Below are 57,671 nucleotides of genomic sequence, written 5' to 3' on the forward strand. Positions count from 1 at the left end.
TGGGAAAACCGTGAAAGAAGCGGAGCAAAATGCAAAAATTGCTCAAAGTTTTGCAAAGAACAATCCAATAGATCGTTGTTTTTATATACTAACAAGTGATAAAGATTTGTTTGGTCCGTTCCCGAAAGAACAGAGAGTACAAAGTTTGAAAAATGATAATCCGGAACTAATGAAAATAGCGAAGGAAACAAAGCTTAGTCCGGCCAACTTGTCAAAAATCATTCAATTTAGTCAATCGCACCCGTCATTGAAGTTTACAGCAGCTGATCTTTCTGAGTACTTACAAGTGACTCGAAGATCGACAGAAAGGTTGTTAAAGAAATTAGTTGATTACGGGTATGCTCATATTTGCGGCGAGGAAATGCCCTATCAACAAGGGCGACCTCGCGCACTATATGAACTGAATTTACCGCTATTTTTAAGCTTCTAGTTGAGCTTTTTGTTTCTTTAGTAGTTCTGCTTTTTCAATGTCTGATAGTTTTACAATTGTGAAGCCTGTTATACCATAAATGATTGAGATAATAGGTACGATGAAATTCAAAATAGCATAAGGGGCATATTCAAATGCACCTACGCCAAGTGTAGCGAGAATAAATACACCGCACGTATTCCAAGGAACGAAGACAGAAGTTAATGTTCCGCCATCTTCTAATGCTCTGGATAAGTTTTTTGAATGTAGTCCTTTTTCTGTGTATGCATTTGCGTACATTCTTGAAGGGACAACAATTGAAATATATTGTTCAGAGCAAGTAAGGTTTGTTGCAAAACAAGATGCGATAGTAGAAGCGATAAGCCCTTTTGCTGATTTCGCTAACTTTAAAATTTGATTTACAATTGAGCGAAGAATACCTGTATGTTCTAATACTCCTCCGAAAGTCATAGCGACAATTGTCATCGAGACTGTATTCATCATCGAATCTAAGCCACCGCGGTTAAATAGTTCGTCTACTAGCTTGTTTCCAGTGTCTATAACAAATCCAGCTTGGAGTGCACCGACAGATGCTGAGACAGAACCACCTTGAATAAAGACTTGTGATAAAAATCCTAAAATAATACCGACGAGAATCGCTGGTATAGCAGGGACCTTTTTAGCGACCAATACCATAACGACTACGGGTATAATGAGTAGGAAAGGTGAGATAACAAAGTTTTGTTGCAATACTTGTAACGTTTGATCGATGCTCTTCGCATCAATATTGTTAGCGCCGAAGCTTCTTCCTAAGACCGCGTAGACGATAAGAGTAATAATTAAACCTGGAACTGTAGTAAATAACATATGACGAATGTGTGCGAATAAATCTGTATTTGTTAATCCTGCGGCTAAGTTAGTTGTGTCTGAAAGCGGTGACATTTTATCGCCAAAATAAGAGCCTGAAATAATGGCACCAGCAACCATTGGAGCTGGAATTCCCATACTTAGGCCAATTCCCATTCCAGCAACACCAATTGTGCCCATTGTAGACCAAGAGCTACCAATTGCTAATGCAACGATAGAACAAATGACGGTAATGGAAACTAAAAATAGTGATGGAGTTAAAAGTTTTAAACCGTAATAAATCATCGTTGCGACGATTCCACCGCCAATCCAAGCACCAATTGTTAAGCCAACAAGAATAATAATGACGATAGCGGGTAATGCAAGACGAATCCCTTTATACATTGCTTCTTCAAGATCATTCCATTTGTAACCGTAACGCCAAGCGACAATAGAAGCAACGGTTGTACCAATAATAAGTGGAACGTGAGGGGTTTGTTTTAATATAACAATTGTAACCATCATAACTGCAACGGTAATGATAATAGGGATAATCGCTATTCCAAAAGGTATTTCTTTTTTCATAAAGTTCCTCCTTGTTACGTATGTTTGTTTGTATTTTTAGAATTGTCGTAAAATAGACGTTTATTAGGTTATGATAACTAAAAGTTTATGTAAGCGTCAACATAAAAAACAGAAAATAAGGAATATTCTAGTTGTTTGTTTGGTTTGTAATATAAGTGCAGAGTAAGCTTTTTAAGTATTTAAAAATAAACAATTGACTTTTTTCTTAAAATTCAATATGTTCATAAAAACATCTGTTTTTCATAAGTATAATTAACCCGAATCGTTTGTAATGTGGGAAGGAGACTGGAACGTTGAAAACATTAGAACTACAAGAGCGCTTAACGGAGATTTTTCAGCATTTACACGAAAACCCTGAAGTAAGTTGGAAAGAATATGAAACGACAGCGTATATTACTGACTTTTTAAAAGAAGAAGGAATTTCATATAGAACATTTGATGATTGTCCAGGTGTAATTGCTGAGATTGGAGGCGGGAATCCAGTTATTGCGATTCGTGCTGATATGGATGCACTTTGGCAAGAAGTAAATGGAGAATTTAAAGCGAACCATTCATGTGGCCATGATGCTCATATGACCATTGTAATGGGACTTATTTTACAATTGAAAAATATGAGATGGAAAAGTGGTACGGTTAGATTTATTTTTCAGCCAGCAGAAGAGAAGGGTAATGGTGCTTTGAAGATGGTGGAGAAAGGTGCTGTAGATGATGCTGATTTCTTATTTGGCGTCCATCTAAGACCAATTGAAGAACTATCTTTGAAACAAGCAGCCCCATCTATTCGTCATGGAGCAGCAGGATTTTTAGAGGGTATGATTCATGGGGAGGATGCACACGGGGCAAGACCACATCAAGGTGTGAATGCAATTGATGTCATTTCCATGATTAATATCGGTTTGAAAAATATCTGGCTGCCACCGCAAAGTTCTTATTCAGTAAAAATGACGAGATGCCAAGCTGGTGGTGATAATTTAAATATTATTCCGGGAAATGGTCATTTCAGTTTAGATGTAAGAGCAGAGAGTAATATACTATTAGAAGAATTAAAGAAAAAGATTGAGCATGTAATAGAATCAGCTGCATCGATGGGATCAAAAACTTCATACGAATGGATGGATCTTGCACCAGGAGCAGAGGTTTCCGAAGAAGCAGAGCGCTTTATGCGTAAAGGTATTCTCGAAGTGTATGGGGAAGAGAGATGCACAGGGCCTCTCTATACGACAGGAAGCGATGATTTCCATTACTATACAGTGAAAAGACCACATTTAAAAGCTGTCATGCTTGGACTAGGAGCAGACCTACAACCTGGATTACACCATCCGTATATGAGGTTTGATCATAGTTGTATTATGGATGGGGTAGAAATATTGAAACAAACTGTATTGAAAGTGTTAGAAGACAGGGGCTAGAGAGCTCCTGTTTTTTTGTCGTGAATTGTCGGCAAATCGATATATTTGAAAAATCGTTGATATATTTTGAGTTATGATAGATATATTGAGAAAATCGTTGATATATTTGAAGTTATGATAGATATATTGAGAAAATCGTTAATATAATTTCACGTACCTATTAATTTGATGAAAAATGAGCCTCCAGTACATGGTGTATAATAATAAGTACCATTTTTTAATAGGAGAAAACGAATGAACGAACAATATTACGATGCAGTTTTACATATAAAAACAGTCGGTGAGCAAAAAGGGTTTAACAAGTCTATGCATTATCATCGCTATGAACCGACACCGTATAGCGGGTTAGATGAGTTATTGAATCAATATGAAATACGAAGTAGCGACCGAATTGTAGACTTTGGGTGCGGAAAAGGGCGATTAAACTTTTATATGCATCATAAATGTGGTGCTTCAGCAGTTGGAATTGAAATGAATGAAGAGTTTTATAAAGAAGCGATGGATAATCGAGATCGTTATGCACGAAAGGCACGAAACAGTAAGGGGAAAATTCAATTCCAATGTTGTTTAGCGCAGGAATATGAGATTGATCCACATGATAATAGGTTTTATTTCTTTAATCCATTTTCTGTACAAGTGTTTATGAATGTAGTAAATAACATTTTGCTTTCAGTAGAAGAAACGGGGAGAGAAGTGGATATTATTTTATATTATCCTTCTGAGGACTATATTTTCTTCTTAGAAAATCAGACTGCGTTTGAGCTGAAGAAAGAAGTTAGATTGCCAGGTGCTTATGAGAAGAATGGGAATGAGAGGTTTTTAGTGTATAGATTGGAGTGTTAATGTATGGGTGCTTGGGGAGTAGCACTATTATCAGACGATATTGCTGAAGATATTAAGTTACTGTATAAGGATTTGTTAGCAAATGAATATTCAAATGAGGACGCAAGTAGGATTGTAATTGAGGAATACAAGAATGAATTAGATGATGAAGAGACTATTGTTTTTTGGTTGGTATTTTCTTCCATACAATGGAAGTTAGGGAGACTTCAAGAGAATGTTAAGCAGGAGGCATTGCAAATAATAGAAAGTGGTGCAGATTTAGCCCGTTGGGAAGAAGAACCTAAATTACAGAAGAAACGTGAAGTAGTTTTAAATAAACTAAGAGAGCAGTTACATTCTCGGCAGCCAGAAGCTAAAAAAGTGCCGAAAAGATTTATAGCTAATACTTCTTTAAAAGCAGGTGATGCTGTTAGTTATGAATTAGTATCAGGGAGTTGTATTATTCTTAAAGTCATTGAGATTATTGAGGAATGGCACGGAGATAGGTATCCTCTATTTGAAATATGTGATTGGGAAGGCAAAGAAGTTCCTTCAAAGGAACAAATTAACCAATTTGGTTTAAAGAAAAGGATTTATGAAGATGGAAAGCAAGAAATGATGAAACTTGCTATTTATCCTTCAGGAAAAAGAGATAATCCAACTAAGAGAATGCAAATAGTAGCAGAAAATGTAAAAGTAGTATTGAATGTAGGTACACCTTATACAGTAATGAGTTGGAAGGAACTTGATAACTATTTACATGAAATATAATAAAAAAGACGCGCTACCAATAGGTAGCGCGTCTTTTTTATTAGTTACGGATTAAGTAATCAAATGCACCTAAAGCTGCGTTTGCACCTGAACCCATAGAGATGATGATTTGTTTGTACGGATTATTTGTACAGTCACCTGCAGCAAACACTCCTGGTACGTTTGTAGCACCGTGCTTGTCTGTTACGATTTCACCGCGAACGCGTTCAACTGTTTCGCCTAACCAGTCTGTGTTTGGCACAAGACCGATTTGTACGAATACACCTTGTAATTCAACGTGATGAACTTCTTCAGTTTCACGATCGATGTAAGAAATACCGTTTACTTTATCAGTACCAGTGATTTCTTTCGTTTGAACGTTTTTCAGAACAGTTACGTTTGGTAAGCTGTTAAGACGCTCTTGTAATACAGCATCAGCTTTTAATTCTGGCATGAATTCAAGAACAGTTACGTGCTTAACGATACCTGCTAAGTCGATAGCTGCTTCAATACCAGAGTTACCTCCACCGATAACTGCTACGTCTTTTCCAGTGAATAATGGACCGTCACAGTGTGGGCAATATGCTACACCTTTATTTTTGAACTCAGCTTCACCTGGTACGCCAACATTACGCCAGCGAGCACCTGTAGAAACGATTACGCTCTTACTTTTCAGAATAGCGCCGTTTTCAAGTTCCACTTCAATAAGTTCTTTTTTCTCTAAACGTTTCGCACGTTGTAGATTCATTACATCGATGTCGTATTCTTTTACGTGTTCTTCAAGGCTTGCTACTAGCTTAGGACCTTCAGTCTTTTTTACGCTGATGAAGTTCTCAATGCCCATAGTATCCATTACTTGACCACCGAAGCGCTCAGCAACGATACCAGTGCGGATGCCTTTACGTGCTGCGTAAATTGCTGCACTTGCACCAGCAGGGCCACCACCAACAACAAGAACATCGTATGGATCTTTATCAGAAAGCTCTGATGCATCTGGACCGTTACCCATTTTAGCTAAAATTTCTTCAAGTGTCATACGACCGCTTCCGAAAGATTCGCCGTTTAGGTAAACAGTTGGTACTGCCATGATGTCTTTGCTTTCTACTTCCTCTTTGAATGCAGCGCCATCAATCATAGTATGTGTAATACCAGGGTTAAGAACGCTCATTACGTTAAGAGCTTGTACAACATCAGGACAGTTATGACAACTTAGGCTGATATAAGATTCAAAATGATATTCGCCTTGAATGTTTTTAATTTGATCGATTAATTTTTGTTCAACTTTTGGAGCGCGTCCACTTACTTGTAGTAAAGCTAACACTAATGATGTAAATTCGTGTCCTAATGGAATACCAGCGAATACGACACCAGTGTCTTCACCAGGGCGGTTTACGCTAAAGCTTGGTGTTCTCTCTAATTCAACTTTTTCTACTGTAATCTTAGATGACATAGTAGCTAATTCGTCTATTAGAGCTAACATATCTTTAGATACGTTATCGTCTCCTGCGCTTACCTTAAGTAAAATATCGTTCTCCATTAATTGAAGGTATTGGGATAGTTGTGTTTTTATATCTGCATCTAGTATCATTTTGATCGAACTCCTTAGATTTTGCCTACAAGGTCAAGGCTTGGTTTAAGTGTTGCAGAACCCTCTTGCCATTTAGCTGGGCAAACTTCACCTGGGTTGTTACGTACGTATTGAGCAGCTTTAATTTTGTTAACAAGAATGCTTGCGTCACGGCCGATACCGTCAGCATTGATTTCCATAGATTGGATAACGCCGTCTGGATCGATGATGAATGTACCACGAGCAGCAAGACCTTCTTCTTCCATTAAAACGTTGAAGTTTGTAGTGATTGTGCGAGTTGGGTCACCAATCATGATGTACTCGATTTTGCCGATAGTTTCTGAGCTATCATGCCATGCTTTGTGAGTGAAGTGAGTGTCTGTAGATACAGAGTATACTTCAACGCCTAAGTCTTTTAGAGTTGCGTATTGGTTTTGTAAGTCTTCAAGTTCAGTTGGGCAAACGAATGTGAAGTCAGCTGGGTAGAAACAAACTACACTCCATTTTCCTTTTAAACTTTCGTCAGTAACTTGGATAAATTCTCCATTATGGTAAGCATTAGCTTTAAACGGTTTTACTTCTGTGCCGATTAATAACATATTAAAATTCCTCCTAAATGTTGGTTTTGAGCATCAAAAAATAGTGTGCTCATAAAATATATTTTTTAATTAACTATAATAATTCTAATTCGATATTAATTATCATATGGAAGTGGTTATTTTGTCAAGAGAATAAACCAACTTTATACCGATTTAATTAATATTTATTCTCAATTAAGGCTAACAGAGAATGGAAAGGTAACTTTAAGTTTATAAATTTTCAATGATTGTTTGAAAGAGTAGTGTGTATGTTAGAGATATGGTGTAAGTGTAAATTCTTAGGAAGGAAATATTTCTTAGAAGTTATGTATTTGAAAAGGAACTGCTTATTTCTATTTTACAAAGAATTGTGCGATAAATAAAATAAAATGAATCGAAATCTTTTTGAACAATTTTTGTCATCTCGAATATATAATTAGGAAGTATATTACGATGATAGTTAGAAATATTGACTCAAAGTGCTAACGAGATATAATAAAACCTAGATATACCTTTCAAAAAGAAGAATACATATTTATAGGATGAAAAAATTCAACCTATTATTTTTTATAGCTTTTAGAAAACGCTTACAATTGGTGTGGAGGGGAAACCATGTCTAAGTTCACAAAGTATTTTTTAATGGAAGCTAAAGATGTGATTGCATATGTGAAAGAGAAATTATCTAAGTTTGAACATGCAAAGGGGCTAAAGTGTAAAGAAATAGGTGATGGCAATTTAAATTATGTGTTCCGCGTTTGGGATGAAAAAGAGAACATGTCTGTCATCGTAAAGCAAGCTGGGGATACAGCTCGCATTTCAGATGAGTTTAAGTTGTCGACGAATCGTATTCGCATAGAATCAGATGTTTTGCAGTTAGAGGATGAGTTAGCACCTGGACTTGTTCCTAAGGTGTATTTATTTGATAGTGTGATGAACTGTTGCGTAATGGAAGATTTATCGAATCACACAATATTACGTACAGCACTTATAAATCATCAAATATTTCCGCGGCTTGCTGACGACTTAACTACTTTTATGGTAAATACACTTTTATTAACATCGGATGTTGTAATGAATCATAAAGAGAAGAAGGAACTTGTGAAGAATTATATAAATCCTGAATTATGTGAGATTACAGAGGACCTCGTATATTCAGAACCATTTACAAATCATAATAAGCGTAATGAGTTATTTCCTTTAAATGAGGGATGGATTAGGGAGCATATTTATAGTGATAAAGAGCTTCGTATGGAAGTAGCGAAACGTAAATTTTCTTTTATGACGAATGCACAGGCGCTTATTCATGGTGATTTACATACTGGTTCTGTTTTTGTAAGAGATGATTCTACAAAGGTTATTGATCCTGAGTTTGCTTTTTATGGACCTATGGGATATGACGTCGGGAATGTAATGGCGAATTTAATGTTTGCTTGGGTGAATGCAGATGCAACGATGCTACCTGGAGCTGAGAAAGATACGTATATGGATTGGTTACAAACTACGATGGTAGAGGTAATTGATTTATTTAAGAAGAAGTTTTTAGATGCTTGGGATATTCATGTGACCGAGATTATGGCGAAGGAAGAAGGCTTTAACGAAGCCTATTTACAATCTGTATTAGAGGATACAGCTGCAGTGACAGGTCTTGAATTAATCCGCCGTATTGTTGGATTAGCGAAAGTAAAAGATATTACTTGTATTGAGAATGAGGAAGCACGTGCTAGAGCGGAGCGAATTTGTCTTAAAGTAGCGAAGAGTTTTATTTTACGAGCGAATCAATATAGAACGGGTACAAGTTTTGTAGAAACGTTAAAAGAACAGTCAATGCACTACGCGGAGTAAGGGGAGAATATGATGGAAGAGCAATTAATACCAATTCAGTGGAAAGATGATGCCTTAGTTTTGTTAGATCAAACGTTATTACCGAATGAAATTGTTTATGAATCTTTTAAAACAGCTGAAAGTGTGTGGGATGCCATTCAAGTAATGAAAGTACGAGGTGCACCAGCGATTGGTGTTTCAGCAGCTTATGGAGTGTATTTAGGGATAAAGGAATTTGCTGAAGGTACGGAAGAAGGATTTATGGATGAAGTAAGAAAGGTATGTACATACTTGGCGACATCAAGACCGACTGCCGTAAATTTATTTTGGGCACTTGAAAGAATGGAAAGTGTAGCGACAGATAATATTCATTTATCAATCTCACAGCTGAAAAATAGATTACTAGAAGAGGCAAAAGAGATTCATAGAGAAGATGAAGAAATTAACCGTCAAATTGGAGAACATGCATTAACATTATTCCATGATGGAATGGGAGTATTAACACATTGTAATGCTGGTGCGTTAGCGACGACTAAGTATGGTACTGCGACGGCTCCAATGTACTTAGCGAAAGAAAAAGGATGGGACTTAAAAATCTTTTCGGATGAAACACGTCCAAGATTACAAGGGTCAACGTTAACGGCATTAGAACTACAGCGAGCGGGAATTGATGTTACTGTCATTACGGATAATATGGCGGCTATGGTCATGTCACAAGGGAAGATTGACGCTGTAATTGTTGGATGCGACCGTGTGGCAGCGAACGGTGATATAGCAAATAAAATTGGAACATTAGGCGTATCTATTTTAGCGAAATACTACAACATTCCGTTTTATGTAGCGGCACCAACGCCGACAATTGATTTAAAGACATCGACAGGAAAAGAAATTCCGATTGAAGAAAGAGATGCTTCTGAAGTGATTAATCGTTTCGGACAATATTCAGCTCCGACAGAAAGTAAAGTATATAATCCGGCATTTGATGTTACTCCACATGAAAATGTAACAGCGATTATTACAGAAAAAGGGATTGTAAAGGCACCGTTTACGGAGAATTTAAAAAAGTTATTTCAATAAGTAGATAAATGTAAAAGTCAGTCATCATAAGCTTCATACTTAGGGGGATGTATATGTTATTACAAAAAGAAAGAGAAGAAATTGTAGCGTATGGAAAGAAAATGATTTCTAGTGGTTTAACAAAGGGAACGGGCGGTAATATTAGTATCTTTAATCGTGAACAAGGTCTTGTTGCGATTAGCCCAAGTGGTTTAGAGTATTATGAAACAAAGCCTGAAGATGTAGTTATATTAAACCTAGATGGTGAAGTAGTAGAAGGAGAGAGAAAACCATCAAGTGAATTAGATATGCACCTTATTTACTATAGGAAGCGTGAAGATATAAATGCGCTTGTGCATACACATTCTCCTTACGCGAAGACGATTGCGTCATTAGGATGGGAGCTTCCGGCTGTGTCATATTTAATTGCTTTTGCAGGCCCGAATGTCCGCTGTGCGCCGTATGAAACATTTGGTACGAAGCAATTAGCGGATGCTGCTTTTGAAGGCATGATTGATCGCCGAGCTGTGCTACTTGCAAATCACGGTTTAATTGCTGGTGCAAATAATATAAAAATGGCGTTTACTGTTGCAGAAGAGATTGAGTTTTGTGCTCAAATTTATTATCAAACGAAAAGCATTGGGGAACCAAAGCTATTGCCAGAAGATGAGATGGAGAATTTGGCGAAGAAGTTTGAAGGGTATGGGCAGCAGTAGAATGAAACAAAGACACCCTCAAGAAAAGATCTTGAGGGTGTCTTTTACGCTTTTTTAAGCAACAAATACATAAAGTAAGGAGCCCCAATTAAAGCAACGACAATACCTGCTGGAATGCCATTAGGATCAACGATATTTCGTCCGATTGTATCTGCTAATAATAATAGCCATCCGCCGATTAAAAGGGCGATAGGCATGAAAATTTGATGTCTTGGACCTACTAAAGATTTCGCAATATGAGGAGCCATTAATCCGATAAAGCTAATTCCTCCTGTTACGGAAACAGCTGCAGCTGCAAGTGCAACGGCTGCAACTAATAAGTACCTGCGTTCTTTTTCAATTTCAATTCCAACGCCAATTGCGACTGGTTCGTTTAATGCTAAAATGTTTAATCGATTTGCTTTATAGAAAATAAACGGAATGAATACGATTAACCATGGGAGCATTGCTAAAACGAAGATCCAGTCATCTCCCCAAATATTTCCGGCAATCCATTTTGAAATAAAGTCTACTTTCATACGATCCGCGGATGAAATAAGGACAATCATCGTTCCAGATAGTGCAAATGCAAAACCGATACCGGTTAATGTTAATCGGATTGGTTGAAGTCCAGTTGATTTACTATATGAAAATACGTAAATTAGAACAGCTGTCAGAAATGCTCCGATAAATCCAACTACAGGTAGTAAGTAAAGAAATGAACCTACATCTATTGGAAAGTATAAAAAGAAAATAGCAACAGCAACACCGGCCCCAGAGTTAATACCAAGAATACCAGGTTCAGCTAAATCATTTCGGGTAATTCCTTGCAGAATAGCCCCTGATAAAGCGAGAGCCATACCAGCTAATAATGTAATGACAATTCTAGGTAGTCTTAAAGAGTATAAAACAAACTCCTCTTTAAAAGTCCCTTGCCCCATTAATGTTGGGAGTAGTCGATCATAAGATAAAGACGCTGAACCAAGTCCCATTCCAACTACAATGGTTGTGATGATTACTATAAGTAAAGCGAGTATAATGAGACGCTGTTTTCTTAAAATAGATTGCATCATGAGAATGTTTTTCCTCCTTTACGTACAATGAATAGGAAGAATGGTAACCCTACAATCGCAACAATTGCCGCAACTGGTGTTTCGTATGGAGCGTTAATAGTACGTCCGATTGTATCTGCAAGTAGCATAAAGGAAGCTCCAGCAATTGCTGACATCGGTATAACAAATCGGTAATCTGGACCGACAATTGGGCGTACCATGTGAGGTACCATTAAGCCGATAAATGCCATATTTCCAACAAGCGCTACAGATGCACCTGCAAGTAAGATAATAATGATAAATAAAATAGTTTTAATAACAATAATTTTTTGACCTAGTCCAATAGCCACTTCCTCACTGAAACTAAGAACTGTCAATTTTTTTGCTAGTAAGATAGCGATAAAGATACTAATTGAAATGACTGGAATAATAATTTTTAATTGGCTCCAAGTTGTTCCAATTACGCCCCCAGCAGTCCAAAGTGATACATCTTGTGAAATTTTAAAGTAAATGCCGATTCCTTCTGAAATTGCGAGTAGAAATGCTGAAACTGCAGCGCCTGCTAATACAATTCGAAGAGGAGAAAGGCCGCCTTTTTTCACCATACCAATTCCAAATACCATAATTGCGCCAATTGCCGCACCGATAAAGCAAGCTAATGTTAAGTAAAGATAGCTGATGGAAGGGTTGAAAGCAAGTGTCAGTGCAAGCGCAGCATTTGCTCCACCAGATAGCCCTAATAATCCAGGATCCGCAAGTGGATTTCGTGTTAATCCTTGCATAATTGCCCCAGAAACGGCTAATCCAGCTCCTACAAAAATAGCAGCAACTTCACGTGGTAAACGTATTTCTCGAATAATAGATATTTTGTCTCCTTTAGCGGAGGAAGTGAGTGCTAACCATACATCTTTTATCGAAGTATCTGCAGCACCTAATACCATTGCAACCATAAAAATAAGAAAGAATGCAATTAAGCTTAAAATTAGTTTGTATGTAAAAGCTATAGAACGTGGATTGTCATGATCTTTTGTCATTCGTTTCACATCTTTTCTGTTCATAGAATAAAGGAAGAGGAATTCTTAAATTAAGAATTCCTCATGTTTGTATTATTTACCAAGAAAGCTCTTCTTGAAGAAGTCTAGTTGGAAATCTAATGTAAGTGGATCATTGAAATAGAATTCCATCATGTTTGCTTCATATACGCGATTATTTTTTACTGCTGGGATGTTTTTATATGATTCTGTCTCTTGGAATGAGTTATCAGTATCTTTGTTTTTACTTACGATTAAGTAATCACCAGCAAATTCAGGTAATACCTCAGTAGATAATGCGTAATAACCTTCTTTTAATGCTTTTTCTTTTACTTTTTCAGGCATTTTTAATTTCATTTCTTGGTACAGAATTTCTGTTCCGCGGCCCCAGTTCTCGCCGTATACATAAAGCTGTTTGTTGAAGTTTTCTACAACAGAAACTGTTGCATCTTCACCGATTTTTGCTTTAATTTCTTTACCAGCTTCTTGTGCACGTTTCTTGAAGTCATCAACCCAAGTTTTTGCTTCTTTTTCTTTGTTTAATAACTTACCAATTTCTAAATGCTGTGTTAAGTAATCAACTTTTCCATAAGTGTATGTTACAGTAGGCGCGATTTTCTTTAACTTATCGACATTTTTAACATTTGATAAACCAATGATTAAATCTGGATTTAGTTCAGCGATTTTTTCAACATTTTCATCTGATACTTCAGCAACATCTTTAAGTTTGCTATCAAAACGTGGGTTTTGTTTAGACCATGAATCTACCCCAACAAGATTTACACCTAATGACATTACGTTACCAGCGAATGATGATAATACAACAACGCGTTTTGGATTTGCAGGAACTTCTACTTTTTTACCATCTTCAGATTGGTATGTAATTGTTTCTGATTTGCTACCTTTTGCATCGTTCTTTTTGTCTGTAGAGCTATTGCTACAAGCGCTCATAACAAGAACGAAAAGGACTGTTAGTGAAATAAATAACTTTTTCATCGTCTTTCTCCTTTAACATAGATGATATGTGTATACAATAATTTGTTTAACTGTAATCTTTTTGAAATAGTAGTGGTAATGCAAAATAATTTATTAAAAATCTTGAATATGAGATTTTATAATATAGTAATAACCATATTAATGAAAGAAGATGTAATCTCAAATTTGCTAATTATTAACAAAATGATAATGATTATCACTATTGATTCTTTAAATAATATAATTTTATATAGGTGTATTGTCAATAGTAATTTTGATTGTAAATTTTGCGGAAACAGGTTATATTTTATTGAGAATGATAATCAATGATTAATAGCTGAGGAGTGAGCACGAATGAATCGAGAAGAATTGTTTGATGTAACCGTGATAGGCGGAGGACCTGCAGGGCTTTATTCAGCTTTTTATAGTGGACTCAGAGAAATGAAAACAAAAATAATAGAATTTCAACCACATTTAGGTGGAAAAATACATGTGTATCCGGAAAAAATGATTTGGGATGTAGGAGGACTATTGCCAGTTACAGGTGATAAGTTAATTGAACAACTTGTACAGCAAGGGTTAACATTTAAGCCGGAAGTTGTATTAGATACAAAAGTAGAATCGATTATTCGTAATCAAGATGGTACTTTTACATTAAAAACAAGTACTGGCGAAGAACACTTTTCAAAAACAGTTATCGTCGCAACAGGAAGTGGTATATTGAAACCGCAAAAGTTATCTATTGAAGGTGCTGAGCGATTTGAAGTATCGAATTTAAATTATACAGTTAAATCTTTAAAGCGTTTCAAAGGTAAAACAGTTATTATTTCCGGTGGAGGCAATTCTGCTGTTGATTGGGCAAATGAATTGGAACCAATTGCGAAAAAAGTGTATGTAACCTATAGAAAAGAAGAATTATCTGGTCATGAAGCACAAGTAAAACAACTTATGAACAGCTCAGCGGAGTGTTTCTTTAATACATCGATTACAAAATTAATTGCTGGTGATAATCATGAAGCGATCGAATATGTAGAATTAACAAATCATGAAACAGGTGAGGTTTCTCACTTACCTATTGATGAAGTTATTATTAATCATGGATATGAACGCGACATTACATTATTAGAAAATAGTGAGTTAGACGTTGCAATTATAGATAATTATTATATTGCAGGTAATGCAAATAGTGAGTCTTCAGTAGATGGATTATATGCTGCTGGAGATATTTTAAAGCACGAAGGGAAACTACACTTAATTGCAGGTGCATTCCAAGATGCTGGAAATGCTGTGAATAAAGCAAAGCAATTTATCCAACCAGATGCAAGTGAGTACGGAATGGTTTCTTCTCATAATGAAGTATTTAAGAAGAGAAATCGCGAACTGATTAAGCAGATGATAAAATAATAAGGAACAAGTATACCCCCACATACTTCTCTATTCAAATGGATGAGAGATGTACGTGGGGGTTTTCCTGTTTACTATATTTTCAATCATTATAATGACACCGGTTTCATCAGTTCATATGATATGAACATTTTATTGGTAAAGCATCCTAGAAAACAATTTAGATATGTTTTGCTTACGCAGAACATGGCTAAATTACGCTGTCCCTTTAGCGCGTTCATTAGGAAATGGCATATTTAGTATAGAAGCAATATACTGTTTTCCGTGTTTTCGAGCCAATGATTCTAATATTTGACGGACGCGTTTTGTAAGATGGCCTTGTTTTTTGATGGCTTCACAATATGCGTCATAGAAAGCATATTTAGCCCAAAGGAAATCATCTTGTTGGAATAAGAAATGATTTTTGTACCATTCACCAATTGTATGATAACAATTGTTTTCATGTATTGCTGTGCTTTGAGAAAGAAAACGATCAGATAAAGATACATTCAAATGAGAAATTGTGTTTTCTGTTTCAACTTGTAGTGTTTTTTCTAACATTGTAATGATGTGACGAGTAGCCATATGTTAACTCTCCTTTGTGTAAATGGGTAATACCATTCTATATTTAAAAAATTCTTACTATATAATACTATACAATATATGGAATGCATCTACCTGCTTTTTGAACTGCATTTACAAAATCTTTTTTATTTGTTTACAAAAATAAAGTAAAGTAAGATACAGTATAGATGAAAAAATAATAAAGGAATGAACGCATTGTATATAACAGTAGAAGAGACTGCGGAGTATTTGAATTTACCAAAATCGTATATTGAAGAGTTAATTCAGCAAAAGAAAATTCGTGCGCTATTCGATGGAGAGCAATATTTAGTAAATAAAGAACAATTTAATACACATTTAGAACAAATGGAGAAATATAAGCAATTAGTGGAAGAAATATTGAACGAACCAATTCCAGAAGATATGGATGTTAAAGACGAAGATTAAACTATGGAAAATCCCTTATGAAGATATGCAGAAATGTATATTCATAAGGGATTTTTTGTTTGAAGATATCAAAAACATAAGGAGTTCTTAGCCTTTCTTCAAATTTTGATAGGTAGTAGTCTACCATGTTAAAAGCATATTTTTTTCTAGCTAGGACAAACATAGAGAACGTAACCTGTACAGATACATATACTATCAGTGCAAAAGCTTATAAATTAATGGAAGGGGTTTTCTCGTGAGTTTATTTCATTGTGATTTTCTGAAAGACTTAATTGGATCTTTTGTGAGAGTAAACAGGGGTGGTCCAGAATCTCAAAAAGGGACAATAGTCGCTGTATGTTCGGATTACTTTGTATTAAAGAATGAAAAAGGAGAGCTCTATTACTATCAGATTCGTCATCTGAAAAGTATTACAAAAAATGTGAAAGATTGTAAATCAGATGATTGCAGATGGTTGGAATGTGAATGTGAAGATGACTTTGAAAAGTTACTTCAAAGCTTCAAATATTGCTGGGTGAAAATTAATCGTGGTGGCCCAGAGAAAGTTGAAGGTATTTTACAAGATGTTTCTTGTGAATTTGTGACACTAATTGTAAAAGAAGAAGTTATATTAGTTGCAGTATCTCATATTAAGAGTGTAACAGTACCTTGTAGAGAGAGCGAAGAAAGCGAAAGTGAAAGCGAAAGTGAAAGTAATGATTCAGGTCGAGCTCGCGCACAAAGACAGTCAAGAAGAGGAAGATAATAAGAAAGGAGGATACAAATTTGGAAAGTATATTATGCTGTGAACAAATTAAAGGCTTAGTCGGTGAGACTGTAAAAGTAAATCTTCGTGGACCAGAGAGTCGAGTGGGGGTACTTGTATCGTTAGGAAGAGATTACCTTACATTACAACTTCCTCTTGGTGAATTAGTATATTACCAATTGAAACATGTGAAGAGTCTAGTTAAGAAAGTGAAAGAAAGTAAATGTGGCGATGGCTATGTTTCATGTTTCTGCTCTGATGATGATACTTTCGTCGATGTATTACGTGACTTGAAGTATAAGTGGGTAAAGATTAACCGTGGCGGCCCAGAGTGTGTAGAAGGCCTATTAAGTGAAGTGCATGAAGAATGTATTACGCTAGTAAACGGTGATGAAGTTATTTATATCATTAATTATCATATTAAGAGTGTGAGTCAAGTAGTGAAATGTAAAAAGAATGAAGATGAATAATGTTTAATAAATAAGAGGGGCATTATGAGGGAAAGAGAAGAACAATTTCTTATTTCGATAGTATGAAAAGGAATTACTTACTATTAAGACAGAACATTGCCCTGATTATTTTTTTGAAACGGAAGATAGGAAAGCTGAAATTCATAGGAAGGAGGATATAGATGAATGAGTTAAACAAAAGTATTGGGGAAAATATATATGTTAAATTAATCGGTGAAAAAAGGTTTAAAGGTATATTAATAGACGTAGGAAATGACATTATTGTTCTTTACAATGGACAAGACTATGTATATATATCTTTATATCATGTACAATACTATAAATTTTTAAGACCACATGACGAAGACATACTAAAACCAGATGTTGATTCTGTAATTAAGAGGGAATCCCCTTCAATTTCTTTGAGAAAAGTATTAAGTACTTCTAAAGGGATTTTTACAGAAGTTTATGTAGCAGGAAATGCTCCAATACATGGTTATGTTACAAGTGTGATGAACGACTATATTGTTTTTTATAGTCCGGTTTATAAAACGGTATATATATCTTTAAAGCATTTAAAATGGTTAATTCCGTATAAAGAAAACCAAGTACCGTATGCCCTCAATAAAAATGAACTCCCCGTAAATCCGTTAAATATTACATTAGCTAGAACATTTGAAGAACAGCTTATTAAAATGACTGGGAAAATTATGGTGTTTGATTTAGGTGAGGAGTCCAATAAAATTGGAAAAATGGCGAAAATTGATGAAGGTCATATTGAAATATCAAAAGCACGTGATGCAAAAATGTATGTGAATATTCAACATGTAAAATCCGTCCATTGTCCGTAGATTAGTTGGAAGGGCTGACTTTTTCTTTTATATGCAGAAGAAAAGGTCGAGCCTATTTGTTTTAGTTTAATTTGAAGATGAGGGGAAAAATGAATTGAATATAAACATAGTATAGTGTGATTTTTTAAAAGGTAACTTTACACTAACTTATAAAAATTGTGTACGAGCTATCTTTTTATGTATTCAATTTATTTTTTGAGGAGGAGCTGCTCAACTAATTTATTAAAGGGGTTTTGTTTGTGGAGCAGTTTCCGAATTCGTTATCAATTACATTGCTTGGTAGTGCTGGTGGAGCAGCAAAAGCAGTTTTAGCAATTTTAAATCAAGCGATAGCAAATGAAAAAGATCCAATTTATGAAGTATTAAAGAATGCCAAATTTCATTTGGTGGATATAAAACAAAAAGATAGGACTTATTATGATGAGTTGTTTTCGAATTTGAAAAGTCAATTATATTTATATGAAATAAACCTTCAAAATGTAGTGGAATTTAAACAACATTTAAAAGAAAAAAGAACGAGTGTTGTGATTGATGTTTCAGGGGCAGATACAATTAGAGTATTAAGCTGCTGTAATGAACTAGGAATTTGTTATATTAACTCAGCCTTGGAAAATGAGGCAGTAGATCAGGACGATAGCTTAATCGGCTTTCAGCTTACGGAAAGATATACAAGGTTTGAGAAGGAGAAAGAGAAATTTACAAATACAAAAGCGATTATAGGTTCAGGTATGAATCCAGGTGTTGTTCAATGGATGGTTGTTGAGCTTATGAAGGAACGACCAAATGAAAGGCCAAGAGCATGTTATATTGTAGAACATGACACATCGTTTTTGAATGATACAGCACTTATAAAGCCACATACACTTTATGCTTCATGGGCAGTAGAGCGATTTTTAGATGAAGCAATCTGGAGTTATCCGATGTATATGAGTCATCATCGTCCTCTTTACTTTTATGAAGATGTATATGCTTCAGAGTATAAAGTGAAGTTAGGAGAAAAAGAATTCTATGGTTGTTTAATGCCACATGAGGAAGTATTAATTTTAGGGAAAAACTTTAATATGGAAGTTGGTTTTCTTTACCGAATTAATGAGTATACAACAAATATAATTAGACAGAACTTAGATCAAGTAGAAGATTTATGGAACTGGAATCGTAAAGTGTTTAATCCAGCGGAAGAAGAGGTTGCTGGAGAGGACTTGGTCGGTGTGTTACTCGTTTATGAAAATAGTGAGACATATATGTATAATGTGATGAATAGTAGCCAAGTTTTTCGTAAATATAAAACGAATGCAACGTATTTTCAAGTAGGGTGCGGGATTTATGCGGGCTTGTCCAGTTTACTTTTAGATCAATTTGAACAAGGTGCTTATTACGTTGAGGAGTTGTTATTAAATACAGAAAGTAAGTACGGTGAGTATTTAAATTTATATATGAAGGATTTTGTAATAGGGCATAATAATTTTACGGATGGATTGTTACATGACAGGGTAAGATGGATGTAAGTTGTTACCAAAAGGAAGGGGAGATCTCCTTCCTTTCATTATTATAAGGTTAAATATTGCCCTGAAAGCAATTTCATACTTATACTTTAAGGAGATAACAATGAAAGTTTTTTGTATCGATCAAGGGGAGTTTTTATATGAATAAATACAAGAGCTTGATTTATGAAGAAAGAAGAGCCTTAAAGGTATTTATATTATTATTTTATATTATATTCTTTTTATATGACGCTATATATTATTTTGTATATCCTGCTATGAATATTAGTGGAACAGCGGTAGGTTGGCCAGAAGGTAGTCTTGGGATAGGTGTGCCTATATTTGTAATAGCATTATTTCCTATTTCTATATATCTTCAAAAAAGAGGGTATGTATATTCTGTAAAATATTTATTTTTATTTGGGTACATGTTTATCAATCTTGTGAATAATTTAATGATTTATTTGCGAACGGATAGACCTTTTGAACATGGTAGTATGGTAGAAATGTTATTAATTTTATTTGCCCCAGTTTTCGTGAATAGAAAATACTTTTATTTAGTGTCCTTTAGTGTAATTGGAAAGTACGTATTTTTCACATTGCTATTACAAGATTTAAAAGTGGTAATTCCACTTGTTTTATGTATATTCTATTTCATTATTTCACATTCTTTATTAAAACGATTTCAATCTTATGTAAGAACAGTGGTTGAAATGATGAACAATATGAAAGAGACGGAAAATTTAGCTGTGATTGGGACTATGTCTACAACAATTGCCCATGAAATTCGAAATCCGCTAACAGCGTTAAAAGGGTTTACGCAAATGCAAAAAGAAAGAAATCCAACTGATACGATGAGCTACGACATTATGCTACAAGAAATTGAAAGGGTTAATGGATTTGTTAGTGAATTGATGTTGTTAGGAAAACCAAAGCCAACAAATTATGAAAGGTGTAATATACGAGATATCCTTCTATATGTTGTGCATCTAATGGAAAGTTATGCAACGCAATATAGAGTTAAATGTCATATACAAGTAGATGGGAATTTACCGGCTATAAACGGTGATGATAAGCAATTAAAACAAGTGTTATTAAATATCATTAAAAATGGAATAGAATCAATGCCAGAGGGCGGAGAAATTCATATCCGTGCATATCAAAAAACGCAAGGACATTTGTGTATTTCTGTTGAAGACCAAGGATTTGGTATAGAGAATGATAAATTAGAAAAAATCGGCAAGGCGTTTTACACAACAAAGGAGACTGGTACAGGACTTGGGTTAATGATTACATATAAAATTATTAAGGAACATCAAGGGAGTATCACGATCCAAAGTAGTCTAGGAGTAGGAACGAAAGTAGAAATTTTTCTGCCGACCGTTTAATGTATTGGGAGAAAAGATTTTTCAGAAAAGTGTTCTTGTTGTGTAAATATAAACATTTTATAAAATGTTTCAAGAAGGGTTTTTTTTATAAAATACTTCGTTTATAATGGAGGAAAATATCGACATGAGATTGATTGCTCATGTAGCGGTTCAGTGGTGTTATGAAAAGATAAGAAGGGGTGCACACGCATCCTTTTTTCTATGCAGATATTATGAAAGAGGTGGTATGATGGAATTAACATTAAATTCGACTGTATGTTTACACACGATTCAATTTCGAAAAGAGCAAAAGAATTATATTGTAAAAGATACAATTACAGGAGAAAAATATGAAATGCCGCCACTTTGGATTGATGCATTGGCAATGATGCGTGACGGTTTTTTATTGGGGGAAATTGAGGAGAAATTAAAAGAAGAGTATCCATCCGAAGAAGTGAATATGTTAGCATTCACGAGGCAACTGTTAGAACTAGAACTTGTTGAAATGGTAGATGGAGAAGAGATAGCTTGCACAAAGAAGAAAGAGATAGATTGTTTAGCTTGGGTGCGTCCCCGTGTGGAACAATTCTTTCTTAATTTAAATAGAAAATATAGAAGCAAAGACCAATAGTGGCCTTTGCTTTTTTTTAATTCCGCTATTTGCCGGGCAGTAAGACCCCCACTTCAAAATTCAGCGGAAGCAAAGAAGTTAGGTATGGGATGAACAAAACCTCCACTGATCAAAGGTTCACTTTATAGGTTGTGTTTAAAATATAACAGCAAATGCTCTTGCGAAAGCACCGTCACTATTTTTAATTTTTAAAGGTGCTGCTGAGAAAAAGAAACGTTTTGCTTCGATAGCATCTAGATTTGTTAAGTTTTCAATTAAGTAAATATTATTCCCTAGTAATATGTGATGAATCGGTGATGTTTCTGTTGTGACTTCATCAGGAGAAATGAAATCTAAACCGATAGATTTTACTTTTAATCGCACTAGTTCTTTAGCTAATTCTTCAGAAAGATAAAATGCTTCCTTCTCATAAGCCTCTGTATTCCATTTGGTGGATAGATTAGAATGAAAAATAACAATATCACCTTCTTTTATGTCAGTATTATGCAATACTGCCTTAGGTAATTTTCGCTCTTGAATATGTGTTACATCTATAAGAACAGCTTCACCTACAAATTGATCCAGCGGTAATTGATCGATGGTCGTTGCGCCTGAAATAAAATGCGCAGGAGCATCACAATGCGTGCCAACATGAACGACAGAATGAAAATCTGTAACTTGATAGCCTGATTCTTCAACACTTGTAACAGCTTCTAGTTGTATTTTAGGTGTTCCAGGAAATTGAGACATATTATTTTCAAATGTTTGCGATAGATCAATTACTTTCATTTTACATACCTCCAATATATGTTTTTCAAATAATAAAAAGCTCATCCTTCAGTATCAAGAAAGATGAGCTTTACATGCTAGTTGAGTTTTATCTTCCAAAATGCAATGCATTTTGCAGGAATTAGCACCTATTCAGTTTGTATAAACTGAGGTTGCTGGGCTTCAAAGGGCCGGTCCCTCTGCCTCTCTTGATAAAGAAGTATTCAGTTTTTAAAATCGGAATTTTCTGATAGTTAAATTGTAATTCATTTCCTTTTTTCGTGCAATACAAAATAGGTATTCACCCAAATAAAGCTGCTCGCATATTGTAGCTTATGTAAATAGAATGCTGCGAAGGAGTGAGTGCAGTGACAGGAAATGTATTAAATTATTATGCTGGTGGTAATACAGCTAGGGGATTTCACAATTTATACGAAGAGAATTTAAAAGGATTAGACAGATTATTTATCTTAAAGGGTGGCCCAGGAACGGGAAAATCTTCTTTAATAAAGGCAATAGGTCGTGAATGGATTGAAAAAGGATATGATATTGAATTTTTACATTGTTCTTCTGATAATAAATCGGTTGATGGTGTAATTATCCCAAAATTAAAAGTAGGAATTGTTGATGGGACATCGCCGCATGTTATTGAGCCAAAAATGCCAGGAGTTGTTGAAGAGTATATAAATTTAGGAATTGCTTGGGACTCAGATAAACTAAGAAAGCAGAAGTTAGAAATTGAAAGATTTGTTTCAGAAGCAAGCAAAGCTTTTCAGTCTGCTTACGCACGTTTTAAAGAGGCATTGGTTATACATGATGAGTGGGAGAAGATATATATTGATAATATAGATTTTAATAAAGCAAATGAACTAACCAATCAGCTAATCCAGAAATTATTTGCAGATAAAAGCGGGAGACAATCGCTTGTAAAACATCGTTTTTTAGGAGCTGCTACACCGAAAGGAGCAGTTGATTTTGTTCCTAATTTAACAGAAGGGTTACCACATCGTTATTTTATAAAAGGGCGCCCAGGCTCTGGAAAATCAACGATGCTCAAAAAGTTAGCTAAGGCAGCTGAAGAAAAAGGATTTGAAGTTGAAGTATATCATTGCGGATTTGACCCGCATAGTCTTGATATGGTTATCGTAAGAGAATTAGGCTTTGCAATTTTTGATAGCACCGCACCACATGAATATTTTCCAAGTCGCGAGGGTGATGAAATTATTGATATGTATGCCCTTATTGTTACGCCAGGGACGGATGAGAAATATGCGAAGGAAATTCGTGATGTTTCCATTCAATATAAAGCAAAAATGAATGAGGCGATGTCTTTCTTAGCGAAAGCAAAATCGGTTCGTGATAAATTAGAACGAATTTATATTGCTGCTATGGACTTTTCAATAGTAGATGCATATAAAGAGGAGATTCAAAAAGAGTTTGAACGAATTGCTACTACTGTAATCGAAAAGCAACAATAGACGTTTCATTAGGCTGTCAGTAATTTCTGACAGTTTTTTTGGTATGTAGTAAAATTAGTATTGTATTTGTCGAATTTCCAAGGAAATAATCAAAAAATGGAGGTGTTATGCAATGAGAGAGAAAATCGAGTCGGAGTTAGAAAGAATTGAAAAAGAGAATGATGTGAAAATTTTATTTGCGGTAGAATCAGGGAGTCGTGCTTGGGGTTTTCCATCGAAAGATAGCGATTATGATGTTAGGTTTGTTTATATACATCCGGTAGAATGGTATTTATCAATTCATGACAAACGAGATGTAATTGAATATCCAATTAGTGATGATTTAGATATAAGTGGTTGGGATATTAAAAAGTCTTTGCAACTATTCGCGAAGTCGAATCCTGCTTTACTTGAGTGGATTCGATCACCAATTTTTTATTCGAAAAACTCTAATTTTCCAGAACTACTTCAACAGATGAGTGAGAAGAATTTTAATCCAAAAGCAACGATATATCATTATTTACATATGGCGTCGAAAAATTATCGTGAATTTTTGCAAGGTGAGAATGTAAAGCTGAAAAAGTACTTTTATGTATTACGTCCCATTTTAGCTTGTAAGTGGCTAGAAGAGAAAACGACTTTACCTCCTGTAGAATTTGACCGATTGATTACAGAATTATCATTAGAACGTAGCGTATTAGATGAAATTGAAAAGTTGTTAATAAAGAAAAAAGCAGGTACTGAATTAGATGTTGGATTGAAAATTAAGGTGCTAAATCAATTTTTAGAAGAACAAATTCATTACTATCAGCAATATGTAAAAGGAATTGAAAAGGGATCAGGAATCGATATTGAGAGTTTAAATACATTGTTTCGAGATATGTTGTTTGAAGCATATGAAAAAGAGCACAAGTAAGTTTGTGCCCTTTTTATTTTGTAGGAATGAAGAAAACAGATATAGCTGCGATAAGACCTGCAAAGGAGAATAAGTAAAAATTCCATGCTAAGTCATATTGCATTGTCATAATAATACCGACGAGAATTGGGCCAGCAATTGCACCAACTCGGCCAAGCCCCAGTCCCCAGCCTAAGGAGGTAGCTCGGATATGTGATGGGAAGTATTGTGTTACATATGCATTTAATATTTGAGTAATACCGACTGATCCAATACCAGCAAGGCCAATTAAAAGATAAATGATTGTAACAGATGGTTTGATTGTTAATAGTCCGATACATATGGCTGCCATAAGATAAGAGATGCTAATAATAATTTTTGCTCCTATACGATCAGCAATTGCTCCAGCGAATAATGCGCCGATAGCTGCGGTAATATTTAGCATAAGTAGAAATGACAGACTAGACCCAAGAGGATATCCTGCCTGGCGCATCATCTGTGGTAACCAAGTGTTTAAACCATATATTAAAAACATTCCCATTATATAAGTGATCCAAAAAAGTAGCGTTGCTTTTATGTATTCTTTTGAGAATAAAGTAAAAAATCCATTTTTCTTTCGTATAGTAGATGGGTCTTGATGAGTTTTATCTTTTACATGAAATTCAATTTGAAAACGATTAAGAATTTGGTTCACTTCTTCTTGGCGATTACGTGATAATAAAAATTGAATGGACTCGGGTAAATAGCGAATAATGAAAGGAATGAGGAGTAGTGGAATCATTCCGATACCAAACATAATTCTCCATCCGAAATCTTCTAACATAAGCATGGACAAAATAGCACCTAACACGATACCTAAAGGATAGCCAGTAAACATAAGAGCATAAATAAAAGATTGCCTTTTTTTTGGTGAATATTCAACAGTAAGTGCTGAAGCTGTTGGGATAACACCGCCTAATCCGATTCCTCCTATAAATCGAGATAATCCAAATAACTCAGGAGAAGGAGCGATAGCCGCTAAACCCATTGTGATAGAAAAAAGTGCTAAACAGCATATAAGCGTCCATTTACGCCCAATTAGATCTGTAATCGTTCCAACTAGAATAGCCCCAATAAACATCCCAAATAAAGCATAGCTTGCAATTGTACCAGCATGCGCTGGTGATAGCGCCCAGCTTTTGTCTTCTAGGAGCTTTGGTAGAACGGCACCGTAAATACCTAAATCATATCCATCAGCTAAAATGGCTAGCCAACAAATAAAAACAACAAGTTTTGTAATAGAGCTTGGAAAGATAGTTTCTGTAGATTCTAGATGAGGTGGAGCTGAAGGTTGCATAATATTCACCCCTTTTAATTTGTAGATGAATATATTATTTTATTTAATGTTAATATTTTCCTCCTTGTGTCGAATTTTATCTGAAAAGGGTTTATAACAAATAAAGAAGTTCAACAGTAATTTTGTTGAACTTCTTTATTTGTTTACTCATTATCAACTCGTTTTAACGGTTGATCTGCTGGGCCTTCAAGAACGTCTCCCTCAATTGAAAAACGAGAACCATGGCAAGGGCAATCCCAAGTACAATCACCATTATTCCATTCAACTTCACAGCCGAGATGTGTACAAGTTGTATCGACGATATGTAATTTTCCTTCTTTGTCCTTATAAGCACCTGCTCGTTTACCGTTAACATGTACGACAGATCCTTCACCAACTTCGAGATCTTCTGGCTTACGTAATGCGGTTTCAATCTTTCCTGCAATTAAATGTTTCGCAACATCAATGTTTTGGGAGAGGAACGTTTTTATATCTGGATTTGCATGGAAGCGTGATGGTGCATACAGTTCTTTATAGGGACTGTGAACTTTTAGGATGGAGTCCTTCAGTAGGTGAGCGGCAGCAGTTCCAGTTGTCATTCCCCATTTGCGATATCCAGTTGCAACAAATATATTTGGATTTCTTTCGTTAATATGTCCGATATAAGGAAGCTTATCTAGAGTAATTAAATCTTGTGCTGACCATCTATAAGGAACTTCATCTATTCCAAAAGTGGCTTCAGCAAAAGAATAGAGTGCTTCATAATGAAGCATTGTATTTATTCCCTGACCTGTTTTATGACTCTCTCCGCCAATCAAAATTAATTTTTCTCCATTGTTTGTTATATAGCGTAAGGAGCGCTTTGGATCATCAATACTTAAATACATGCCACCTGGATACTCCGTTTTTGCTTTTATTGCAAGAGCGTAGGAGCGTTCTGCGTACATTCGCGTAAAGAAAAAGCTATTCGCATCATAAAAAGGAAAATGTGAACAAGAGACGACATATTCACAAGTGATATGATGGCCCTCTTTTGTAATTATTTGTGGATAATCGCCCTTTTCCACATCCATAGCTGTTGTTTGTTCATAGACCTTTCCGCCCATCTCCACAAACTTTTCTAAAAGTGTTTTTAAATAAAGAAGGGGATGGAAGTGTGCTTGATTTTTCATTACAAGCGCAGATTGTACTGGAATAGGAATCGATAGAGATTGAACATAGTCACAAGGTATATTTAATTTTTGATAAGCTTCATATTCTTTCGATAAATTTCTTAATCCGTTATCAGTAGTTGTATATAAATATGAATCTTCATTTGAGAAATTACAGTCGATTTTATATGTTTGAACAGTTTTATTTATGAATTGTAGAGCCTTATTATTTGATTCATAGTAAAGCCGGGCCTTTTCTACACCGAAATGATTTATTAATTCATCATAAATAAGATCATGTTGTGCTGTTACTTTCGCTGTTGTATGCCCAGTCGTTCCGTTTAAAATACGGCCGGAATCAATTAAAACAACATCGACGCCTTCTTTTGCAAGTAAATAGGCAGTAGTAATACCTGTAATACCAGCACCGATAATAGCAACTTTCGTCTTTATATTTTCGGATAAACGAGGGAAAGTAGGAAACTGAGTAGATTCAATCCAATAAGATAGCGGCAGTTGTGGAAATGTATCACTTGTCATTGCGGAAACCTCCTGATTTTAGAACAATTTTCCTTTTAATATTTCCATATTATATGAAATTCATGTGTGTTGTTTTAGAAGTAGTCTATTTTTATTAAAAGAGGTTATAAATTATTTTAATATAATTAATTAGGTGGGGCATTATGAAGTAGTAGGATTTATATAAAACTAAATTCAAGTGATTCAGTTTTGTTGATTACATAGGGAGTTATTGAATGAGATAGAGTCTATGGCGTTTAAGAAAATGTCTATATATATTGGGTAAATCCTTATGGAATCTATACATTTTCTTTAGTGAAATAAAGTATGATTATAAAAATATAACCACCTTTTATTACTAGGTCATAAAAGGTGTTGACAATATAGAAATTCTATTGTTATGATTCATCATGTGGAAAGGTTGATAGAGAGTAAAAAGAGAAATGTTTTTCATTGATAATAAAAGCGAAAAATAAGTGACGATAGAGTGAGTATATTTTCCTTATAATAGATGCTTTTTGGATCACCTAGTAAAATCAATCTGGAAGCAAGAATTAATATATGTAAGTTGCGCAAGGCGCGGCATAAGAAAGGAGCAAAAGGATGAAGGAGCTTCATACGTTTGGGTGGTATGCAGCACGTGTATCACCACATTTGCCGAAAAAAGCATTTAAACCAGTGCCTACTCGTTTATTTGGTGGACTGGCTTATTTGCTTGTGGCATTGGCGGGGTTAATAGCGATTGGTGTATTTGAATTGAATGTGTGGGCGAATCTAGGAATTGCAATTGTTCTTGGATTATGTTTTGCTTCACTTGGATTTTTAGGGCATGAAATTTTACATGGAACTGTTGTAAGAAAGGCATGGCTTCGTGACTTCTTAGGCGCGATTGCATTTATGCCATTATCAACAGGGCCAAAGCTTTGGAGAAAGTGGCATAATGCAACGCATCATGTTCATACACAGCATGAAGAGAATGATCCAGATGCATGGCCGACACTTGAGAAACTTAAGAAGAGTAAGTTTTTGAGTTGGGTATATCGTATGCCCCTTCATGTACGTTCATTCTTTAGTTTTCTGTCACTAACAATTCAATTTACATTGCATTCGACTCGAATGTTCTTTCATTTTATAAAAGAATTTAAGTCATCCAATCAAAAATCTGTATGGCTTCAACTTCTTTTACCTTGGACAGTTTGGATTAGTTTATTGTTTATTATGGGACCAGGAAAATGGTTATTTGCATATGTCATTCCGTTGTTAATTGCTAACTTTATTGTAATGGCATATATCGCAACAAATCACCGCTTAAATCCAATTGTTCCAGTAAATGATCCATTAGCAAACTGTTTATCAGTAACAGTGCCGCGCTGGGTAGACGTTTTACATTTCAACTTCTCATATCATACAGAACATCATCTGTTTCCTGCTATGAGTTCAAAATACTATCCGTTAGTAAAAGAGAAGATTAAAGAAATGTGGCCGGAACGCTATCACGAAATGCCGATGACAAAAGCATTGGCAGCACTTTGGAATACACCACGTGTGTATTATCACGGAAGTGAATTAGTTGATCCGCATAGAGAGCATTTCTATGGTTCTTTAGGAAATGGACTAGATCCTCATAATATTTCATATCGTGAGGAACATATAGAAGAAAAAGAGAGTATTAAAAAAGTAAATCAGTAAAAATAGATGTATTTTATAGCAAAAAAGCAAGCTCTTAGTGAGCTTGCTTTTTTGCTATAAAGAAACTTCTTTCTTGTTTTTTCTGCTCACTTGGACGGAGTTAGTTTCTTTTCGTTGTAATCGTTTTTCTAAAAGATTAACAAAATAAGTAAATAGAAGAACAAGTACGAGATAGTATGCACCAACGATTATGTAAGTATCTAATTGTTGGAAGTTACCTGCTGCAATTGATAAACCTGATCCCCATAATTCGGACATTCCTACATAAGCAACAAGTGAAGAATCTTTTAATCCGATAATAAATTGGTTTCCTAGAGGAGGAAGAGACAGACGAAATGCTTGTGGTAATATAATTCGTCGCATAGCTAAAGGATAAGGCATGCCTAAAGAGCGAGCTGCTTCTAATTGTCCCCGGTCAACGGATTGAATAGATCCACGGAAAATTTCGGTAATATATGCACCGTTATGAATTGCTAAAGCGATTGCTCCTGCCCAAAAAGGGGTGAAAACAACAACGGATGTAATTCCAAAATAGAGAATGGCAATTTGAACAATTAAAGGTGTACCACGAATAATAGCAATGTAGACATGAGCGATACTATTTAAAACTTTATTGTTAGAGATTCGAAAGAAAGCGAATAATAATCCAATTAATGAACCGAGTACTAGGGAAGTTAATGTTAATTGTAATGTGACAATAGTAGCTTTTAAGAGTGTGGGATAGGAAGAGATAAAAATTTCAAACATGCGTTTCACCTCATATTGTATAGATTTTAGTAGAGAATGAAATGCCCCACATAAAATGAACACTTAATCAGTGGGGCACTGTTTATGAATCTTTTGAATGGCTAACTTACTTACTTCGTTTTTTCCTCTTCACCAAGAATATTACGCCCGAACCATTTTTTACTGATCTTTTCATACGTACCATCTTTAATGATTTCATCTAACGCTTTATTTACTTGCTCAACCATTTCTTTATCATCTTTGCGGATAGCAATTCCCATTTCATCAAGATTTAATGGTTTTCCGGCTTCTTTTATATTCGATTTTCCTTCTTTTATCATACGTAGACCAACCATTTGATCCGTAATTACTGCATCAACACGCCCAGGCTCTAAGTCCATAAGAGCAGTAATATCACTGTCATATTCTGTGATTTGATCTGTATATTTTGCAACAAGATTTTTAAAGGTACTAGCTTTTACAACACCAATTTTCTTACCTTTTAAATCTTCTGGAGAAGAGATAGCGGTATTCTTTTTAGCCACAAAAATTTGGGCGCCAGAGCGATAGTACGGATTTGAGAAACTAACAGCTTTTAAGCGCTCCTCTGTAATTGCCATACTACCCAGTATTACATCATATTTCTTCGCTTGAAGACCTTGAATTAGCGTTTCCCATGGGTTTGTAACTGGCGTAGCCTTCATGTTCATCTTTTTAGCAAGAGCTTCACCGATTTCTACATCAAAGCCGACAAGTTTGCCGTCATTTTCTTTATAGTTAAAAGGTTTGTATAATCCACTCATCGCATAGCGAAATTCTTTTTCACCATTTGATGAAGTAGTAGAGCTTTCTTTGCTACAAGCTCCTAGTATGAAGGATGTACATAGTGTAATGCTCGCAACAATGGTTAATAGTTTTCTTTTCATAAAACCCCTCCTATATATTGATCATACGGATGGTTTTTTAGTATGTTATTGAAATATTTTATTTGGATGATTAGTTGTGCACCGTATGAATATATTCCTTTTCGTTTGAAACAGAAGTTACATTATAAAACGTTGCGTAAAAATTGTTTTGCTCGTTCATGTGATGGAGCTGAAAAGAATTGTGCTGGCGGAGCATCTTCTACAATCTTTCCATCGTCCATAAAGATGACGCGATCAGCTACATCTTTTGCGAAATTCATTTCATGAGTAACAATAACCATTGTCATCCCTTCTTCAGCAAGTTCTTTCATAACTTGCAATACTTCTCCAACAAGTTCAGGGTCTAAAGCTGAGGTAGGCTCATCAAATAGCATAATCTTAGGGCTCATTGCAAGAGCTCGTGCAATGGCAATGCGCTGTTTTTGACCACCTGAAAGAAGATGAGGAGTTACATCCGCTTTATCTTGAAGGCCGACTTTTTGGAGAAGTTGATTTCCAATATCCTTTGCATTTGCTTTCTCTAATTTTTTTACGTGAATAGGTGCTTCTATGATGTTTTCTAGTGAGGTCATATGAGGAAAGAGGTTAAAGTGCTGAAAAACCATACCGACATTTTCACGGACTTTATTTAAATTTGAATGCTTTGGATCAATTCGCTCACCTTGTAAGTGAATTTCGCCTTCATCGTACATTTCTAAAAAGTTAAGACAGCGAAGTAATGTACTTTTACCAGAACCACTGGCACCAATTAAAACAACAACTTCTTTTTCTTTTACTTCTAAATCAATTCCTTTTAACACATCAAGTGAACCGAATGATTTTACTAGATTTCGAACTTGAATCATACAAAACCCCCAGTTAAAAATATATTTTACAAATGTTGCCCCTTATTTCTGTTATTAGTCATAAATTGTCAGAATCCTTTATTTTTTTCGTGCAATTTGATATTCAAAGAAATAATAATTTTTAAAATCCCTATATCCTTCTATAATGAAAATATGGATAATAATATATAGGTAGTATTTATATTGCTTATAAAAAGGGGGAAAGGGAAGATGGAAAAAGAAAGGAAAACATTTTCTTTTGGATTACGTACACAACTTATGCTATTCACTACAGTTTTAGCTCTCATTACATATTCAACAAGTATATTTTTTATTTACGTGATATACGATTATTTTCAAAGTTATGTAAGTCAAACAGTATATAATATTATCGTTATGTTATTAGGGGTAGTATGGTCTGGAATTTTAGCATATGGAGCAGCCGTATTTTTAATTAAACCGCTTCGCAAGTTAGAGGAAGCGGCAAGAAAAGCAGCTGAGGGTGATATTCGTGAAGATGTTCCATTACCGAAGACAGATGATGAAATTAAATCTTTAAGTGTTGCATTTAATATGATGTTAGGAAACTTAAGGGGCATGGTAAAAAATATTGATACAACATTTTCTTATACAAACAATCAAGTACAGCAGATTAGAAAACAAACAGGCGAAGCAACGAGACAAGCGCAAGGTGTATCTGAGACTCTTGCAGAGATTTCTTCAGGCGCTGAGCAATCAGCAGCATCAATTCAAGCAATTGTTTCTGCTGTTGATACAACGACGTCTATTGCAAGTGAAGTAGAAGAAAAAGCGAAGCAGTCTGATACGTTGTCTTCAGAAATGGTTCAAGCTTTAGGGCATAGTACTCGTGTCTTTACGTCTTTAATTCAAGGTATTCAAACATTGGCAAAAGAAAATGAAGATTCCATGCAAAATGTACAGAAGTTAGAAGAACGAATGAAACAAGTAGAACATATTGTGTCTGTTGTGAGTGCGATTGCTAGCCAAACGAATTTATTAGCACTAAATGCTTCTATTGAGGCAGCTCGCGCAGGAGAGCATGGAAGAGGTTTTGCGGTTGTTGCGGAAGAAGTACGTAAACTTGCTGATGAAAGTGATCATTCTGCAAGAAACATATCTCAGTTATTACGGAATATGCAAGATGAAGTACAACAAGTTGCAATGAAAATGACAGAACAAGTGAAAATAGCTAAAGAAGAGGCGAAACGTGGGGAAGCTACGGAATTAATTTTAAAAGAAATGTCATCAAGTGTTATGGAAGTAGCCGATGCAACTCAGCAAATTAGTAGTTATATGAATGAACAAGTGAGCCACATTCATCAAACAGGAGCACAAACAAAAGCTGTAGCAGCAATTGCTGAAGAAACGTCAGCTGGTTCGCAAGAAGTGGCGCGTGTAACGCTACAACAGTCTAAAAATATGATAGTAATCGATCAATTATTAAAGGACTTAGAGAAGCAAGCAACTGATTTGAAACAAACAATTGAACGATTTTCAATGTAAAAGGAAGAACAGAATGCTGTTCTTCTCTTTTTTATTTAGTTTGATTTAATATTTACAGTTAAACTATGAACGTTTCCGCAACATTCTTTTCTCTCCCTTTCGGATGAAAATTATAGCGAGCTATAATATTAAAAGGGGTGTCTTTTATGAAAAAAGAAAAAAGACAACGGTTAATTAAACAATTTGTAAAGGAGTATGAAATAGATAAGCAAGAAAGATTAGTAGAATTGTTAGCAAAAAAAGATGTATTAGTAACACAAGCTACGGTTTCTCGCGATATTCGTGAGTTAAACTTAACGAAGGTACCTTCTCAAGAAGGATTAATGATATATAAAGTTTTCTCAGAAGAGCATTTACAAACTGATATAAAGTTAAAGAAAAAATTACGAGAAGTTGTTGTGAAAATTGATTGTGTAGATCAATTAATGGTTATTAAAACATTACCTGGTAATGCACATGTTATTGGTGTTTTATTTGATGAGTTAGATTGGAAAGAAAAAATAGGATGTATATGTGGAAATGATACATGCCTTATAATTTCACAGTCGAAATCAGATAGGGAGATTATAGAAGAAAGATTAAATTTAATTATTTAGATGCAAAAATCCTGTTTTTAATAAAATTAAAAACAGGATTTTTGTTTAAATACGGAAGTTAAATATTCAACATATATGCGTAATATATGTGTTTTTTATTGAAAAAGCGAGAGAGTTTGTTATAAAAATACAAATTCGTATGATTTTAAAAAAATAACTTGTTTAATATTTCACAATGATAATGTGGATGCTTTCACAAAGATAAAAGTGCAGAGCATTTATTATGTACTTGTAAGACATCAAACATATTTAAAAGGAGGTACAACAAATGAAACATCCGATACATGTTACTTCAGAAATTGGGGAATTACAAACGGTTTTATTAAAACGACCGGGTAAAGAAGTGGAAAACTTGACGCCAGATTATTTGCAACAATTATTATTTGACGATATTCCATACTTACCAATTATTCAAAAAGAGCATGATTATTTTGCACAAACGTTACGCAATCGGGGTGTTGAAGTTCTTTATTTAGAAAAACTAGCTGCTGAGGCGTTAGTAGATAAAAAACTTCGAGAAGAATTTGTTGATCGTATTTTAAAAGAAGGACAGGCTGACGTAAATGTTGCACATCAAACTTTAAAAGAATATTTACTTTCCTTTTCAAATGAAGAATTAATTCAAAAAATTATGGGCGGTGTACGGAAAAACGAAATTGAAACAAGTAAGAAGACACATTTATATGAATTAATGGAAGATCATTATCCGTTTTACTTAGATCCAATGCCTAATTTATATTTTACTCGTGATCCAGCAGCTAGCGTGGGCGATGGCTTAACGATAAATAAGATGAGAGAACCAGCGCGTAGACGTGAATCATTATTCATGGAGTACATCATTAAATATCACCCAAGATTTGCAAAACATAATGTACCAATCTGGTTAGATCGTGATTATAAATTTCCAATTGAAGGTGGCGACGAGCTAATTTTAAATGAAGAAACAATTGCGATTGGAGTGTCTGCTCGTACTTCAGCTAAAGCAATTGAACGTTTAGCTAAAAATCTCTTTAGCCGACAAAATAAAATTAAGAAAGTGTTAGCAATAGAAATTCCAAAATGCCGAGCATTTATGCATTTAGATACAGTATTTACAATGGTTGATTATGACAAGTTTACAATTCATCCAGCCATTCAAGGGCCAAAAGGGAATATGAATATTTATATTTTAGAAAAAGGATCAGATGAGGAAACTCTTAAAATTACACATCGTACTTCTTTAATGGAAGCATTAAAAGAGGTATTAGGCTTAAGTGAATTAGTTCTTATTCCATGTGGAGGAGGAGATGTAATTGCTTCTGCTCGTGAACAATGGAATGATGGCTCGAACACATTAGCAATCGCACCAGGTGTAGTTGTTACATATGATCGCAACTATGTATCCAATACGTTATTACGGGAGCACGGTATAGAAGTAATTGAAGTGCTAAGTTCGGAATTATCTCGTGGTCGTGGGGGTCCACGTTGCATGAGTATGCCAATTGTTCGTAAAGATATTTAGTATAAATAACGGAGAAAGTAGGGATGAAGTATGTTAATGACTAGACCAAATTTAAAAGGAAGAAGCTTTCTAGCAGAAAAAGATTTTACACAAGAAGAATTGTTATATTTTCTAGATTTGGCAGCAGAATTAAAAGAGAAAAAGAAAAATGGTATCCCGCATCATTATTTAGAAGATAAGAATGTAGCGCTCTTATTTGAAAAAACCTCCACTCGTACGCGCTGTGCATTTACAGTAGCATGTACAGATTTAGGGGCGAATCCTGAATATTTAGGGAAAGGTGATATTCAGCTTGGGAAAAAAGAATCCGTAGAGGATACAGCAAAAGTGTTAGGGCGTATGTTTGACGGAATTGAGTTTCGTGGATTTAATCATGAGACTGTAGAATCTTTAGCACAAAATTCTGGTGTGCCAGTTTGGAATGGATTAACAGACATGTGGCATCCAACACAAACACTAGCAGATTTATTAACAATTAGAGAACATGTAGGGAAGTTGAAAAATGTGAAGCTCGTTTACGTTGGAGATGGACGAAATAATGTTGCTAATAGCTTACTAGTTGGTGGAGCAATCGTTGGAATGGATGTACGTATTTGCACACCAGAATCTTTATGGCCTGCACAAGAAGTAATTGATTTAGCAAAAAAATATAATGAACAGGTAATGATAACAAGTAATGTGGAAGAAGCTGTTGCGAATGCAGATGTAATTTATACAGATGTATGGGTGTCTATGGGGGAAGAAGAAAAATTTGCTGAACGTGTCGAGTTATTGAGACCTTATCAAGTAAATATGAAAATGATTAAAGAAACAGGGAATGAAAACGTGATTTTCTTACATTGTTTACCTGCATTTCATGATGTTGAAACGATGTATGGCGAAGAAGTTTACGAGAAATATGGGTTGAAAGAAATGGAGGTAACTGACGAAGTATTCCGCAGTAAACATTCAAAAGTATTTGATCAAGCTGAAAATAGAATGCATACAATTAAAGCGGTTATGGCAGCTACTTTAGGAAACATGGAGTAAAGAAGAAAGGGAGTCTTCCTTTCTTCTTTCTCCTCCTTTAGACACTATCATTCACTATTGCTTTTGTATTGTTATTGCAATTAAAGAGAGGTGAGTGGAATGGGTGAAGATAAGAAATTAGGGTTGTTTACACTAACGGCTCTTGTAGTTGGGTCTATGATTGGCGGTGGAGCCTTTAATTTAGCGAGTGATATGGCAAAAGGTGCTGGTGCTGGAGCCATTATTATTGGCTGGGTTATAACAGGAATTGGGATGATTGCACTTGGATTATCTTTTCAAAATCTAACTGTAAAACGGCCAGATTTAGATGGTGGTATTTTTAGCTATGCAAAAGCAGGATTTGGTAATTTTATGGGATTTAATAGTGCGTGGGGATACTGGCTATCTGCTTGGCTTGGGAATGTAGCTTACGGTACATTATTATTTTCTTCATTAGGATATTTCTTCCCGATCTTTGAAGGCGGTCAAAATGTAGAATCCATTATTGGTGCAAGCGTATTATTGTGGTGTGTTCACATGTTAATTTTACGTGGAGTTCAATCAGCAGCACTTGTGAATTTAGTAACTACAATCGCAAAATTAGTACCTGTATTTGTATTTATTGTCATAGGAATCTTCGCGTTTCATATTGATACATTCTTAGATGGATTTTGGGGGCAAACTAGTTCTTTTTCATGGGGAGCAGTTGGCAGCCAAGTTAAAAGTACAATGCTTGTAACTCTATGGGTATTTATTGGGGTAGAAGGGGCTGTTGTTTTATCCAGTCGAGCAAAAAATAGAAGTGATGTAGGGAAAGCAACGGTTATTGGCTTAATTGGTACACTCATCATTTACATTTTAATCACATTATTGTCTCTTGGACTTATGCAGCAAGCAGATGTTGCTGGTTTGAAAAATCCAGCTATGGCTTATTTATTTGAAAGTGTTGTTGGAAAATGGGGTGCTATCTTTATAAATTTAGGTTTGGTCATCTCTGTATTAGGTGCTTGGTTAGGTTGGACTTTGCTCGCTTCTGAAATTCCATATTTAGCCGCTAAAGATGGAGTATTTCCAAAATGGTTCGCAAAAGAAAATAAAAATAAGGCTCCAGTAAATTCATTATGGATAACAAATGGTTTAATTCAAATATTCTTGTTAACATTCGTCGTTTCTGATCAGGCGTATAACTTTGCATTCTCTTTAGCATCTTCAGCCATTTTAATTCCATATGCTTTTTCAGCATTTTATCAACTGAAGCATAGCTTAAAATCTGAAGAAGTAGATCGAAATAAAAATATAATAATTGGTTTGATAGCAAGTATTTATGGTGTGTGGTTAGTTTATGCAGCTGGTTTAGAGTATTTATTATTAACAATGACTTTATATGCGCCAGGTATTTTTATTTTTTACAATGTTCAAAAGCAAAAGAGTTCGAAGCAAATATTTACTCGAGTGGAATTAGCATCATCCGTAGCAATTGGTGCTTTAGCATTCTTTGCGATTTATGGATTAATTACAGGCAGTATTACTTTATAAAGCGCTGTGAAAGCGAAATGAACTGGAGGGCTGAAATATGGCACGAAGAAAAATTGTAGTTGCACTAGGGGGAAATGCGATACAGTCTGGAGAAGCTACTGCGGGAGCGCAGCAAGAAGCGTTGGAAAAAACAGCGGAACAACTTGTGAAAATAATGGAAAATGATGTGGATATAGTAATTGCGCATGGAAATGGCCCACAAGTGGGGAATATTTTATTACAGCAAAAAGCTGCAGAAACGGAAAAGACACCTGCAATGCCATTAGATACTTGTGGGGCAATGAGCCAAGGGATGATTGGATATTGGATGGAAAATGCGATTGAAAAGGCATTAAAAAAACGGAATATACAAAAAGATGTAGCAACGGTTATAACGCGCGTTGTTGTGGATAAAAAAGATGAGGCATTTAAAAATCCAACTAAACCAATTGGTCCTTTTTATACAGAAGAAGAGGCCAGAAGATTAATGGATGAAACAAAAGCAGTGTTTAAAGAAGATGCTGGTAGAGGATGGAGACGTGTTGTTCCATCACCGAAGCCTGTAAGTATTCATGAACATAAAGTGATTAATTCTTTGGTGGAAGATGGAAACATAGTGATAGCTGTTGGCGGGGGTGGAATTCCAGTAATTGATTCCGAAGAAGGGTTAAAAGGAACTGAAGCGGTTATCGATAAAGATTTCGCTGCGCAGAAATTAGCAGAATTAGTAGATGCCGATACGCTCGTTATTTTAACTGCAGTTGATCATGTGTATGTAAATTATAATCAACCGAATCAAAAAAAATTAGAGCATGTCACAGTGAATCAATTAGAAGAATATATTGAAGAACAACAATTTGCTGCGGGAAGCATGCTTCCAAAAATTGAAGCTGCTATTAATTTTGTTAATACAAATCCAAAAAGAAAAACAATTATTACGTCTTTAGAAAAAGTATATGAAGCACTAGAAGAAAAAGCTGGTACTATTATTTCAAAACAGAATGTATGCATGTATGTTTAAATTATTATGTACGCTACTTAATAGTAAAAAAAAGAATGAGGTTAATAACTTCATTCTTTTTATTTATTAATATTTTTTGTACTCATTGTTCATAAAGTTTTCATGATGAAATCTGAATATATAAGTTAATTATGATAAAATTCAAATTGAATACGCTTTCTTGATTTTTCGCTCCAACATACAGCAAGAGAGAGGGAATTTTATGAATAGACGGAACGTAGTGAAAGACTTAAAGCAGTTCGAATTATTTGCTCATTTAACAGAAAAAAAATTGAAAGGCTTAACAGAGTTTGTTTATTGGCGAACTTATAAAAAAGGTCAATTTTTATTTTTAGAAGGGGATTCAAGGGAAAGAATTTACTTCATGTTAGATGGTTTTGTAAAGTTAGAGCGGGTTAATCAAAATGGGAACTTATTATACGATGACTATGTAAAGCGGTATTCTATTTTTCCTTATGGTGGTATGTTTACAGACAGAGGATATAACTATACAGCAGAAGCAATGACGGATGTGGAGGTATATTATATTCCAACGGTAATCTTTGAAGATATGGTAAAATCGAGCAGAACGCAATTGATGTACGTTGTTCAGCAATTATCATCTATATTAAAATTGAATGAAAATCGAGTGCAAAATATTACAATTCCTAATGCACAAGATCGTGTTATCCAAACGTTAAATTATTTAATGCAGGATTTAGGAGAACAGAGTGGGGAAAAGATTGTAATTTCATGTCCACTTACAACAATTGAAATATCCAAAATATCTGGAACATCTCGAGAGACAGTTAGCAGCGTATTAAAACAATTAAAAAATGATAGCATTGTTACAATTTTAGATAAAAAAATTACAATACACAATCCAACATATTTTGAAGAAATCTCTATGTGAAAATTGTATATTGATTTTTTAATTCATAATGTATATTAATAAGGTTCTTTATATATTTATAAGGAACTTTTTTACGTTATCCTCTATAAAAAGATTGTATAGTATGGTAATAATAGCTAAAATCGATAATAAAAAACAAAGTGAAGGGGAGAAAGAATGATTCGTATTGAGTATGATCGATTAGTAGCTATTTGTTACAGTATAGGGGTTTTGTTATTATTAAAAATTCCAAATGATAATGAATTAATTGGGGAAAAACTATTCAATGTCTATAAGGTTCCGATACATACGTATGTTTATATGGATTATAAAGTCTCAAATATATTGATTGTTTCTTTCATACTACATGTACTTGCATTTATATTATTTTTAAAATGGCTAGGAAAAAAGGAGTCTAGTGCATTTAGAAAAATGAATAAGATAAAAGTAGTAGGCATTAGTATTTTGATTGTAATGATGCCGTTTATTTTAAATACAATCCTCCAGACATTGAATAAAACATGGTATTACGCAGGAAAAACAGGGGTAGAAGCAATAGAATATAAAAAAGAAGATAGCCAGTGTAGAATGGAGAAAAATGGAGAGAATATCCAACCGAAGTGCATTGTTACTTTAAAAAATTATCGTAATCATTCACAAGCATTAAAAGTTGTTTTATATGATAATGCAAACGAGAATTCAAAAAGCTATCCAGTACCGAAACCAGTCTATTTACAAAAACATGAGACAAAGCAATTTGAATTTCAAGTTCCTGTTTCTTATAATAGAGGTATTGAACAAGATAAAGTACCAAATATTAAATTACATTCATTGCATGAAAATAATACGAAATACAATTAATCTGTAAGTAAAAGTTTATGAGTAGGAGCAAGAATTTGAAACGATATAGAAAATCAACTTGAATCATCCAACATACTGCGAGGTAACGGTATATTGGATGATTTTTTTATGTTATCCCCTTTTTTCACGTATGAAAAGGAGGAATACTTTGTTGGAAATGAAAAACATCACAAGGATCATACATGGTTTTTACTTTACGTAATCTGTGAAAGTTAGAGCCATAATAACTAGTTTGCCAATTTTTAATGTCGATATCGGGCCAGTTCACATAGTCACCTAGTGTATAAGGATCTAAGCTTTCTCGTAAACCTTTAACCCAGCGTATATTTCGATTTTCTTCATCATCGCATTTCCAAGAGGTAATGTATTCTTGAGCAATAATTGCTTTACGATGAAAATAAGCCGTTTCATTCGGCGAAATATTTTCAACAGCACCTATGAGCGATTGATGCCAAATACTAGCATCTTTATTTGGTGCATGAGAAAGAAAGGATTGCATGATTTGAATGCCTTTAAGGGAAATAGGTTTATAGACATAGGAACCAGAGCGCTTGAAATTTTCAGGGATGTTACCGCCATTAAAAAATTCAACAGCCTTTATATAAGGAACTTCTTCTATAAAGAGAGAGGGGCTACCAGTTTCAAGAAGAGGGGATAATAGGGAATGGAGTTCAGAGGGAGAACCGACAAACTCGCCTTGTGCTTCGATTTTATTTCGTTGCTTGGCGAATAATTCGATCGATGAAGTGAGACGTTCATCTATATAAGGTGCCCAGTTTTGCCACGCTTGAAATGCAGCAATAAAGTCTTCCCATTCCCATGTAATTGAGAAAATTGATACATTTTTTACGGGGTGGACTCGAAAAGTTAAGGAAGTGATAATTCCGAAGTTTCCACCACCGCCACCACGGCATGCCCAAAAAAGGTTAGAGTTTTCTTGTTCATTTGCACGAATGAGTTTTGCACCAAATTTTCCACACGCTTGTACCATTTCCACTTCCATTAATTGATCACATGTTAATCCAAATAAGCGTGAAAGCATACCAATACCACCGCCAAGTGCTAATCCAACAATTCCAACGCTTGCACTTGTACCAGCAGGAATTGTAACACCGTAATTCCAAAGTTCTTTATAAACAGTGCCAAGATTTGCACCAGCCTCAATTGTTGCTGTTAATTTCTCTGTATTAACAGTAATGCGATGCATTTCACTCACATCAATAATAAGTCCTCTATTTAAAAGAGAGAAATTTTCATAGCTATGACGTCCACTTCTTAACCGAAATGGTATATGACGTTCACGTGCCCATTTTAAGGCGTTACATACATCCTTGTTATTTTGACAAAAAACAATAATACAAGGGAGTTTTGGAATACTTAAATTTAAATTCATTCGGGCTACGTCGTAGTCAGGATCTGTGGGAACAACGATACGACCTGTTAATTTTGTTTGCTTCAATTTCTTACTCCTTTCCAAAATAATCAGAGCTTTTTATTAATATATGAAAAATGTCTGTAATACGCGTGGACAAGGAGAGGTGGAGAATGAGATTTACCTTTGTGAGAAATAAATAAAGCATAAGAATAAAGAATCTACATAGAGTTCAATGAAAACAGTTGCAAACTGTTCATATTTTGTTATGATAGTGTTACGAAAACGTTTGCATAAAATTCTGATGGGATGCAAAAGGAGAGAAGGACTATGAATAAGACATGGTGGAAAGAAGCAGTTGCTTATCAAATTTATCCACGAAGCTTTATGGATTCAAATGGTGATGGTATTGGAGATTTACAAGGTATTATTGCAAAACTGGATTATTTAAAAGACTTAGGTATAGATGTAATTTGGATTTGTCCAATGTATAAGTCGCCTAATGATGATAATGGTTATGATATTAGTGATTATCAAGATATTATGGATGAGTTTGGTACAATGGCAGACTTTGATGCTTTACTAGATGAAGTTCATAAGCGTGATATGAAGCTTATTATTGATTTAGTTATTAATCATACGAGTGATGAACATCCATGGTTTATTGAATCACGTTCATCTAAAGATAATCCGAAGCGTGATTGGTATATTTGGCATGATGGTAAAGATGGTGCGGAGCCAAACAACTGGGAAAGTATTTTTAATGGTTCGGCATGGGAATATGATGAAGAAACAGAACAATATTATTTACATCTATTCTCACGTAAACAACCAGATTTGAACTGGGAGAATAAAGAAGTTCGCGAAGTACTATATGATACGGTTAATTGGTGGCTTGATAAAGGTATTGATGGTTTCCGCGTTGATGCGATCAGTCATATAAAAAAAGAAGAAGGCCTTAAGGATATGCCAAATCCAAAAGAGTTAAAATATGTGCCATCTTTTGATAAACATATGAATGTGAAAGGTATTCAACCTTTATTAGAAGAGCTAAAAGAAAATACATTCTCTAAGTACGATATTATGACTGTTGGTGAAGCAAATGGCGTTAAGATTGAAGATGCTGAGCTTTGGGTTGGAGAAGAGCAAGGTAAGTTCAATATGGTATTCCAGTTTGAACATTTAAGTTTATGGGATGCAGAGAAGAAGAAAGACCTTGATGTTGTAGGATTGAAAAAAGTATTAACGAAATGGCAAAAAGGATTAGAAAATAAAGGATGGAACGCTTTATATATTGAGAATCACGATAAACCACGTATCGTTTCAACATGGGGAGATGACAAACAATATTGGCGTGAAAGTGCAACAGCTCTAGGAGCGATGTATTTCTTTATGCACGGTACACCGTTTATTTATCAAGGACAAGAAATTGGTATGACAAATGTTCAGTTACCAAATATTGAAGATTACGATGATGTAGCAATTAAAAATTTATATCGCGAGAAAATTGCAGAGGGCGTACCACATCAAGATATGATGGAGATTGTATGGGCTTCTTGCCGCGATAATTCACGTACACCTATGCAGTGGAATGATGAGATGAATGCTGGTTTCACAACAAGTACACCTTGGTTTAGCATGAATCCAAATTACAAAGAAATTAATGTTGAGAAGCAAAAAAATGAAGAAAAGTCTATTTTCAATTTCTATAAGAAAATGATTGCCCTGAAAAAAGAGCACGATGTACTGAACTATGGTACGTACGATTTACTTTTAGAAGACGATCCACAAATTTATGCATATACACGTACGTTACAGGATGAAAAAGTCATTGTAATTAGTAATATCTCAAAAGAGGAAGCTGTGTATAATGAGGGTTCATTTGCACTAGAACGCAAACGTTTGCTTTTAAATAACTATGAAGTTGCAGAACATGAAGAAGTAACAACAATTGCTTTAAAACCTTATGAAACAAGGGTTTATCGCATTTCATAATAAAAAAGGATGCTCTTTGAGCATCTTTTTTTATGAAAAAAAATAAATTTCTATTGCAAAGTGAAAACGCTTTTATTAAAATAGATTTATGAAAACGGTTGCGTAAAGATAAAAATAAAGTAACATAAGGAATCGTTTTCATAAAGGGAACAGAAATTATAATTTAAATCATTATGTTGTTATAAATAAAGGGGAGGAAGAACAGATGAAAATTACTTCTTTTGATTTTTGGCAAAAGTTCGGGAAAGCGTTATTAGTTGTTGTAGCCGTAATGCCAGCAGCTGGTTTAATGATTTCCATCGGTAAGTTAATTGGTATGTCTGCTGGGGATGTTAACGCAGTTCATACAATCGCTCGCGTAATGGAAGACATCGGTTGGGCAATCATTACAAATCTACACATCTTATTCGCAGTAGCAATTGGGGGATCTTGGGCGAAGGATCGTGCAGGTGGTGCATTTGCAGCGCTATTAGCATTCGTCTTAACAAACCGAATTACAGGAGCTATATTTGGCGTAAACGCTCAAATGTTAGCGGATTCAAAAGCGACAGTTTCTTCAGTAATAGCAGGAGATTTACTTGTAAAAGATTACTTTACTTCTGTACTTGGTGCACCAGCATTAAACATGGGAGTTTTCGTGGGGATTATCACAGGTTTCTTAGGAGCTAATCTATATAACAAATATTATAACTATAATAAATTGCCACAGGCATTAGCATTCTTTAATGGAAAACGATTTGTACCATTCGTTGTAATTCTTTGGTCTACAGTTACTGCGATTGTATTATCATTTCTATGGCCATTCATCCAAAGTGGGTTAAATGAATTTGGTCGCTGGATTGCAGCTTCAAAAGATAGTGCACCAGTTGTTGCACCGTTTGTATATGGAACGTTAGAGCGTTTATTATTACCATTTGGTTTACACCATATGTTAACGATTCCGATGAACTATACAGAGCTAGGCGGAACATATACGATGCTAACTGGTTCAAAAGTTGGACAAGTTGTAGCAGGACAAGATCCATTATGGCTTGCATGGATTACAGATTTAAATAATTTATTAGCAAATGGAGATACGAAGGCATATAACGATTTATTAAATAACGTTGTACCAGCTCGTTTCAAAGCTGGACAAGTTATCGGCTCAACAGCAGCGTTAATGGGGATTGCATTTGCGATGTTCCGTAACGTTGATAAAGAAAAGCGTGCAAAATATAAACCAATGTTTTTATCAGCAGCATTAGCAGTATTCTTAACAGGTGTAACAGAACCAATTGAATTCATGTTCATGTTTATTGCTCCAGTATTATATGTTGTATATGCTATTACAACAGGACTTGCATTCGCACTAGCTGATTTAATTAACTTACGTGTTCATGCATTCGGATTTATTGAGTTAATTACTCGTACACCAATGATGGTTAACGCAGGTTTAACAAGAGACTTAATCAACTTTGTTATTGTTTCATTAGTGTTCTTCGGTCTTAACTTTACACTATTTAATTTCTTAATTAAAAAATTCAACTTACCAACACCAGGGCGTGCAGGTAACTATATTGATAATGAAGATGAGGCATCAGAAGGAACAGGAAATGTACAAGATGGTTCATTAGCAACAAAAGTTATCGATTTATTAGGTGGAAAAGAAAATATTGCTGACGTAGATGCTTGTATGACACGCTTACGTGTAACAGTAAAAGACTTAGATGTTGTTGCACCAGAAGCACAGTGGAAACAAAATGGTGCTTTAGGGCTTATTGTAAAAGATAAAGGTGTACAAGCAGTATATGGTCCGAAAGCTGACGTATTAAAGTCAGACATTCAAGATATGTTAGGTGCGTAATAATATGAAATTGCTAACTTTAAACTGTCATTCTTGGCAAGAAGAGAATCAAATAGAAAAGATAAAATACCTTGCTAAAGTAATTCAAGAAGAAGAGTACGATGTCATCGCATTGCAAGAAGTAAGTCAGTCCATACAAGCTGAAAATGTATGCGGTAACAAGAAAGAAGATAATTTTGGACTTTTACTATTAGAAGAGTTAAAAGCACTACATGTAAAAGATTACAATATTACTTGGGATTTCTCTCATATTGGTTATGACGTGTATGAAGAAGGATTAGCGATTATAACGAAGCATAATATTATAAAAGAAGATACGTTCTTCATTTCAGAAAACGAGGATACAACGTATTGGAAAACACGTAAAATTGTAAGTACAACAATTGCTTATAATGGTAAAGATATAACGTTTTACTCTTGCCATCTCGGTTGGTGGAATGATGAAGAAGAGTCATTCAAAGGTCAAATCAATCGTTTGATGGGGCGTGTAGATAGCAATAAGCTCGCCTTCTTAATGGGGGATTTTAATAACAATGCTCGCTTGGAAGGCGAAGGTTATGAGTATATGATGCAAAAAGGGTTGTATGACACATATGGATTAGCAATAGAGAAGGATGAAGGAACGACTGTCCAAGGCGAGATTGCTGGTTGGGATGAAAATAAACATAATTTGCGAATCGATCTAATATTGTGTAACCAAAGTAAAAAAGTTCATTCTTCAAAAGTTATTTTTAATGGTACAAACAGAAATGTAATTTCAGATCATTTCGGTGTAGAGGTTCAATTGGATATATAATAGAAGAAATCCTCACAGAGAATAAAAGCTGTGAGGATTTTTTTTAGGAATACAAGTATTTCCAAGAGAAAATACTTGTATTTTTTATGACATTTCATATATATTTGTTATTATTGAATGTAAAACCGATTTGGTCATTTTGTATTCATACTTTGACTCACTTCGTTATATAATAAAGTAAGTGAAAGTTAATGGGAAAAAATAGTACGTTTTTGGTTAATACACGATGTAGAAAGTGATATAATTGCAAAATGCATGTATCATTTTCTAAAGAAGGAAAAATATATAATTAGGTGATAACTTCTATGAAACAGATTTGGCGTATTTATAAGACAGATTTACGGAATGTAGCCAAACATTGGGCTGCAATTGTTATTGTTTTAGGATTAATGATTTTACCATCGTTATATGCATGGTTTAACATTAAAGCTTCTTGGGATCCGTATGGAAATACAAAAGAGGTTCCCATTGCAGTTTCTAACCAAGATGCAGGTTCTAATTTAAGAGGGAAAGATATTAATATCGGGAAAGAGATTGTAGACTCCCTTAAGAAAAACAAAAATCTTGGCTGGAAATTTGTAGATGAGAAACAAGCAATTTACGGAGTTGAGCGTGGGGATTATTATGCAAGTATTACGATTCCAAAAGACTTCTCTGAAAAAATTGCAACTGTTCTGGATGAAAATCCTAAAAAACCAGAACTGGATTACTATGTGAATGAAAAAGTAAACGCGATTGCACCGAAGATTACAGCAAAAGGTGCATCAGGTATTACAGAAGAAATTAGTAAAAACTTTGTTAAAACAGCAAACGGTGAGATTTTTAAAATTTTCAATGATCTTGGAATCGATTTAGAAACAAATTTACCAAGTATCGAAAAAGTAAAAGATCTTGTATTTAAGTTAGAAGCGCAGTTCCCAGAAATGAATACACTCATGGATAAGGCATTAGATGATGCAACTCGAGCAGAAGATGTTGTAAAAGTAGCGCAGAAAGATTTACCTGTTGTAGAGAGTGTAATAAATGATGGGCAGGAAGCGTTGGCGAATTTAGATAAGTTCTTTGCAAGACAAGATCAAACATTAAAAAACGCTCCAGGAACGATAAGAAATGATTTAGTAGCAGCAAAAGGCGTTATGGATAGTGCAGCTGCATTTACTGACTTTTTAATGAATCCAGGTGTAGAACTAAATATTCCTGACTTGTCTGGAATGAATGGATTACCTGAATTCCCAGCGAGACCGGATCTTTCTAAGTTGAATAGTGATGGGTATAAAGGGATAGCACAAAATATTAATCAAACAGTAAATAATGTTCTAAGCTCATCACGTGCAGGAACAGCTTATGCACAAAGTGTTATGGATGGATTGCAAAATGGAAGCGTTGATCCAGAGATAGCTAAGAAAAATATTTCGACTATATCTAATAATCTTCAAACGCATATTGACAATCTTTCTTATGTAATTGATGTTATGGCTCGTTTAGAGCAAGGGGCTCAAACTGAGTTTGGACAAAATTTCTTTAAAACAAGAAAAGAGCATTTAACGGATATTAAGAATGGACAACAAGATTTAAATAATCGTTTTAAACGTTTAAACGATTTAATTAGCACAGGTCAGGAAGTTAAACAAGATGTGCGTGATGGAATTAATCAGAAATTAAATGAAACAAATGCTTTAATCGATCGAGCTGAAAAAGATTACAATGAAACGTTTGTAGCTGATTATAAAAAGGCAGTTAGCGCGGTAGATCAAGCTAAAGCTGATGCGAATCAAATATATGATAATGCAAAAGCAGATTATGATAAAGCAAAAAATAGCCTTGAAGGTGCAAAAGCAGATTTACAGAAAGCAAAAGAAGATGTACAAAATAGAGGTATTAACGGTTTAGATTCAACGAAAGTAGCTTTAAATAGCTTAAATGGTCAATTCCAATCTGGAATCGGTTTAATTGATGATATGATTCCAGTTCTAGAAAGTACAAATAAGGTTTTAGCGGATGTAAATAGTGATAAAAACCTTAATAATGGAATCGCAAAATTAAACAAAGCGAAAAGCAGCTTACAAAAAGGTGTAGAGGCAACGAATAAGGGAATTACACTTCTTAACAATGGCCAGAAACCTACAAAAGATGTAATTGAAAGTATTAACAACGCTGCGAAGGGCGGATCAGCTCAATTAACAGATGTATTATCGACGTATGATTCAGAAATTGTACCTAATTTCAATACAGCAATTGCTCGTACAAAAGAGATGTCGAAAAATACAACTCAAATTTTAAATGATGCAGACAAAAAGCTTCCAGATGTTAAAAAATTACTAGAAGATTCATCAAAAGGCTTAGTAGACGGTAGAAAGAAATTAGTAGACATTAAAGCTGAAATGCCGGAGACTGAGAAAAAGATTAAAGACTTAGCAAATAAAATTCGTGATTTTGAATCTGAAGAAGATATAAAAGACATCATACGCTTATTGAAAAACGATGTTGAAAAGCAAAGTGATTACTTTGCGAATCCAGTCAATTTAAAAGAGAATAAATTATTTGCGATGCCGAACTACGGTTCAGCGATGTCACCATTCTATACAGTGCTTGCATTATGGGTAGGCGCATTATTAATGGTTTCATTATTAACGGTAGAAGTACACGAAGAGGGCGCGAATTATAAGAGCCATGAAATTTACTTCGGACGTTTATTAACATTCTTAACGATAGGTCTTTCACAAGCGTTTATCGTATCGATGGGAGATATATTCTTACTCGGTACGTACGTAGTCGATAAGTTCTGGTTTGTGTTATTTAGTTTATTTATTGGTGGAGTCTTCGTTTGTATTGTATACTCACTCGTTTCTATTTTCGGAAACGTTGGGAAATCGATGGCGATCATTTTACTTGTACTACAAGTAGCAGGATCGGGCGGAACATTCCCAATCCAAATGACACCAGCGTTCTTCCAAGCGATTTATCCGTTCTTACCATTCACATACGCAATTAGCGCAATTCGTGAAACAGTTGGCGGAATGCTTTGGGATATCGTAACGCGAGATTTACTTGTGTTAAGTGCTTTCGTAGTAGTTATGATTGTTGCTGCGTTATTACTGAAAACACCAATTAACAAATCAAGTGAAAAATTTGTTGAGAATGCAAAAGGAAGTAAAATCATTCATTAAAATAAAAGGTTCCTACCGATAGTGGTAGGAACCTTTTTGTTTAATCAAATTTTAATTTTTTTAATGCTTCCGCAAATGGGTTGTTTAATGGTTCTTCCTCTTTGTTCTGTTGTTTCATATATTTTTGAACGTCGCGCTTATCAGCTTTGTTTCCAGATTCTTTTTTACGTCTTTCTTGGAATGTAGAAAGTTTTTCGCGATAGCCACATTTACATGCGAAAATTTGGCCAGCGCCTTCACCACGTAATTCTAGTTTCTTCTTACATTGCGGACAGCGAGCGTTTGTTGTACGAGATACATTTTTACGATGACCACATTCACGATCTTGGCATACGAGCATTTTTCCCTTTTTGCCGTTTACTTCTAGCATTGGTTTACCGCAGTCTGGACAAGACTTCGTTGAAATGTTGTCATGTTTATATTTTTTATCACTCGATTTAATTTCAGAAACAATTTCTTTCGTATAGTTCTTCATTTCAGAAATGAATACTTCTTTTTTCAGCTTACCTTTTGCGATAGCCTCAAGTTTTTGTTCCCATTCACCAGTTAGTGTAGGGGATTTTAACTCTTCTGGTACTAAATCAAGTAACTGACGGCCTTTTGAAGTAATATGAATATCTTTGCCACGTTTTTCAATTAAGAACGAATTGAATAGCTTGTCGATAATATCAGCACGCGTTGCTACAGTACCTAATCCACCAGTCGATTTTAATGTATCAGCGAGTTGTTTATTTTGCGTATCCATATATTTTGTAGGATTCTCCATTGCTGAAAGTAAAGTTGCTTCATTAAAGCGTGCAGGTGCTTTCGTTTGGCCTGATGTTTGCATAAGTAACTTTACAGTTAATGTATCGCCCTTTTCAATGTGAGGCAGAAGCTGCTCTTTTACGTCATCAGTTACATCATCGTCTTCAAATCGATTTTCGTATACTTCCTTCCAACCAGCATGTAAAATCGTTTTTCCGCGTGCAATGAACGTTTCACTACCAACTTTGGTACGTAATGTTAGTTGCTCGTATTCGAATGCTGGGAATAAAACAGCTAAGAAACGTTTTACAACTAAATCATAAATTTTGCGTTCTTTATCTGTGAATGCTGAGAAGTTAACGTATCCTTCTGTTGGAATAATCGCATGATGATCGCTTACTTTACTATCATCAACAAATGATTTGTTAGGTTTGATAGGCTTTTGTAATACTTTATGTGCGAAGGGACGGTATTCTCCAACACCACATGCTTTTAGACGTTCTGGAAGTGTTCCAACGATATCAGATGAAATGTAGCGTGAATCTGTACGAGGGTACGTTAGCACTTTATGCTGTTCATACAATTTCTGCATAATATTTAATGTTTCTTTAGCAGAGTAACCGAACTTTTTATTTGCATCACGTTGCAATTCAGTTAAATCATAAAGACCAGGAGAGAATGACTTCTTCTGTTTCTTATCAATTTCCACAACGGTAGCATTTTGTTTATCTAAACTTTTTACAATACCATCAATTTTTTCTTTATTAAAACTACGGCTATTGCCATTTGTATCTTGCCAAGTAAGTTTGAGTTTCTCCATTGTTTGAGCTTCGATGCCGTAGTAAGTTTGTGCTTTGAAGTTCTTTATTTCATCCTCACGACTAGCGATCATAGCAACAGTAGGAGTTTGTACACGGCCGCAATTTAACTGGGCATTAAAGCGAGTTGTTAAAGCGCGAGTTGCATTAAGACCGATATACCAGTCAGCTTCTGAACGCGCAACTGCTGAAGCGTATAAATTGTCATAGGCTTTACCTGGTTTTAAATTTGCAAAACCATCTTTAATTGCTTTATCGGTTACAGAAGAAATCCATAAACGTTTGATTGGTTTATTTAGCTTAACTTTATCGATAATCCAGCGTGCGACTAATTCCCCTTCACGTCCAGCGTCTGTTGCTACAATAATTTCATTTACATCTTTTCTAAGTAGCTGACTTTTTACAGCATTAAATTGTTTACCAGTTTGTTTAATAACCGTTAATTTTAATCGCTCAGGTAGCATCGGTAAATCTTCTAAATTCCACTTTTTATATTTCACATCATAACTTTCTGGATCTGCTAATGTAACGAGATGACCTAAAGCCCAAGTTACAATATATTTATTACCCTCAAGATAGCCGTTTCCTTTTTTATCACACTTCAGTACACGAGCAATATCTCGTGCAACGGAAGGTTTTTCAGCGATTACAACGCTTTTTGACATATTAAAAACATCCTTTCAAATTTCCATAAGTTAAATATAGCATACATCTTCTTGAGATTCAGTTTCGCTCCATATTTGAGCTGTTTTTAATGGAGTGAACAAAATCCCAACTGATTAAAGTTTCACTTTATCAGTTGCTTCTATATTAAATAGAAAAGTAAAGAACTTGTTATTTTACTAGAATAAGAGTAGACTTTGAAGTAGATGAATAAGAAACACATGGGAGTTTGTGGATACAAACTGAGAGTATGGCTACTAGTCCGTCATTGACCATTTGAACCTGTTGGATAATGCCAGCGTAGGGAGAGTGTAAAAGCACATGTTCAGGCACTTTGCGTACGCGCAAAGTGTCTTTTTGTGTATCTCCCATCATTATAGTTAGGAGATGAAAAGGATGAATATGAAAGAAATTAGTAAAGTAGTGGATTTGGTGAGAGAATCTAATCCGCTTGTTCATAATATTACAAATGTTGTTGTAACAAATTTTACTGCTAACGGTTTGTTGGCACTTGGGGCATCGCCTGTAATGGCGTATGCAAAAGAAGAAGTAGCAGAAATGGCTAGCATTGCTGGAGCGTTAGTATTAAATATGGGAACACTTCGTCCTGAGGAAGTAGAAGCGATGTTACTTGCTGGTAAATCAGCAAATGTGAACAATGTGCCAGTACTATTTGATCCAGTTGGTGCAGGAGCAACTTCGTATCGAACAGAAGTTGCGAGACATATTCCAGCCGAAATAGATTTAGCAATTATCCGCGGCAATGCGGCTGAAATAGCAAACGTTATTAATGAGAAATGGGAAATTAAAGGGGTAGACGCTGGTACTGGAAATGGCAATGTTGTAAGTATTGCAAGGCAGGCAGCAGACGAATTAAATACAGTTGCGGTTATTACTGGAAAAGAAGATGTTGTTACAGATGGAGAGAGAACTATTGTTATTCGAAACGGTCACCCTATTTTAACGAAAGTTACGGGAACAGGTTGTTTACTAACGTCTGTAATAGGAGCATTTGTAGCAGTGGAAAAAGATTATGTAAAAGCAGCAGTAGCAGCATTAACGTTTTATGGTGTAGCTTCGGAACTGGCAGCTGCTAAGACCGTGGAAAAGGGACCTGGTAGTTTCCAAATTGAATTTTTAAATCAGTTAGCGAATACTACTGCTGGTGATATTGAGAAGTATGGAAAGATTGAGAAGTATGGAAAGATTGAGGAGTTAGAGTAAGGGGGATGAAACACATGATGCGCATTGAAACAAAGAAGATGTCTAAGTTATTACAAGTGTATTTTATTATGGGAAGTAATAACTGCACGAGGGATCCTTTAGCTGTATTGAAAGAAGCATTAGATGGTGGAGTGACACTTTTTCAGTTTCGCGAGAAGGGGGAAGGTTCTTTAATCGGAGGAGATAGAGTGCGCTTTGCAAAAGAATTGCAGACGCTTTGTAAGGAATATAGTGTTCCTTTCATTGTAAATGATGATGTAGAATTAGCCATTGAATTAGATGCAGATGGTGTTCATGTAGGACAAGATGATGAAGGAATTACATCTGTTCGTGAAAAAATGGGAGATAAAATTATCGGTGTATCTGCTCATACAATTGAAGAAGCACGCTTTGCAATCGAAAATGGAGCAGATTATTTAGGCGTTGGACCTATTTTCACAACGAGTACGAAAAAAGATACGAAAGCGGTTCAAGGAACGAAAGGATTAGCTTATTTTAGAGAACAAGGAATTACAGTGCCAATCGTTGGTATTGGTGGGATTACAATTGAAAATACAGCAGCAGTTATAGAAGCGGGTGCGGACGGTGTTTCAGTTATTTCAGCAATTAGTTTAGCTGAATCTGCGTATGAAAGTACGAGAAAATTAGCTGAAGAAGTAAAGAGAAGTTTGTAGGGAAGGACGTGTAGTATTTTAAGTGCTACATGGAGAAATGGACTGCCCCAAATTTTAAACAAACGTTTGATTAAAAAAGCACAAACCTTTTTAAATAAGGGTTTGTGCTTTTTCTTTAAAACATAATAGAAATTAAAAGCATTCCAATTCCGATAGAAGTAAATGTTGCAATTAAGCCTGGAATCATAAAGCTATGATTTAATACGTATTTACCAATACCTGTTGTACCGGTACGGTCAAAGTTAATGGCAGCAACGATTGTTCCATAGTTCGGAATGAAGAAATATCCATTTACTGCAGGGAACATCGCAATCAGTAGCGCTGGTGGAATACCAAGGGATAGTCCAAGTGGCATTAAGGCACGTACTGTTGCTGCTTGGCTGTACAGTAAAATAGATAGAATGAATAGTGCGATGGCAAATAGCCAAGGCGCACTTGTTACTAAATGCTGAATAGATCCTTGAATCATATTTAAGTTTCCATTAAAGAAAGTATCTCCCATCCAAGCGATACCGAAAATTGCAACAACTGCTGTTGCTCCTGCTTTAAAGACGTTACCAGACACAATGCTTTCTACATTTGGTTTACAGAAAATAATAATAAGAGCCGCGATAGTTAACATAACCATCTCAATTGTGTTCGGCATGGAAAGACGGGCTAACTTCCCATCAACTATCCATCCTGGACGAAGTGCTTCAAATGAACCAAGAAGTACAACAAGGAAGGTTCCTACAAGGAAAAGGATAACTGATAATTTTGCGCCCTTTACACCTACAAATTCTTTTTTCTCTTCAAGCTTAGGAATCATTCCTTCTTTTAATCGTTTTAAGTATTCAGGGTCTTCATTTAATTCTTTTCCCATCTTACTAGCAACGAATGCTGCTAACATACAAGCAATGAAAGTAGAAGGAATACTCACTTTTAAAATATCTAATAAAGTGATTTTATAGTCAGCTAACATTGCTAAAAGAGCAACTGTGGCAGCTGAAATTGGACTAGCTGTAATTGCTTGCTGAGAAGCGATTACGGCAATCGACATTGGGCGTTCCGGTCTAATCCCTGATTCACGAGAGACTTCTGCAATAACAGGAAGTACAGAATAGGCAACGTGACCAGTACCTGCACATAGTGTGAATAAATAAGTAACAATTGGAGCAAAAAAAGTAATACGCTTTGGATTTTTTCGCAATGCTTTTTCAGCTAGATGAACAAGATAGTCCATTCCTCCAGCAGCTTGCAAAGCACCAGCGGCTGTAATTACTGCCAAAATCATAAGCATTACATCGATAGGAGGCGCGGTTGGTTGTAAGTGGAAGACAAAAACGAGTATTGCCATACCAACTCCACCCATTACTCCTAAACCAACTCCGCCTAGGCGTGCACCAATAAAAATACAGAGTAACAAGGTAAGAAATTGTAGCCAAAACATGATAAACTACCTCCGAAATTCATTAGTTAAGATATATTCGAATAGTTTAATTTGAATGAAAATTAAATAAATACCCGAAGAAATCCTTGTTGTTTATACATTTTTTATTATATAACACAAAAAAAGTAACATTCACGTACTTTTTGAAATTATTTTGAAAAAGCAATGCATTAAAAATTTGTATTTATATCTCTAAATAAGTAGACATTTTGATTTATATGTTGTAATCTTTGAAAGAGAATAAATTAATTCTCATAGAACTCCCATATCGTTCAACTCGTTCAGCGAGAAAGGCAAACTGATGGAAACATGAGGACGCAAAACTACAGGAGCTAAGGTCGAAAGGCTACGCTAGCCAGTTACCGGACGGATAGGGTTGGTCTTGGCCAATGCTTTTACATTGGCTTTTTTTTATTCTCGAACATATTGAGAAACATTTTCAAACAAAATATTCATATATTTTGTTTTTTTGTTTATGTTAATTAAGGAAGGTGGATATTAATGAAAAAATATTGGCATAAGTTATCGTTCCTTCAAAAGAACGTCTTATTAACCGTATTAGTTATTTTGACACTTGTTGGAAGTATGGGTGCACTAAGTTTCAACATGTTTCAAAATAGTATGATGTCTTTATTTGAAAGGCAGTCTATTGAAACAGGAGAAATAGTATTGAAAAAATTGGATGTAGAATTAGTTAGAGACATGGCGAAAGATCCTACAGCCGAAAAAGTGAAAAAAGAAAAGTTAACAGAGAAATTAGATGAAGTGTCAAAAGAATTGAAAAGTGTTGGACAAACGTATGTTACAGGAGCAAAGCCGAATGAAAAGCGAGAATTACAACTCGTTGGTTTGACTACAGAGTTAACAAAAGCGTTCCCTATAAAGCCGGGAGATTATTATGAACAACCCGCTCATTGGATGAAGGCATACGATAAAGTCATTGATACGAAAAAGGCCCAAATGACAGAAGTATATGAAGATGAAATAGGTTCGTGGGTGACAATATTAGAACCAATTACAGATGGAGAAAACAATATTGTTGCAATTATTGCGGCTGACTTAGATGCTTCCATTGTTCCTATTACAAAAGAGAAGTTTATGATACAGGGCTTACTCTTTATCATTATTTCATTAGCGATTGCGACTATTACTCAATTCTTTATCGTGCGTCACTCATTAGCGCCATTAAAAGATTTACGAGAAGGGTTACGTAAAATTGGTGAAGGTGACTTGAGTATTAAATTAAAAGAAAGACCAGATGATATTGGAATTATTAATGTTTATTTCAATAACACGATTGAAAAGTTTAAAGGGATTATAGATAAAGTAAGGCAAACTGCTGAGCAAGTTTCTTCTTCTTCACAAGAATTGTCGGCGAGTACAGAGGAAAACAGCATGGCAGTTCAAGAGATTGCAAGTTCTATTGAAGGTTTAAGAGTAGGGGCACAGTCTCAAAAAACTTCAGTACAACAATGTTTAGGGATTGTACATGGAATGGAAGATAAGGTAGAAGAGATAACTGGGGCTGCGAAACAAGTTGCGGTTGCTTCTGAAGGTATGGAGCAACATTCAATTGAAGGTAATGAAGTGATTGGACAAATTATTAATCAAATGAGTTTAATTCAAAATGCAGTACAAGATTTATCTTCCATCATTTATTCGTTAGAAACAAGGTCAAAAGAAATTAGTGATATCGTAACTGTAATTACAGGTATTTCAAATCAAACAAATTTATTAGCTTTAAATGCTTCTATTGAGGCTTCACGTGCTGGAGCAGCGGGGAGAGGGTTTGCAGTTGTTGCTGATGAAGTACGAAAATTAGCAGAACAAACGGAAGCGTCTGCTAAAGATATAGCGAAATTAATTGGTGAAACACAAGCTGAGACAGAAGATGCTGTAGTTTCAATGCAAAAAGGTTCAAAAGAAGTAGAAACTGGAATTTCACTTGTTCAAAGTAGTGGGAATTTCTTTGAAAAAATCTCCAAATCAGCGCAATCTGTTACAGATCAAGTAAAAGCTGTTTCGGGTAATTCGAGTGACATTTTACAAAATAGCCAGAATATCGTTCAAGTCGTAAATGAATTATCACATATTGCAAACACTTATGCCAACAGCAGTAGTAATGTTGAAGAAAGCATGAAAGAGCAAGAAATATCAGTACAAGATATTGCAGAATTAGCGACTTCTTTAAGTTGGCTTTCTCAGGAATTACAAGAGCTTATTGGTGAGTTTAAAAGCGAATAAGGAGAAAGTTCAATTCTAATCAAAGGGGATATCTCCGCT

General features: G+C 35.0%; 48 protein-coding genes, 2 pseudogenes and 3 riboswitches (1 of these 53 only partly in view). Of the genes and pseudogenes, 34 read left to right on the forward strand and 16 right to left on the reverse strand.

What is annotated here, in order from left to right; all coding sequences use genetic code 11:
* Nucleotides 1-430, forward strand: partial view of a hypothetical protein gene (locus CQ064_RS17025; RefSeq protein ID WP_000972797.1) — the end only. It extends 842 nt beyond the left edge of the window; the window shows 430 of its 1,272 coding nt (coding positions 843-1,272); the start codon falls outside the window, past its left edge; the stop codon is at nucleotides 428-430.
* On the opposite strand, the gene nhaC is transcribed toward CQ064_RS17025, so the two are convergent.
* Nucleotides 419-1,840, reverse strand: a complete 1,422-nt coding sequence (gene nhaC, locus CQ064_RS17030; protein WP_000711503.1) for a Na+/H+ antiporter NhaC — start codon at nucleotides 1,838-1,840, stop codon at nucleotides 419-421. The genes CQ064_RS17025 and nhaC overlap by 12 nt on opposite strands.
* A 293-nt stretch (nucleotides 1,841-2,133) precedes the next feature.
* Between nhaC and CQ064_RS17035 the strand changes: the two genes are divergently transcribed.
* The 3 genes from CQ064_RS17035 (at nucleotide 2,134) to CQ064_RS17045 (ending at nucleotide 4,842) form a co-directional block, all read left to right on the forward strand.
* Nucleotides 2,134-3,249, forward strand: a complete 1,116-nt coding sequence (locus CQ064_RS17035; protein ID WP_000853516.1) for a M20 peptidase aminoacylase family protein — start codon at nucleotides 2,134-2,136, stop codon at nucleotides 3,247-3,249.
* A 234-nt stretch (nucleotides 3,250-3,483) separates the two neighbouring features.
* A complete protein-coding gene (locus CQ064_RS17040) occupies nucleotides 3,484-4,092 on the forward strand; it encodes an SAM-dependent methyltransferase (RefSeq protein WP_001005624.1) in 609 nt (202 codons plus the stop codon).
* A gap of 3 nt (nucleotides 4,093-4,095) precedes the next feature.
* Nucleotides 4,096-4,842, forward strand: a complete 747-nt coding sequence (locus CQ064_RS17045; protein WP_000501509.1) for a hypothetical protein — start codon at nucleotides 4,096-4,098, stop codon at nucleotides 4,840-4,842.
* A 40-nt stretch (nucleotides 4,843-4,882) separates the two neighbouring features.
* On the opposite strand, the gene ahpF is transcribed toward CQ064_RS17045, so the two are convergent.
* Both ahpF and ahpC read right to left on the reverse strand, forming a co-directional pair.
* Nucleotides 4,883-6,409, reverse strand: coding sequence for an alkyl hydroperoxide reductase subunit F (ahpF, locus tag CQ064_RS17050; protein ID WP_000599497.1), 1,527 nt, complete (start codon nucleotides 6,407-6,409; stop codon nucleotides 4,883-4,885).
* Between the two features lie 14 nt (nucleotides 6,410-6,423).
* Entirely contained in the window at nucleotides 6,424-6,987 is a 564-nt protein-coding gene (gene ahpC, locus CQ064_RS17055; RefSeq protein ID WP_000924420.1) for an alkyl hydroperoxide reductase subunit C, read from the reverse strand.
* Between the two features lie 591 nt (nucleotides 6,988-7,578).
* Between ahpC and mtnK the strand changes: the two genes are divergently transcribed.
* Genes mtnK through CQ064_RS17070 form a run of 3 tightly spaced genes read left to right on the forward strand, consistent with a single transcriptional unit; the run spans nucleotide 7,579 to nucleotide 10,559 of the window.
* The gene (gene mtnK / locus CQ064_RS17060) at nucleotides 7,579-8,808 is read left to right on the forward strand and encodes an S-methyl-5-thioribose kinase (RefSeq protein ID WP_000033223.1); all 1,230 of its coding nucleotides are present in this window, start codon (nucleotides 7,579-7,581) and stop codon (nucleotides 8,806-8,808) included.
* 9 nt (nucleotides 8,809-8,817) lie between these two features.
* The gene (mtnA, locus tag CQ064_RS17065; RefSeq protein WP_003269303.1) at nucleotides 8,818-9,864 is read left to right on the forward strand and encodes an S-methyl-5-thioribose-1-phosphate isomerase; all 1,047 of its coding nucleotides are present in this window, start codon (nucleotides 8,818-8,820) and stop codon (nucleotides 9,862-9,864) included.
* 53 nt (nucleotides 9,865-9,917) lie between these two features.
* Entirely contained in the window at nucleotides 9,918-10,559 is a 642-nt protein-coding gene (locus tag CQ064_RS17070) for an L-fuculose-phosphate aldolase (RefSeq protein WP_000926554.1), read from the forward strand.
* 44 nt (nucleotides 10,560-10,603) lie between these two features.
* On the opposite strand, the gene CQ064_RS17075 is transcribed toward CQ064_RS17070, so the two are convergent.
* The 3 genes from CQ064_RS17075 to CQ064_RS17085 are packed head-to-tail and all read right to left on the reverse strand — an operon-like array spanning nucleotide 10,604 to nucleotide 13,617.
* On the reverse strand, nucleotides 10,604-11,611 hold the full coding sequence (locus tag CQ064_RS17075; protein ID WP_000983753.1) for a FecCD family ABC transporter permease: 1,008 nt from the start codon (nucleotides 11,609-11,611) through the stop codon (nucleotides 10,604-10,606).
* Complete coding sequence (locus CQ064_RS17080) at nucleotides 11,608-12,648, reverse strand: FecCD family ABC transporter permease (RefSeq protein ID WP_002025239.1); 1,041 nt, start codon at nucleotides 12,646-12,648, stop codon at nucleotides 11,608-11,610. The genes CQ064_RS17075 and CQ064_RS17080 overlap by 4 nt, the downstream gene beginning before the upstream one ends.
* A gap of 48 nt (nucleotides 12,649-12,696) precedes the next feature.
* Nucleotides 12,697-13,617: an iron-hydroxamate ABC transporter substrate-binding protein gene (locus CQ064_RS17085; protein WP_000732597.1), complete on the reverse strand. Its 921-nt coding sequence runs from the start codon at nucleotides 13,615-13,617 to the stop codon at nucleotides 12,697-12,699.
* Nucleotides 13,618-13,950: 333 nt separating this feature from the next.
* Here CQ064_RS17085 and CQ064_RS17095 point away from each other — a divergent pair, with 333 nt between their 5' ends.
* Nucleotides 13,951-15,000, forward strand: coding sequence for an NAD(P)/FAD-dependent oxidoreductase (locus CQ064_RS17095; RefSeq protein WP_001078267.1), 1,050 nt, complete (start codon nucleotides 13,951-13,953; stop codon nucleotides 14,998-15,000).
* Nucleotides 15,001-15,195: 195 nt separating this feature from the next.
* Here the strand turns inward: CQ064_RS17095 and CQ064_RS17105 are convergent, their stop codons facing one another.
* Complete coding sequence (locus CQ064_RS17105; protein ID WP_000235474.1) at nucleotides 15,196-15,564, reverse strand: hypothetical protein; 369 nt, start codon at nucleotides 15,562-15,564, stop codon at nucleotides 15,196-15,198.
* Nucleotides 15,565-15,750: 186 nt separating this feature from the next.
* Here CQ064_RS17105 and CQ064_RS17110 point away from each other — a divergent pair, with 186 nt between their 5' ends.
* The 7 genes from CQ064_RS17110 to CQ064_RS17145 all read left to right on the forward strand — a co-directional run bounded on the left by CQ064_RS17110 (nucleotide 15,751) and on the right by CQ064_RS17145 (nucleotide 21,514).
* Entirely contained in the window at nucleotides 15,751-15,990 is a 240-nt protein-coding gene (locus CQ064_RS17110) for a helix-turn-helix domain-containing protein (protein WP_001998970.1), read from the forward strand.
* Nucleotides 15,991-16,225: 235 nt separating this feature from the next.
* A complete protein-coding gene (locus tag CQ064_RS17115) occupies nucleotides 16,226-16,735 on the forward strand; it encodes a hypothetical protein (RefSeq protein ID WP_000051537.1) in 510 nt (169 codons plus the stop codon).
* Nucleotides 16,736-16,755: 20 nt separating this feature from the next.
* A complete protein-coding gene (locus tag CQ064_RS17120) occupies nucleotides 16,756-17,205 on the forward strand; it encodes a hypothetical protein (RefSeq protein ID WP_000443836.1) in 450 nt (149 codons plus the stop codon).
* Between the two features lie 161 nt (nucleotides 17,206-17,366).
* Nucleotides 17,367-18,035 carry an LSm family protein gene (locus tag CQ064_RS17130; protein WP_001004268.1) on the forward strand — a complete coding sequence of 223 codons (669 nt, stop codon included), beginning with the start codon at nucleotides 17,367-17,369 and terminating at the stop codon, nucleotides 18,033-18,035.
* A gap of 239 nt (nucleotides 18,036-18,274) precedes the next feature.
* Nucleotides 18,275-19,540 (forward strand): hypothetical protein, encoded by a 1,266-nt coding sequence (locus CQ064_RS17135; protein WP_000434728.1) that lies wholly within the window; start codon nucleotides 18,275-18,277, stop codon nucleotides 19,538-19,540.
* Nucleotides 19,541-19,677: 137 nt separating this feature from the next.
* Nucleotides 19,678-20,904, forward strand: a complete 1,227-nt coding sequence (locus CQ064_RS17140) for an ATP-binding protein (RefSeq protein ID WP_001046108.1) — start codon at nucleotides 19,678-19,680, stop codon at nucleotides 20,902-20,904.
* Between the two features lie 229 nt (nucleotides 20,905-21,133).
* The gene (locus tag CQ064_RS17145; protein WP_000424116.1) at nucleotides 21,134-21,514 is read left to right on the forward strand and encodes a hypothetical protein; all 381 of its coding nucleotides are present in this window, start codon (nucleotides 21,134-21,136) and stop codon (nucleotides 21,512-21,514) included.
* Nucleotides 21,515-21,649: 135 nt separating this feature from the next.
* Here the strand turns inward: CQ064_RS17145 and CQ064_RS17150 are convergent, their stop codons facing one another.
* Nucleotides 21,650-22,282 (reverse strand): cyclase family protein, encoded by a 633-nt coding sequence (locus tag CQ064_RS17150; RefSeq protein ID WP_000862977.1) that lies wholly within the window; start codon nucleotides 22,280-22,282, stop codon nucleotides 21,650-21,652.
* Nucleotides 22,283-22,367: 85 nt separating this feature from the next.
* Nucleotides 22,368-22,480: riboswitch (SAM riboswitch) on the reverse strand.
* Nucleotides 22,481-22,629: 149 nt separating this feature from the next.
* Between CQ064_RS17150 and CQ064_RS17155 the strand changes: the two genes are divergently transcribed.
* Both CQ064_RS17155 and CQ064_RS17160 read left to right on the forward strand, forming a co-directional pair.
* Nucleotides 22,630-23,739 (forward strand): PRK06851 family protein, encoded by a 1,110-nt coding sequence (locus CQ064_RS17155; protein WP_000147459.1) that lies wholly within the window; start codon nucleotides 22,630-22,632, stop codon nucleotides 23,737-23,739.
* A gap of 112 nt (nucleotides 23,740-23,851) precedes the next feature.
* The gene (locus CQ064_RS17160; protein ID WP_001208240.1) at nucleotides 23,852-24,634 is read left to right on the forward strand and encodes a nucleotidyltransferase domain-containing protein; all 783 of its coding nucleotides are present in this window, start codon (nucleotides 23,852-23,854) and stop codon (nucleotides 24,632-24,634) included.
* Nucleotides 24,635-24,647: 13 nt separating this feature from the next.
* Here CQ064_RS17160 and CQ064_RS17165 read toward each other — a convergent pair whose 3' ends face one another.
* Both CQ064_RS17165 and CQ064_RS17170 read right to left on the reverse strand, forming a co-directional pair.
* Nucleotides 24,648-25,949, reverse strand: coding sequence for an MFS transporter (locus tag CQ064_RS17165; protein WP_001183081.1), 1,302 nt, complete (start codon nucleotides 25,947-25,949; stop codon nucleotides 24,648-24,650).
* Nucleotides 25,950-26,092: 143 nt separating this feature from the next.
* Nucleotides 26,093-27,619, reverse strand: coding sequence for an FAD-dependent oxidoreductase (locus CQ064_RS17170; RefSeq protein WP_000199990.1), 1,527 nt, complete (start codon nucleotides 27,617-27,619; stop codon nucleotides 26,093-26,095).
* Nucleotides 27,620-28,201: 582 nt separating this feature from the next.
* Between CQ064_RS17170 and desB the strand changes: the two genes are divergently transcribed.
* Nucleotides 28,202-29,287, forward strand: coding sequence for a Delta(10) desaturase DesB (gene desB, locus CQ064_RS17175; RefSeq protein WP_000661208.1), 1,086 nt, complete (start codon nucleotides 28,202-28,204; stop codon nucleotides 29,285-29,287).
* Between the two features lie 54 nt (nucleotides 29,288-29,341).
* Here desB and CQ064_RS17180 read toward each other — a convergent pair whose 3' ends face one another.
* The 3 genes from CQ064_RS17180 to CQ064_RS17190 all read right to left on the reverse strand — a co-directional run bounded on the left by CQ064_RS17180 (nucleotide 29,342) and on the right by CQ064_RS17190 (nucleotide 31,784).
* Nucleotides 29,342-30,097, reverse strand: a complete 756-nt coding sequence (locus CQ064_RS17180) for an amino acid ABC transporter permease (RefSeq protein WP_003269335.1) — start codon at nucleotides 30,095-30,097, stop codon at nucleotides 29,342-29,344.
* A 47-nt stretch (nucleotides 30,098-30,144) separates the two neighbouring features.
* Complete coding sequence (locus tag CQ064_RS17185) at nucleotides 30,145-30,939, reverse strand: ABC transporter substrate-binding protein (protein ID WP_000823755.1); 795 nt, start codon at nucleotides 30,937-30,939, stop codon at nucleotides 30,145-30,147.
* A gap of 122 nt (nucleotides 30,940-31,061) precedes the next feature.
* Nucleotides 31,062-31,784, reverse strand: a complete 723-nt coding sequence (locus CQ064_RS17190; RefSeq protein WP_000616920.1) for an amino acid ABC transporter ATP-binding protein — start codon at nucleotides 31,782-31,784, stop codon at nucleotides 31,062-31,064.
* 375 nt (nucleotides 31,785-32,159) lie between these two features.
* Between CQ064_RS17190 and CQ064_RS34515 the strand changes: the two are divergent.
* From CQ064_RS34515 to CQ064_RS17230, 9 genes and pseudogenes are all read left to right on the forward strand, one after another.
* Nucleotides 32,160-32,345, forward strand: a pseudogene (locus tag CQ064_RS34515) (HAMP domain-containing protein); the annotation flags it as partial.
* A 369-nt stretch (nucleotides 32,346-32,714) separates the two neighbouring features.
* Nucleotides 32,715-33,287: pseudogene (locus CQ064_RS34520) on the forward strand (methyl-accepting chemotaxis protein); the annotation flags it as partial.
* 146 nt (nucleotides 33,288-33,433) lie between these two features.
* Nucleotides 33,434-33,883: an arginine repressor gene (argR, locus tag CQ064_RS17200; protein WP_000711826.1), complete on the forward strand. Its 450-nt coding sequence runs from the start codon at nucleotides 33,434-33,436 to the stop codon at nucleotides 33,881-33,883.
* A gap of 268 nt (nucleotides 33,884-34,151) precedes the next feature.
* Nucleotides 34,152-35,384 (forward strand): arginine deiminase, encoded by a 1,233-nt coding sequence (gene arcA / locus CQ064_RS17205; protein ID WP_000682331.1) that lies wholly within the window; start codon nucleotides 34,152-34,154, stop codon nucleotides 35,382-35,384.
* Nucleotides 35,385-35,414: 30 nt separating this feature from the next.
* Complete coding sequence (gene argF, locus CQ064_RS17210) at nucleotides 35,415-36,413, forward strand: ornithine carbamoyltransferase (RefSeq protein ID WP_000930283.1); 999 nt, start codon at nucleotides 35,415-35,417, stop codon at nucleotides 36,411-36,413.
* Nucleotides 36,414-36,512: 99 nt separating this feature from the next.
* Nucleotides 36,513-37,928 (forward strand): arginine-ornithine antiporter, encoded by a 1,416-nt coding sequence (gene arcD / locus CQ064_RS17215; RefSeq protein WP_000503414.1) that lies wholly within the window; start codon nucleotides 36,513-36,515, stop codon nucleotides 37,926-37,928.
* A 37-nt stretch (nucleotides 37,929-37,965) separates the two neighbouring features.
* The gene (gene arcC / locus CQ064_RS17220) at nucleotides 37,966-38,928 is read left to right on the forward strand and encodes a carbamate kinase (RefSeq protein ID WP_000113953.1); all 963 of its coding nucleotides are present in this window, start codon (nucleotides 37,966-37,968) and stop codon (nucleotides 38,926-38,928) included.
* A gap of 202 nt (nucleotides 38,929-39,130) precedes the next feature.
* The gene (locus CQ064_RS17225; protein WP_001081906.1) at nucleotides 39,131-39,820 is read left to right on the forward strand and encodes a Crp/Fnr family transcriptional regulator; all 690 of its coding nucleotides are present in this window, start codon (nucleotides 39,131-39,133) and stop codon (nucleotides 39,818-39,820) included.
* Between the two features lie 156 nt (nucleotides 39,821-39,976).
* Complete coding sequence (locus tag CQ064_RS17230; RefSeq protein ID WP_000619195.1) at nucleotides 39,977-40,660, forward strand: hypothetical protein; 684 nt, start codon at nucleotides 39,977-39,979, stop codon at nucleotides 40,658-40,660.
* Nucleotides 40,661-40,784: 124 nt separating this feature from the next.
* Here the strand turns inward: CQ064_RS17230 and CQ064_RS17235 are convergent, their stop codons facing one another.
* Nucleotides 40,785-42,119, reverse strand: coding sequence for an FAD-binding oxidoreductase (locus CQ064_RS17235; protein WP_000814894.1), 1,335 nt, complete (start codon nucleotides 42,117-42,119; stop codon nucleotides 40,785-40,787).
* Between the two features lie 243 nt (nucleotides 42,120-42,362).
* On the opposite strand from CQ064_RS17235, the gene CQ064_RS17240 reads away from it, so the two are divergent.
* From CQ064_RS17240 to CQ064_RS17255, 4 genes are all read left to right on the forward strand, one after another.
* Nucleotides 42,363-44,027, forward strand: a complete 1,665-nt coding sequence (locus tag CQ064_RS17240) for a glycoside hydrolase family 13 protein (RefSeq protein ID WP_001044706.1) — start codon at nucleotides 42,363-42,365, stop codon at nucleotides 44,025-44,027.
* 205 nt (nucleotides 44,028-44,232) lie between these two features.
* The gene (locus tag CQ064_RS17245; protein WP_000705566.1) at nucleotides 44,233-45,870 is read left to right on the forward strand and encodes a PTS transporter subunit IIBC; all 1,638 of its coding nucleotides are present in this window, start codon (nucleotides 44,233-44,235) and stop codon (nucleotides 45,868-45,870) included.
* 4 nt (nucleotides 45,871-45,874) lie between these two features.
* Complete coding sequence (locus CQ064_RS17250) at nucleotides 45,875-46,666, forward strand: endonuclease/exonuclease/phosphatase family protein (protein ID WP_000771975.1); 792 nt, start codon at nucleotides 45,875-45,877, stop codon at nucleotides 46,664-46,666.
* A gap of 305 nt (nucleotides 46,667-46,971) precedes the next feature.
* Complete coding sequence (locus CQ064_RS17255) at nucleotides 46,972-49,833, forward strand: YhgE/Pip domain-containing protein (RefSeq protein WP_000810079.1); 2,862 nt, start codon at nucleotides 46,972-46,974, stop codon at nucleotides 49,831-49,833.
* 40 nt (nucleotides 49,834-49,873) lie between these two features.
* Here the strand turns inward: CQ064_RS17255 and topB are convergent, their stop codons facing one another.
* Nucleotides 49,874-52,063: a DNA topoisomerase III gene (topB, locus tag CQ064_RS17260; protein WP_000047280.1), complete on the reverse strand. Its 2,190-nt coding sequence runs from the start codon at nucleotides 52,061-52,063 to the stop codon at nucleotides 49,874-49,876.
* A gap of 209 nt (nucleotides 52,064-52,272) precedes the next feature.
* Nucleotides 52,273-52,385: riboswitch (TPP riboswitch) on the forward strand.
* 72 nt (nucleotides 52,386-52,457) lie between these two features.
* Between topB and thiM the strand changes: the two genes are divergently transcribed.
* On the forward strand, nucleotides 52,458-53,285 hold the full coding sequence (gene thiM / locus CQ064_RS17265) for a hydroxyethylthiazole kinase (protein WP_001056106.1): 828 nt from the start codon (nucleotides 52,458-52,460) through the stop codon (nucleotides 53,283-53,285).
* A gap of 14 nt (nucleotides 53,286-53,299) precedes the next feature.
* Complete coding sequence (gene thiE, locus CQ064_RS17270) at nucleotides 53,300-53,959, forward strand: thiamine phosphate synthase (protein ID WP_000984524.1); 660 nt, start codon at nucleotides 53,300-53,302, stop codon at nucleotides 53,957-53,959.
* 115 nt (nucleotides 53,960-54,074) lie between these two features.
* Here thiE and CQ064_RS17275 read toward each other — a convergent pair whose 3' ends face one another.
* Entirely contained in the window at nucleotides 54,075-55,388 is a 1,314-nt protein-coding gene (locus tag CQ064_RS17275; RefSeq protein WP_000498704.1) for an anaerobic C4-dicarboxylate transporter family protein, read from the reverse strand.
* A 282-nt stretch (nucleotides 55,389-55,670) separates the two neighbouring features.
* Nucleotides 55,671-55,755: riboswitch (cyclic di-GMP riboswitch) on the forward strand.
* Between the two features lie 134 nt (nucleotides 55,756-55,889).
* Between CQ064_RS17275 and CQ064_RS17280 the strand changes: the two genes are divergently transcribed.
* Entirely contained in the window at nucleotides 55,890-57,632 is a 1,743-nt protein-coding gene (locus tag CQ064_RS17280) for a methyl-accepting chemotaxis protein (protein ID WP_000761077.1), read from the forward strand.
* The last annotated feature ends 39 nt before the right edge of the window (nucleotides 57,633-57,671 follow it).

It is taken from the genome of Bacillus sp. MYb78 (assembly GCF_002975115.1).
GTDB classification, from domain to species: domain Bacteria; phylum Bacillota; class Bacilli; order Bacillales; family Bacillaceae_G; genus Bacillus_A; species Bacillus_A cereus.

Excerpts from the sequence above, each read along its gene's own strand:
- CQ064_RS17105 (WP_000235474.1), bottom strand. The coding sequence starts at position 15,564 with ATGGCTACTCGTCACATCATTACAATGTTAGAAAAAACACTACAAGTT.
- thiE (WP_000984524.1), top strand. The coding sequence starts at position 53,300 with ATGATGCGCATTGAAACAAAGAAGATGTCTAAGTTATTACAAGTGTAT.
- topB (WP_000047280.1), bottom strand. The coding sequence starts at position 52,063 with ATGTCAAAAAGCGTTGTAATCGCTGAAAAACCTTCCGTTGCACGAGAT.
- desB (WP_000661208.1), top strand. The coding sequence starts at position 28,202 with ATGAAGGAGCTTCATACGTTTGGGTGGTATGCAGCACGTGTATCACCA.
- CQ064_RS17165 (WP_001183081.1), bottom strand. The coding sequence starts at position 25,949 with ATGCAACCTTCAGCTCCACCTCATCTAGAATCTACAGAAACTATCTTT.
- arcD (WP_000503414.1), top strand. The coding sequence starts at position 36,513 with ATGGGTGAAGATAAGAAATTAGGGTTGTTTACACTAACGGCTCTTGTA.
- CQ064_RS17095 (WP_001078267.1), top strand. The coding sequence starts at position 13,951 with ATGAATCGAGAAGAATTGTTTGATGTAACCGTGATAGGCGGAGGACCT.
- CQ064_RS17130 (WP_001004268.1), top strand. The coding sequence starts at position 17,367 with ATGAATGAGTTAAACAAAAGTATTGGGGAAAATATATATGTTAAATTA.
- argR (WP_000711826.1), top strand. The coding sequence starts at position 33,434 with ATGAAAAAAGAAAAAAGACAACGGTTAATTAAACAATTTGTAAAGGAG.
- ahpF (WP_000599497.1), bottom strand. The coding sequence starts at position 6,409 with ATGATACTAGATGCAGATATAAAAACACAACTATCCCAATACCTTCAA.
- CQ064_RS17040 (WP_001005624.1), top strand. The coding sequence starts at position 3,484 with ATGAACGAACAATATTACGATGCAGTTTTACATATAAAAACAGTCGGT.
- nhaC (WP_000711503.1), bottom strand. The coding sequence starts at position 1,840 with ATGAAAAAAGAAATACCTTTTGGAATAGCGATTATCCCTATTATCATT.
- CQ064_RS17140 (WP_001046108.1), top strand. The coding sequence starts at position 19,678 with ATGAATAAATACAAGAGCTTGATTTATGAAGAAAGAAGAGCCTTAAAG.
- CQ064_RS17080 (WP_002025239.1), bottom strand. The coding sequence starts at position 12,648 with ATGAACAGAAAAGATGTGAAACGAATGACAAAAGATCATGACAATCCA.
- CQ064_RS17150 (WP_000862977.1), bottom strand. The coding sequence starts at position 22,282 with ATGAAAGTAATTGATCTATCGCAAACATTTGAAAATAATATGTCTCAA.
- CQ064_RS17160 (WP_001208240.1), top strand. The coding sequence starts at position 23,852 with ATGAGAGAGAAAATCGAGTCGGAGTTAGAAAGAATTGAAAAAGAGAAT.
- argF (WP_000930283.1), top strand. The coding sequence starts at position 35,415 with ATGTTAATGACTAGACCAAATTTAAAAGGAAGAAGCTTTCTAGCAGAA.
- CQ064_RS17170 (WP_000199990.1), bottom strand. The coding sequence starts at position 27,619 with ATGACAAGTGATACATTTCCACAACTGCCGCTATCTTATTGGATTGAA.
- CQ064_RS17275 (WP_000498704.1), bottom strand. The coding sequence starts at position 55,388 with ATGTTTTGGCTACAATTTCTTACCTTGTTACTCTGTATTTTTATTGGT.
- CQ064_RS17255 (WP_000810079.1), top strand. The coding sequence starts at position 46,972 with ATGAAACAGATTTGGCGTATTTATAAGACAGATTTACGGAATGTAGCC.
- CQ064_RS17185 (WP_000823755.1), bottom strand. The coding sequence starts at position 30,939 with ATGAAAAGAAAACTATTAACCATTGTTGCGAGCATTACACTATGTACA.
- arcC (WP_000113953.1), top strand. The coding sequence starts at position 37,966 with ATGGCACGAAGAAAAATTGTAGTTGCACTAGGGGGAAATGCGATACAG.
- CQ064_RS17280 (WP_000761077.1), top strand. The coding sequence starts at position 55,890 with ATGAAAAAATATTGGCATAAGTTATCGTTCCTTCAAAAGAACGTCTTA.
- CQ064_RS17225 (WP_001081906.1), top strand. The coding sequence starts at position 39,131 with ATGAATAGACGGAACGTAGTGAAAGACTTAAAGCAGTTCGAATTATTT.
- CQ064_RS17085 (WP_000732597.1), bottom strand. The coding sequence starts at position 13,617 with ATGAAAAAGTTATTTATTTCACTAACAGTCCTTTTCGTTCTTGTTATG.
- CQ064_RS17250 (WP_000771975.1), top strand. The coding sequence starts at position 45,875 with ATGAAATTGCTAACTTTAAACTGTCATTCTTGGCAAGAAGAGAATCAA.
- CQ064_RS17230 (WP_000619195.1), top strand. The coding sequence starts at position 39,977 with ATGATTCGTATTGAGTATGATCGATTAGTAGCTATTTGTTACAGTATA.
- mtnK (WP_000033223.1), top strand. The coding sequence starts at position 7,579 with ATGTCTAAGTTCACAAAGTATTTTTTAATGGAAGCTAAAGATGTGATT.
- arcA (WP_000682331.1), top strand. The coding sequence starts at position 34,152 with ATGAAACATCCGATACATGTTACTTCAGAAATTGGGGAATTACAAACG.
- CQ064_RS17240 (WP_001044706.1), top strand. The coding sequence starts at position 42,363 with ATGAATAAGACATGGTGGAAAGAAGCAGTTGCTTATCAAATTTATCCA.
- thiM (WP_001056106.1), top strand. The coding sequence starts at position 52,458 with ATGAATATGAAAGAAATTAGTAAAGTAGTGGATTTGGTGAGAGAATCT.
- CQ064_RS17110 (WP_001998970.1), top strand. The coding sequence starts at position 15,751 with ATGAACGCATTGTATATAACAGTAGAAGAGACTGCGGAGTATTTGAAT.
- mtnA (WP_003269303.1), top strand. The coding sequence starts at position 8,818 with ATGATGGAAGAGCAATTAATACCAATTCAGTGGAAAGATGATGCCTTA.
- ahpC (WP_000924420.1), bottom strand. The coding sequence starts at position 6,987 with ATGTTATTAATCGGCACAGAAGTAAAACCGTTTAAAGCTAATGCTTAC.
- CQ064_RS17190 (WP_000616920.1), bottom strand. The coding sequence starts at position 31,784 with ATGATTCAAGTTCGAAATCTAGTAAAATCATTCGGTTCACTTGATGTG.
- CQ064_RS17070 (WP_000926554.1), top strand. The coding sequence starts at position 9,918 with ATGTTATTACAAAAAGAAAGAGAAGAAATTGTAGCGTATGGAAAGAAA.
- CQ064_RS17075 (WP_000983753.1), bottom strand. The coding sequence starts at position 11,611 with ATGATGCAATCTATTTTAAGAAAACAGCGTCTCATTATACTCGCTTTA.
- CQ064_RS17045 (WP_000501509.1), top strand. The coding sequence starts at position 4,096 with ATGGGTGCTTGGGGAGTAGCACTATTATCAGACGATATTGCTGAAGAT.
- CQ064_RS17245 (WP_000705566.1), top strand. The coding sequence starts at position 44,233 with ATGAAAATTACTTCTTTTGATTTTTGGCAAAAGTTCGGGAAAGCGTTA.
- CQ064_RS17145 (WP_000424116.1), top strand. The coding sequence starts at position 21,134 with ATGGAATTAACATTAAATTCGACTGTATGTTTACACACGATTCAATTT.